Source organism: Mycolicibacterium chengduense (genome assembly GCF_033741155.1).
In the GTDB taxonomy this organism is placed as follows: domain Bacteria; phylum Actinomycetota; class Actinomycetes; order Mycobacteriales; family Mycobacteriaceae; genus Mycobacterium.
Genome location: NZ_JAWQNH010000006.1, coordinates 114,163 through 170,197 on the forward strand (window position 1 = coordinate 114,163; position 56,035 = coordinate 170,197).

The 56,035-nt window shown below is 68.4% G+C and carries 59 protein-coding genes (2 of these 59 running past the window's edge); 37 read left to right on the plus strand and 22 right to left on the minus strand.

All coding sequences use genetic code 11. The features are described from left to right. The 4 genes in view from SBI67_RS22455 to SBI67_RS22470 are tightly spaced (at most 40 nt apart) and all read left to right on the plus strand, a layout consistent with a single transcriptional unit that may run on beyond the window. Positions 1–618, plus strand: the end of a protein-coding gene (locus tag SBI67_RS22455; protein WP_318982690.1) for an alpha/beta hydrolase. Its footprint begins 714 nt before the window's first position; the window shows 618 of its 1,332 coding nt (coding positions 715–1,332); the start codon falls outside the window, past its left edge; the stop codon is at positions 616–618. Positions 619–658: 40 nt separating this feature from the next. After that, the gene (locus SBI67_RS22460) at positions 659–2,143 is read left to right on the plus strand and encodes an MFS transporter (RefSeq protein WP_318982691.1); all 1,485 of its coding nucleotides are present in this window, start codon (positions 659–661) and stop codon (positions 2,141–2,143) included. After that, positions 2,140–2,868, plus strand: coding sequence for a VOC family protein (locus SBI67_RS22465; RefSeq protein ID WP_318982692.1), 729 nt, complete (start codon positions 2,140–2,142; stop codon positions 2,866–2,868). Before SBI67_RS22460 ends, SBI67_RS22465 begins: the two co-directional genes overlap by 4 nt. Positions 2,869–2,879: 11 nt before the next feature. After that, entirely contained in the window at positions 2,880–4,622 is a 1,743-nt protein-coding gene (locus tag SBI67_RS22470) for a proline--tRNA ligase (RefSeq protein WP_318982693.1), read from the plus strand. Between the two features lie 3 nt (positions 4,623–4,625). Here SBI67_RS22470 and SBI67_RS22475 read toward each other — a convergent pair whose 3' ends face one another. Both SBI67_RS22475 and SBI67_RS22480 read right to left on the minus strand, forming a co-directional pair. After that, positions 4,626–5,144 (minus strand): ferritin-like domain-containing protein, encoded by a 519-nt coding sequence (locus SBI67_RS22475; RefSeq protein WP_318982694.1) that lies wholly within the window; start codon positions 5,142–5,144, stop codon positions 4,626–4,628. Next, the gene (locus tag SBI67_RS22480) at positions 5,144–5,674 is read right to left on the minus strand and encodes a hypothetical protein (RefSeq protein ID WP_318982695.1); all 531 of its coding nucleotides are present in this window, start codon (positions 5,672–5,674) and stop codon (positions 5,144–5,146) included. Before SBI67_RS22480 ends, SBI67_RS22475 begins: the two co-directional genes overlap by 1 nt. A gap of 152 nt (positions 5,675–5,826) precedes the next feature. Here SBI67_RS22480 and rimP point away from each other — a divergent pair, with 152 nt between their 5' ends. From rimP to SBI67_RS22515, 7 genes are all read left to right on the plus strand, one after another. Then, a complete protein-coding gene (rimP, locus tag SBI67_RS22485; protein WP_318982696.1) occupies positions 5,827–6,363 on the plus strand; it encodes a ribosome maturation factor RimP in 537 nt (178 codons plus the stop codon). Then, positions 6,360–7,361: a transcription termination factor NusA gene (gene nusA, locus SBI67_RS22490; RefSeq protein ID WP_266045965.1), complete on the plus strand. Its 1,002-nt coding sequence runs from the start codon at positions 6,360–6,362 to the stop codon at positions 7,359–7,361. Before rimP ends, nusA begins: the two co-directional genes overlap by 4 nt. A 130-nt stretch (positions 7,362–7,491) precedes the next feature. Further along, positions 7,492–7,767, plus strand: coding sequence for a YlxR family protein (locus SBI67_RS22495; RefSeq protein WP_318982697.1), 276 nt, complete (start codon positions 7,492–7,494; stop codon positions 7,765–7,767). A 101-nt stretch (positions 7,768–7,868) separates the two neighbouring features. Next, positions 7,869–10,676, plus strand: a complete 2,808-nt coding sequence (gene infB, locus SBI67_RS22500) for a translation initiation factor IF-2 (protein ID WP_318982698.1) — start codon at positions 7,869–7,871, stop codon at positions 10,674–10,676. Further along, positions 10,676–11,167 (plus strand): 30S ribosome-binding factor RbfA, encoded by a 492-nt coding sequence (gene rbfA / locus SBI67_RS22505; protein WP_266045962.1) that lies wholly within the window; start codon positions 10,676–10,678, stop codon positions 11,165–11,167. Before infB ends, rbfA begins: the two co-directional genes overlap by 1 nt. After that, on the plus strand, positions 11,142–12,140 hold the full coding sequence (locus SBI67_RS22510; protein ID WP_318982699.1) for a DHH family phosphoesterase: 999 nt from the start codon (positions 11,142–11,144) through the stop codon (positions 12,138–12,140). Before rbfA ends, SBI67_RS22510 begins: the two co-directional genes overlap by 26 nt. Then, complete coding sequence (locus SBI67_RS22515) at positions 12,133–13,470, plus strand: MATE family efflux transporter (RefSeq protein ID WP_318982700.1); 1,338 nt, start codon at positions 12,133–12,135, stop codon at positions 13,468–13,470. The genes SBI67_RS22510 and SBI67_RS22515 overlap by 8 nt, the downstream gene beginning before the upstream one ends. A gap of 12 nt (positions 13,471–13,482) precedes the next feature. Here the strand turns inward: SBI67_RS22515 and deoC are convergent, their stop codons facing one another. From deoC to SBI67_RS22555, 8 genes are all read right to left on the minus strand, one after another. Further along, positions 13,483–14,172 (minus strand): deoxyribose-phosphate aldolase, encoded by a 690-nt coding sequence (gene deoC, locus SBI67_RS22520; protein WP_318982701.1) that lies wholly within the window; start codon positions 14,170–14,172, stop codon positions 13,483–13,485. 48 nt (positions 14,173–14,220) lie between these two features. Continuing rightward, positions 14,221–15,228: an ABC transporter permease gene (locus SBI67_RS22525; protein WP_318982702.1), complete on the minus strand. Its 1,008-nt coding sequence runs from the start codon at positions 15,226–15,228 to the stop codon at positions 14,221–14,223. Continuing rightward, the gene (locus SBI67_RS22530; RefSeq protein WP_318982703.1) at positions 15,221–16,705 is read right to left on the minus strand and encodes a sugar ABC transporter ATP-binding protein; all 1,485 of its coding nucleotides are present in this window, start codon (positions 16,703–16,705) and stop codon (positions 15,221–15,223) included. Before SBI67_RS22530 ends, SBI67_RS22525 begins: the two co-directional genes overlap by 8 nt. Next, a complete protein-coding gene (locus tag SBI67_RS22535; RefSeq protein ID WP_318982704.1) occupies positions 16,699–17,679 on the minus strand; it encodes a sugar-binding transcriptional regulator in 981 nt (326 codons plus the stop codon). The genes SBI67_RS22530 and SBI67_RS22535 overlap by 7 nt, the downstream gene beginning before the upstream one ends. A gap of 7 nt (positions 17,680–17,686) precedes the next feature. Then, a complete protein-coding gene (locus SBI67_RS22540) occupies positions 17,687–19,189 on the minus strand; it encodes an FGGY family carbohydrate kinase (protein WP_318982705.1) in 1,503 nt (500 codons plus the stop codon). A gap of 2 nt (positions 19,190–19,191) precedes the next feature. Further along, entirely contained in the window at positions 19,192–20,280 is a 1,089-nt protein-coding gene (locus tag SBI67_RS22545) for a galactitol-1-phosphate 5-dehydrogenase (RefSeq protein WP_318982706.1), read from the minus strand. 47 nt (positions 20,281–20,327) lie between these two features. Next, positions 20,328–21,326: a substrate-binding domain-containing protein gene (locus tag SBI67_RS22550; RefSeq protein WP_318982707.1), complete on the minus strand. Its 999-nt coding sequence runs from the start codon at positions 21,324–21,326 to the stop codon at positions 20,328–20,330. A gap of 111 nt (positions 21,327–21,437) precedes the next feature. Continuing rightward, positions 21,438–22,199, minus strand: a complete 762-nt coding sequence (locus SBI67_RS22555) for an enoyl-CoA hydratase (RefSeq protein WP_318982708.1) — start codon at positions 22,197–22,199, stop codon at positions 21,438–21,440. A gap of 23 nt (positions 22,200–22,222) precedes the next feature. Between SBI67_RS22555 and SBI67_RS22560 the strand changes: the two genes are divergently transcribed. Together SBI67_RS22560 and SBI67_RS22565 are read left to right on the plus strand one after the other, a co-directional pair. After that, positions 22,223–22,489: a DUF2277 family protein gene (locus SBI67_RS22560; RefSeq protein WP_318982709.1), complete on the plus strand. Its 267-nt coding sequence runs from the start codon at positions 22,223–22,225 to the stop codon at positions 22,487–22,489. Then, positions 22,486–23,040: a DUF1802 family protein gene (locus SBI67_RS22565; RefSeq protein WP_318982710.1), complete on the plus strand. Its 555-nt coding sequence runs from the start codon at positions 22,486–22,488 to the stop codon at positions 23,038–23,040. The genes SBI67_RS22560 and SBI67_RS22565 overlap by 4 nt, the downstream gene beginning before the upstream one ends. Positions 23,041–23,065: 25 nt before the next feature. Here the strand turns inward: SBI67_RS22565 and SBI67_RS22570 are convergent, their stop codons facing one another. Next, positions 23,066–23,638, minus strand: coding sequence for a DUF3558 domain-containing protein (locus SBI67_RS22570; protein ID WP_318982711.1), 573 nt, complete (start codon positions 23,636–23,638; stop codon positions 23,066–23,068). Between the two features lie 150 nt (positions 23,639–23,788). Here SBI67_RS22570 and SBI67_RS22575 point away from each other — a divergent pair, with 150 nt between their 5' ends. From SBI67_RS22575 to SBI67_RS22590, 4 genes are all read left to right on the plus strand, one after another. Then, complete coding sequence (locus SBI67_RS22575; protein WP_318982712.1) at positions 23,789–24,751, plus strand: ACP phosphodiesterase PptH; 963 nt, start codon at positions 23,789–23,791, stop codon at positions 24,749–24,751. Next, a complete protein-coding gene (gene pptT, locus SBI67_RS22580) occupies positions 24,748–25,413 on the plus strand; it encodes a 4'-phosphopantetheinyl transferase PptT (RefSeq protein ID WP_318983025.1) in 666 nt (221 codons plus the stop codon). Before SBI67_RS22575 ends, pptT begins: the two co-directional genes overlap by 4 nt. Continuing rightward, on the plus strand, positions 25,410–26,294 hold the full coding sequence (gene truB / locus SBI67_RS22585; RefSeq protein WP_318982713.1) for a tRNA pseudouridine(55) synthase TruB: 885 nt from the start codon (positions 25,410–25,412) through the stop codon (positions 26,292–26,294). Before pptT ends, truB begins: the two co-directional genes overlap by 4 nt. A 156-nt stretch (positions 26,295–26,450) precedes the next feature. Further along, entirely contained in the window at positions 26,451–27,056 is a 606-nt protein-coding gene (locus tag SBI67_RS22590; RefSeq protein ID WP_318982714.1) for a type II toxin-antitoxin system Rv0910 family toxin, read from the plus strand. Positions 27,057–27,063: 7 nt separating this feature from the next. Here SBI67_RS22590 and mntR read toward each other — a convergent pair whose 3' ends face one another. Continuing rightward, positions 27,064–27,765 carry a manganese-binding transcriptional regulator MntR gene (gene mntR, locus SBI67_RS22595; protein ID WP_318982715.1) on the minus strand — a complete coding sequence of 234 codons (702 nt, stop codon included), beginning with the start codon at positions 27,763–27,765 and terminating at the stop codon, positions 27,064–27,066. A gap of 91 nt (positions 27,766–27,856) precedes the next feature. On the opposite strand from mntR, the gene SBI67_RS22600 reads away from it, so the two are divergent. The 6 genes from SBI67_RS22600 to bla all read left to right on the plus strand — a co-directional run bounded on the left by SBI67_RS22600 (position 27,857) and on the right by bla (position 34,463). Continuing rightward, complete coding sequence (locus SBI67_RS22600; RefSeq protein ID WP_318982716.1) at positions 27,857–28,849, plus strand: bifunctional riboflavin kinase/FAD synthetase; 993 nt, start codon at positions 27,857–27,859, stop codon at positions 28,847–28,849. 96 nt (positions 28,850–28,945) lie between these two features. Further along, complete coding sequence (rpsO, locus tag SBI67_RS22605; protein ID WP_090356648.1) at positions 28,946–29,215, plus strand: 30S ribosomal protein S15; 270 nt, start codon at positions 28,946–28,948, stop codon at positions 29,213–29,215. Beyond that, on the plus strand, positions 29,212–29,706 hold the full coding sequence (gene lppU / locus SBI67_RS22610) for an LppU family putative lipoprotein (RefSeq protein ID WP_489685573.1): 495 nt from the start codon (positions 29,212–29,214) through the stop codon (positions 29,704–29,706). Before rpsO ends, lppU begins: the two co-directional genes overlap by 4 nt. Before the next feature lie 265 nt (positions 29,707–29,971). Next, positions 29,972–32,218, plus strand: coding sequence for a polyribonucleotide nucleotidyltransferase (locus SBI67_RS22615; protein ID WP_318982718.1), 2,247 nt, complete (start codon positions 29,972–29,974; stop codon positions 32,216–32,218). Next, entirely contained in the window at positions 32,196–33,539 is a 1,344-nt protein-coding gene (locus tag SBI67_RS22620; protein WP_318982719.1) for a M16 family metallopeptidase, read from the plus strand. Before SBI67_RS22615 ends, SBI67_RS22620 begins: the two co-directional genes overlap by 23 nt. A 30-nt stretch (positions 33,540–33,569) precedes the next feature. Beyond that, positions 33,570–34,463 carry a class A beta-lactamase gene (gene bla, locus SBI67_RS22625; protein WP_318982720.1) on the plus strand — a complete coding sequence of 298 codons (894 nt, stop codon included), beginning with the start codon at positions 33,570–33,572 and terminating at the stop codon, positions 34,461–34,463. A 54-nt stretch (positions 34,464–34,517) separates the two neighbouring features. Here the strand turns inward: bla and ald are convergent, their stop codons facing one another. After that, positions 34,518–35,633, minus strand: coding sequence for an alanine dehydrogenase (ald, locus tag SBI67_RS22630; RefSeq protein WP_318982721.1), 1,116 nt, complete (start codon positions 35,631–35,633; stop codon positions 34,518–34,520). A 99-nt stretch (positions 35,634–35,732) separates the two neighbouring features. Between ald and aldR the strand changes: the two genes are divergently transcribed. Further along, positions 35,733–36,248: an HTH-type transcriptional regulator AldR gene (aldR, locus tag SBI67_RS22635; RefSeq protein ID WP_318982722.1), complete on the plus strand. Its 516-nt coding sequence runs from the start codon at positions 35,733–35,735 to the stop codon at positions 36,246–36,248. Here the strand turns inward: aldR and SBI67_RS22640 are convergent. Further along, positions 36,245–37,147 carry an NAD-dependent epimerase/dehydratase family protein gene (locus tag SBI67_RS22640; protein WP_318982723.1) on the minus strand — a complete coding sequence of 301 codons (903 nt, stop codon included), beginning with the start codon at positions 37,145–37,147 and terminating at the stop codon, positions 36,245–36,247. The genes aldR and SBI67_RS22640 overlap by 4 nt on opposite strands. Positions 37,148–37,156: 9 nt before the next feature. Beyond that, positions 37,157–37,915, minus strand: coding sequence for an META domain-containing protein (locus SBI67_RS22645; RefSeq protein ID WP_318982724.1), 759 nt, complete (start codon positions 37,913–37,915; stop codon positions 37,157–37,159). A gap of 36 nt (positions 37,916–37,951) precedes the next feature. On the opposite strand from SBI67_RS22645, the gene dapB reads away from it, so the two are divergent. Genes dapB through SBI67_RS22660 form a run of 3 tightly spaced genes read left to right on the plus strand, consistent with a single transcriptional unit; the run spans position 37,952 to position 39,620 of the window. Then, positions 37,952–38,686, plus strand: a complete 735-nt coding sequence (dapB, locus tag SBI67_RS22650; RefSeq protein ID WP_318982725.1) for a 4-hydroxy-tetrahydrodipicolinate reductase — start codon at positions 37,952–37,954, stop codon at positions 38,684–38,686. After that, positions 38,686–39,174: a hypothetical protein gene (locus tag SBI67_RS22655; RefSeq protein WP_266045941.1), complete on the plus strand. Its 489-nt coding sequence runs from the start codon at positions 38,686–38,688 to the stop codon at positions 39,172–39,174. The genes dapB and SBI67_RS22655 overlap by 1 nt, the downstream gene beginning before the upstream one ends. Next, positions 39,171–39,620 (plus strand): flavodoxin family protein, encoded by a 450-nt coding sequence (locus SBI67_RS22660; RefSeq protein ID WP_318982726.1) that lies wholly within the window; start codon positions 39,171–39,173, stop codon positions 39,618–39,620. The genes SBI67_RS22655 and SBI67_RS22660 overlap by 4 nt, the downstream gene beginning before the upstream one ends. Before the next feature lies 1 nt (position 39,621). Here SBI67_RS22660 and SBI67_RS22665 read toward each other — a convergent pair whose 3' ends face one another. Both SBI67_RS22665 and SBI67_RS22670 read right to left on the minus strand, forming a co-directional pair. Further along, a complete protein-coding gene (locus tag SBI67_RS22665; RefSeq protein WP_318982727.1) occupies positions 39,622–40,803 on the minus strand; it encodes a cytochrome P450 in 1,182 nt (393 codons plus the stop codon). A 1-nt stretch (position 40,804) separates the two neighbouring features. Beyond that, positions 40,805–42,232, minus strand: a complete 1,428-nt coding sequence (locus tag SBI67_RS22670; RefSeq protein WP_318982728.1) for an ABC1 kinase family protein — start codon at positions 42,230–42,232, stop codon at positions 40,805–40,807. A 103-nt stretch (positions 42,233–42,335) separates the two neighbouring features. Here SBI67_RS22670 and SBI67_RS22675 point away from each other — a divergent pair, with 103 nt between their 5' ends. Next, the gene (locus tag SBI67_RS22675; protein ID WP_318983026.1) at positions 42,336–42,896 is read left to right on the plus strand and encodes a TetR/AcrR family transcriptional regulator; all 561 of its coding nucleotides are present in this window, start codon (positions 42,336–42,338) and stop codon (positions 42,894–42,896) included. Positions 42,897–42,918: 22 nt separating this feature from the next. Further along, positions 42,919–43,377 (plus strand): hypothetical protein, encoded by a 459-nt coding sequence (locus SBI67_RS22680; RefSeq protein ID WP_318982729.1) that lies wholly within the window; start codon positions 42,919–42,921, stop codon positions 43,375–43,377. Here SBI67_RS22680 and SBI67_RS22685 read toward each other — a convergent pair. Both SBI67_RS22685 and SBI67_RS22690 read right to left on the minus strand, forming a co-directional pair. Further along, positions 43,371–44,288 (minus strand): HpcH/HpaI aldolase/citrate lyase family protein, encoded by a 918-nt coding sequence (locus tag SBI67_RS22685; RefSeq protein WP_266045935.1) that lies wholly within the window; start codon positions 44,286–44,288, stop codon positions 43,371–43,373. The two genes, SBI67_RS22680 and SBI67_RS22685, sit on opposite strands and share 7 nt — an antisense overlap. A gap of 33 nt (positions 44,289–44,321) precedes the next feature. Beyond that, complete coding sequence (locus tag SBI67_RS22690; RefSeq protein ID WP_318982730.1) at positions 44,322–45,071, minus strand: dienelactone hydrolase family protein; 750 nt, start codon at positions 45,069–45,071, stop codon at positions 44,322–44,324. 42 nt (positions 45,072–45,113) lie between these two features. Between SBI67_RS22690 and SBI67_RS22695 the strand changes: the two genes are divergently transcribed. The 3 genes from SBI67_RS22695 to SBI67_RS22705 are packed head-to-tail and all read left to right on the plus strand — an operon-like array spanning position 45,114 to position 47,604. Further along, positions 45,114–45,914, plus strand: coding sequence for a thymidylate synthase (locus SBI67_RS22695; protein ID WP_318982731.1), 801 nt, complete (start codon positions 45,114–45,116; stop codon positions 45,912–45,914). Continuing rightward, complete coding sequence (locus SBI67_RS22700; RefSeq protein ID WP_318982732.1) at positions 45,911–46,372, plus strand: dihydrofolate reductase; 462 nt, start codon at positions 45,911–45,913, stop codon at positions 46,370–46,372. Before SBI67_RS22695 ends, SBI67_RS22700 begins: the two co-directional genes overlap by 4 nt. Before the next feature lie 35 nt (positions 46,373–46,407). Continuing rightward, a complete protein-coding gene (locus SBI67_RS22705) occupies positions 46,408–47,604 on the plus strand; it encodes a winged helix-turn-helix domain-containing protein (RefSeq protein ID WP_318982733.1) in 1,197 nt (398 codons plus the stop codon). Positions 47,605–47,660: 56 nt separating this feature from the next. On the opposite strand, the gene SBI67_RS22710 is transcribed toward SBI67_RS22705, so the two are convergent. Beyond that, entirely contained in the window at positions 47,661–49,061 is a 1,401-nt protein-coding gene (locus tag SBI67_RS22710) for an APC family permease (protein ID WP_318982734.1), read from the minus strand. Positions 49,062–49,087: 26 nt separating this feature from the next. Continuing rightward, positions 49,088–50,005, minus strand: a complete 918-nt coding sequence (locus SBI67_RS22715) for a proline iminopeptidase-family hydrolase (RefSeq protein ID WP_318982735.1) — start codon at positions 50,003–50,005, stop codon at positions 49,088–49,090. A 101-nt stretch (positions 50,006–50,106) separates the two neighbouring features. On the opposite strand from SBI67_RS22715, the gene SBI67_RS22720 reads away from it, so the two are divergent. From SBI67_RS22720 to SBI67_RS22730, 3 genes are all read left to right on the plus strand, one after another. After that, positions 50,107–50,874: a FadR/GntR family transcriptional regulator gene (locus SBI67_RS22720; RefSeq protein ID WP_318982736.1), complete on the plus strand. Its 768-nt coding sequence runs from the start codon at positions 50,107–50,109 to the stop codon at positions 50,872–50,874. 32 nt (positions 50,875–50,906) lie between these two features. Further along, complete coding sequence (locus tag SBI67_RS22725) at positions 50,907–51,257, plus strand: hypothetical protein (RefSeq protein WP_318982737.1); 351 nt, start codon at positions 50,907–50,909, stop codon at positions 51,255–51,257. A gap of 381 nt (positions 51,258–51,638) precedes the next feature. Further along, positions 51,639–53,225: an HNH endonuclease signature motif containing protein gene (locus SBI67_RS22730; RefSeq protein ID WP_318982738.1), complete on the plus strand. Its 1,587-nt coding sequence runs from the start codon at positions 51,639–51,641 to the stop codon at positions 53,223–53,225. 14 nt (positions 53,226–53,239) lie between these two features. Here SBI67_RS22730 and SBI67_RS22735 read toward each other — a convergent pair whose 3' ends face one another. Further along, positions 53,240–53,818, minus strand: a complete 579-nt coding sequence (locus tag SBI67_RS22735; RefSeq protein WP_318982739.1) for a deaminase — start codon at positions 53,816–53,818, stop codon at positions 53,240–53,242. 136 nt (positions 53,819–53,954) lie between these two features. Here SBI67_RS22735 and dapA point away from each other — a divergent pair, with 136 nt between their 5' ends. Both dapA and SBI67_RS22745 read left to right on the plus strand, forming a co-directional pair. Next, positions 53,955–54,800: a 4-hydroxy-tetrahydrodipicolinate synthase gene (dapA, locus tag SBI67_RS22740; protein WP_318983027.1), complete on the plus strand. Its 846-nt coding sequence runs from the start codon at positions 53,955–53,957 to the stop codon at positions 54,798–54,800. Then, positions 54,800–56,035, plus strand: the 5' portion of a protein-coding gene (locus SBI67_RS22745; protein WP_318982740.1) for a ribonuclease J. The gene runs 441 nt beyond the window's last position; the window shows 1,236 of its 1,677 coding nt (coding positions 1–1,236); its start codon is at positions 54,800–54,802; the stop codon falls past the right edge of the window. Before dapA ends, SBI67_RS22745 begins: the two co-directional genes overlap by 1 nt.

Here is a 56,035-nt window from a genome sequence, read left to right on the forward strand (position 1 = left end):
TTCGTCGATCCGACCGGCAGCTTCGACAACGACACCGAATGCGTCAACGGCGCGCGCGGTAACGCCTCCTTGCACCTCACCAAAGACGTCGTCCCGTACATGATCTCGAATTTCGGGGTGCGGCAGGACCGTGCCGGCTGGGGCATCATGGGCTGGTCCATGGGCGGTACCTGCGCGGTGGAACTCGCGGTGCGCCGACCCGAGATGTTCAGCTCCTTCGTCGACATCGCCGGTGACCTCGGCCCCAATTCGGGCAGCCGGCAGCAGACCATCGACCGGTTGTTCGGCGGCGACGCCGACGCCTGGGCCGACTTCGATCCCGCCACCGTGATGCGCAGGCACGGTCCCTACCGCGACCTCTCGGCACTGTTCGTGGTGCCCGACGGCGGGCCCGGCCGGGATCCGCTGGCCAATCCCGAGGGGCAAGACGTCGCCGCACGCACCCTGTGCGGCCTGGGGAGTGGCTACGGGATCGCGTGCTCCGTGCAGTCCTGGCCGGGCAGGCACGACTGGCCGTTCGCGGCCCAGGCCTTCGCGGCCACGCTGCCGTGGCTGGCCGGCCGGATCGGCACGCCGGCGGTGCCGGCCCAACCGGTCGCCGCGCTGCACGACGCGTGATCGGGCAGGGTGCGCCGCGCGCTCGGTAGGGTCGGGTGTCATGTCGGCGTCAGACCGTGCTGTCCCGCGCTTGTCGGATCGTGTGCTCGGGGTCGCGATCGTCGCGATCACCGGTATGCAGCTGATGTCGACGCTGGACGGCACCATCGTCATCGTCGCGTTGCCCCGCATGCAGGCCGAACTGGCCATGTCCGACGCCGCCAAGAGCTGGGTGATCACCGCCTACGTGCTGACCTTCGGCGGCCTGCTGCTGCTCGGTGGCCGGGTCGGCGACGCGATCGGGCACAAACGGGCCTTCATCTCAGGGGTCGGGGTCTTCACCATCGCCTCGCTGGTGTGCGGGCTGGCCACCGAGCCGTACACCCTGATCGCCGCGCGGGCCGTGCAGGGCGTGGGGGCCGCGGTGGCCGCACCCACCGGCCTGGCCCTGATTGCCACCACCTTCGCCGTCGGGCAGGCCCGCAACCAGGCATTGGCGGTGTCGGCGGCCATGCAGGGTCTGGGTTCGGTGCTCGGACTGGTGCTCGGCGGCGCGCTCACCGGGCTGTCGTGGCGGCTGGCCTTCCTGGTGAACGTGCCGATCGGCATCGTGATCGTCTGGATTGCGGTGACCAAGCTCGCCGAGACGCGCCAGGCTCGCCTCAAGCTGGACGTCACCGGGGCACTGTTGGCCACCCTGGCCTGCACCTGCGGGGTGCTGGTGTTCACCCAGGGCCCGCCGCTGGGCTGGACCGATCCCTGGGTGATCGGCGCCGCCGTGGCGGCCGTGGTGTTCTTCATCGCCTTCCTGCTCGACGAACGGGGTGCGGACAACCCGCTGGTCCCGCTGTCGATGTTCGACAACCGCAACCGGGTGGCCTCCTTCGCCGCCTATTTCCTGGCCGGCGGGGTGATGCTGACCCTGAGCGTGATGATCGGTTTGTTGGTGCAGGACGTGCTCGGCTACTCGCCGTTGCGGGCCGGGATCTGCTTCATGCCGTTCGCGCTGGCGTTCGTGGTCGGCAACGTGGTGGCCACCCGGTTGGCGCCGCGGGTGGCGCCGCGGTGGGTGATCATCGGCGGCGGCGCGCTGGTCCTGGCGGCGATGCTGTTCGGTTCCACGCTGGACCGCTCCATCCCGTACTTCCCCGACCTGTTCCTGCCGGTGGTGGTCGGCGGCGCCGGCATCGGCGTCATCTCGGTGATCCTGCCGTTGTGCACACTGGCCAAGGTCGGGCCCCGGGAGATCGGCCCGGTGTCGTCGGTGACGTTGATGGTCTACAACCTGGGCGGGCCGCTGGTGCTGGTGGTGATCCAGGCGGTGCAGACCTCACGCACCCTGTACCTCGGCGGCACCACCGGACCGGTCGGGAACATGACGCCGGCCCAGCTGGACGCGCTTGGCCACGGTTACACCTACTCGCTGCTGTGGATCGCCGCGATCGCGGTGCTGGTCGGGGTGGCCGCTCTGTTCATCGGGTTCTCCGCGCGGGATATCGCCCGGGCCCAGCACACCAAGGATGCCGTGGACGCGGGGGAGCTATGACCGACGAAACAGCCACGACCGAGCACGCACTGCCCACCCGCCGGCAGATCTCCGATGCCGTCGCGGCCACGGGCTGGCGGCTGGTACTCGGCGCGCTGTACACCGAGGTCCGGGTGCCATCCCTGTCTGCATCTGCCGCGGTGGCGGCTGCGGCGGCGAGAGCGGCAGGGGCCGTCGAACAGCAGCACCTCGGCATCGATGTGCGCGCCGACCGCGCGGTGCTGCGACTGAGGTCGCCGCTCGGTGTGACCGACGGCGATATCCAGATCGCCGTCGCGATCTCGGCCGCGCTCGCCGCGGACGGCCACGCCACCACGGTGGGCGCGGTGTCGACACAGGCGCTGGAGATTGCCATCGACGCCCTCGACATCCCCGCGGTGCGGCCGTTCTGGAAGGCCGTCACCGGCTACGTCGACGAGACCGGCGCCTCGGATCTGAGCGCGGGGCTGGTCGATCCCACCGGACGCGGACCGGCGATCTGGTTCCAGCAGATGGACGCGCCGCGTGCCCACGGCGGGCTGGAGCGCAGCGACCCGGGGAATCAGCCCAGGAACCGCATCCATCTCGACGTCGACGTGCCCCACGACGAGGCTCCGGCCCGGCTGGAGGCGGCGCTGGCGGCCGGCGGCAGGCTGCTGTCGGACCGGCGTGCACCCGCGTTCTGGGTGCTGGCCGACGCGGAGGGCAACGAGGTGTGTGTCTGCACGTGGCAGGGCCGCGATTAAGCTGGCCCGCTGTGATCACCCGGATGTCCGAACTGTTCCTGCGCACCCTGCGCGATGATCCCGCCGATGCCGAGGTGCCCAGCCACAAGCTGCTCATCCGCGCCGGGTACGTCCGCCCGATCGGCCCGGGGCTGTACAGCTGGCTGCCGCTGGGTCTGCGGGTGCTGCGCAAGATCGAGGGCATCGTCCGCTCGGAGATGAACGCCATCGGCGGCCAGGAGATCCTGTTCCCGGCGCTGCTGCCACGCGCCCCCTACGAGACCACCAATCGGTGGACGGAGTACGGGGACAACCTGTTTCGGCTGCAGGACCGCCGTAAGAACGACTACCTGCTCGGCCCCACCCACGAGGAGTTGTTCACGCTTACGGTCAAGGGCGAGTACTCGTCCTACAAAGATTTCCCGGTACTGCTGTACCAAATCCAGACCAAGTACCGTGACGAGGCGCGGCCCCGCGCGGGCATCCTGCGCGGGCGCGAGTTCGTCATGAAGGACTCGTACTCCTTCGATATCGACGAGGACGGCCTCAAAACTGCCTATCACGCGCACCGCGAGGCGTATCAGCGCATCTTCGGCCGGCTCGGCGTGAAGTACGTGATCGTGTCCGCGGTATCGGGCGCCATGGGCGGCAGCGCGTCCGAGGAGTTCCTGGCCGAGAGCCCGATCGGTGAGGACACCTTCGTCCGCTGCCTGGAATCCGGGTACGCCGCCAACGTGGAGGCGGTCATCACCGCCGTTCCGGAGGCGCGCCCGATCGAGGGGCTGCCGGCGGCCGTCGTGCACGACACCCCGGACACCCCGACCATCGCCAGCCTGGTGGACTGGGCCAACGCGACCCTGCCGGGCACCACCACCGCCGCCGACACGCTGAAGAACGTGCTGCTCAAGGTGCGGGAGCCGGGTGGGGACTGGGAACTGCTGGCCATCGGCATCCCGGGGGATCGTGAGGTCGACGACAAGCGCCTGGGTGCTGCGCTGGAACCCGCCGAATACGCGTTGCTCGACGATGCCGATTTCGCGGCGAACCCGTTCCTGGTCAAGGGATATATCGGCCCGAAGGGATTGCAGGCCAACGGGGTTCGCTACCTGGTAGATCCGCGGGTGGTGGACGGTACGGCCTGGATCACCGGTGCCGACGAAAAGGGCAGGCATGTGGTGGGTCTGGTCGCCGGGCGTGATTTCACCCCGGACGGCACCATCGAGGCCGCCGAGGTGCGCGACGGTGACCCGTCGCCGGACGGTGCCGGGGTGCTCACCTCGGCCCGTGGCATCGAGATCGGCCACATCTTCCAGCTGGGCCGCAAGTACACCGACGCGTTCACCGCGGACGTGCTGGGTGAGGACGGCAAGCCGGTGCGGTTGACCATGGGGTCTTACGGCATCGGGGTGTCCCGGCTGGTCGCGGTGATCGCCGAGCAGCAGCACGACGAGTTGGGGCTGCGCTGGCCGGCGTCGGTGTCGCCGTTCGACGCGCACGTGGTGATCGCCAACAAGGACGCAGCCGCTCGGGCCGGTGCCGGCGAGCTGGCCGGTGAGCTGGACCGGCTGGGTCTTGAGGTGCTGCTCGACGACCGCACGGCCTCCCCGGGGGTCAAATTCAAGGACGCCGAACTGCTCGGTGTGCCGTGGATCGTGGTGGTGGGGCGCGGCTGGTCCGACGGCGTGGTCGAGCTGCGCAACCGGTTCAGCGGCGAGACCCGCGAGATCGCGGTGGACGGCGCCGCAGCCGAGATCGCGACCGCGCTCCGCGGATAGGCGCTACTCGGTGCCGCCCGGGAACGCGAGCGTGACCGGGGCGGCGCCGAGCACCCGGCTCCACCGCGCGGCAAGTACCGCGCTCTGGGTCAGGGCGGTCACCGCGAACGAGCGGTCCTCAGTCGTGGTGGCTTGTTCGAGCACCGCGCGCCAGGCCACCGCGGTGTCCTCTTCCATCCGCACCGCCAATTGGGCGGCCTGGGTGGGATCCGACACCTCCAACGGCAGCTGATAGCCGACGGCAGGCAGCGGAACGGCCACCTTGCGGGCGGTCAGCCGGGCGATCGCCTGCTCGCGCCGTTCGCGGTGCTGCGCCATGGCGTCTGCCACCAGGTCGTTCTCATCGGGTGTGGAGTGCGCCGACACCACGCCGTATCCGTAGATGGCGCCGTGCTCGGCGGCCACGGCATCGAAGAGCGCGGCATCGGCGGGATTTCCTGGCCGGTTCGGGTCCGGTGCGGCCGGCTGGGCGGTTTTGGCCGTGGTTTGGGTAGTCGACGGTGTCGGCTGGGGCGAGGTCATCAGGCCGTTCCGGGATCGGCGAGGGCCACCTGGTAGGACGCCGTGCACGCCGCGGCGATGGAGCCGAGCAGCCCGGCCCGGTAGCCGGACAGGCTCGTCGCCAGGTGCGCGGCACTGTCGGCCGAGGCGTGCAGGGCCGCGCTCACGTCGGCGACCGTCGGGGCCGGGGCGGGCGTGCCCGTGGCGTTGGTGGTGCTGGCGGTGGTGGTGTCCGGTGCGGAGGTGGTCGGTGTCTGACCGCCGTTGATGCGGGTGATCTCGTCCGACAGTGCCCTGGCGTGGGCTGCGCGCACCGAGGCCACGGCCGTCAGCGCAGGGACCATCGGCGGGCGCGCGGTGGTGGCGGCCTGCCCGGCCAGCCGGCTGTCGGCGTGCGCGCGCTCGAATTGCGCTACCAGATCGGCGAGTTCGGGTGGCGGGGGTGCGGGTGCACAGGCGGCCGCCGAGCCGAGCGCGGTCAGGGCCACACCGGCGGGAAGCGCCGTGACCAACAGCCGCCGGCGAGAGATCGTGGGCAGGGCGCTCGGCACGCCCACATCCTGCCATGGCGGGTGGGGTGGTTCGTCGCTGCCGGCTGTTCGTTTGGCCAAAGCGGCGGCACGGCTGGCGTATCGTTTGGTAACCGATTCCTCGGGCCAGGCCCGCGGAATGTGTCCGCACAACTCAAGATGAGGAGCTCGCCGTGGCACCGGATGTCCCGCTGCTGCCGACACAGCAGCAAGTGCTCGAGCTACTCGACGGTGAGTTCGCGCGCGCCGGTTACGAAATCGAGGACGTGGTGATCAACGCGTCGGTCCGGCCGCCGCGCATCACCGTGGTGGCCGACGGCGACGACGGTCTGGACCTGGACGCCATCGCGGCCCTGTCGCACACCGCCTCGCAGGCCCTCGACACGCTCGACAGCACCGGAACGGCACCCTACGTGCTGGAAGTCACATCGCGCGGGGTCGATCGGCCACTGACCGAGGAGAAGCACTTCCGGCGCGCGCGCACCCGCAAGGTCGAGGTCGTGCTCGCCGACGCAACGGTGGTGATCGGGCGGATCGGTCATACCGGCGACGGTGCCGTGCACCTGGTGGTCAACGATCGCGGCAAGCTGTCGGTCCGCCCGATCCCACTTTCTGATATCGCCAAAGCTGTTGTACAAGTTGAGTTTTCGCCACCCAATCAACGTGAATTGGATCTGGTGGAGCAGTCTGGAAAGGGGAGCGACGCGTGAACATCGATATGGCGGCGCTACACGCCATCGAAGCCGACAAGGGCATCTCCGTCGACGTCGTCGTCGAGACCATCAAGTCGGCCTTGCTGACGGCCTACCGGCATACCGAGGGCCATGAGGCCGACGCCCGCATCGACGTCGACCGCAAGACCGGCGTGGTCAAGGTGATCGCCAGGGAGAGCGATGCCGACGGCAACCTCATCAACGAATGGGACGACACCCCAGAGGGTTTCGGTCGTATCGCGGCTACCACGGCGCGTCAGGTGATCCTGCAGCGGCTGCGCGATGCCGAGAACGAGCGGATGTACGGCGAGTTCGCCGCGCACGAGGGCGATATCGTCGCCGGCGTCGTGCAGCGCGACGCGCGGGAGAACACCCGCGGCAACGTGGTGGTGCGGGTCGGGACCGAGGCCAAGGGTTCCGACGGCATGATCCGGCCGGCCGAACAGGTTCCGGGCGAGCGCTACGAGCACGGCGACCGGCTGCGTTGCTACGTCATCGGCGTCAGCCGCGGGGTGCGCGAGCCCAAGATCGAGCTGTCCCGCACGCACCCCAATCTGGTGCGCAAACTGTTCGCGCTGGAGGTACCGGAGATCGCCGACAACTCGGTCGAGATCGTCGCGGTCGCGCGCGAGGCCGGTCACCGGTCCAAGATCGCCGTCACCTCCAAGGTGCCCGGGCTGAACGCCAAGGGCGCCTGTATCGGGCCGATGGGCCAGCGGGTGCGCAATGTGATGAGTGAACTGTCCGGGGAGAAGATCGACATCATCGACTTCGACGCCGATCCGGCGCGGTTCGTGGCCAACGCGCTGTCACCGGCCAAGGTGGTGTCGGTGACGGTCATCGATGAGGCCACCCGGGCGGCTCGGGTGGTGGTGCCGGACTTCCAGTTGTCACTGGCCATCGGCAAGGAGGGGCAGAACGCCCGGCTCGCGGCGCGGCTGACCGGGTGGCGGATCGACATCCGCAGCGATGCCGCCGAGCCCGAAACGGCGTGAGGACGACCGTCCCCGACACGCGATTCTGTCTGCGCGAACGGTGACGGTAGACTGAGCCGTGATCCAGCGCGAGACTCCGATTTCCCAGCCTCGTGCGCACCGCAGCCCTGATGGACCGGTGCGGACGTGTGTGGGTTGCCGGAAGCGAGAGTTGGCCGTCGATCTGCTTCGGCTGGCCGCTGTACTGGACGGAACCGGCCAGTACGCCGTGACCGTCGACTCAGCGGGTAGCCTGCCTGGGCGGGGTGCGTGGTTGCACCCCGACCGGCAATGCCTCGAAGCGGCGACCCGGCGGCGGGCCTTCGCCCGAGCGTTCCGGATCACCGGTTCACCGGAGATATCCGCGGTGGTCGAGTACGTCGAAGCGATTCGGACACCCGACCGCCACGGTCAAGAGAACAGGTAGCGAAGAACATGAGCACACCGTGAAGTCCCGATGACCATGCGTCATAGCTAAACCCGAGGCGCGGCCAACCCACCGCTGTCGCCTCTAGATGAGGAGAATTAGTGGCAGCCCCAGGTAAGGCCCGCGTACACGAGTTGGCAAAGGAACTCGGTGTCACCAGCAAGGAAGTGCTCGCCCGACTTAGTGAACAGGGCGAATTCGTCAAGTCGGCTTCGTCGACGGTAGAGGCCCCGGTGGCCCGCCGGTTGCGGGAGTCGTTCGGCGGCGGCAAGCCCGCCAAGTCCGCCCCCGCGGCGAAACCGGCCGCATCGTCGGGCGCCGCGCCGGTGCCGGGCCCACGCCCCGGCCCGAAGCCGGCTCCGGCCGCCCCGGTCACCCCGCCGCCGGCTGCCCCCGCGGCAGCCGCCCCGGTAGAAGCGCAGCCCGCGCAGCGTCCGGGTCCGCGCCCCGGCCCCGCGCCGACCCCGGCCGCACCCACCCCGGCGGCCCCCGCGGCATCGGCCGCCCCGGCCACCCCGGCTGGGCCCGCTGAAGCGCGCACAGATGCCCGCCCGGATGCCCGCCCCGGCCCGCGTCCCGGCCCCAAGCCGGCACCGCGTGCCCCGCGCGTCGGCAACAACCCCTTCTCGTCCCAGCAGCCGGTCGAGCGTCCGGCCCCGCGTCCGGCAGCCGGTCCCGGTGGCCCGCGTCCCGGCCCGGGTGCCGGTGGTCCCCGTCCGGGCCCGCGCCCCGGTGGTGCCTCGCCCGGCAACATGCCGCCGCGTCCGCCCGGCGCCCGTCCGGGTGCGGTCGGCCGTCCCGGTGGTCCGCGTCCCGGACCCGGCGGCGGTCCGCGCCCCGGTCAGGGTGCACGTCCCGGCGGTGGTGGCGGTAACTACCGCGGCGGTGGCGCCGGCGGTGGTGCCGGTGCCGGCGGCGGTGGTTTCCGCGGTCGCCCCGGTGGCGGCGGCGCGCCCGGTGGCGGCGGTGGCCGCCCCGGTCAGCGCGGCGGTGCCGCGGGTGCCTTCGGTCGCCCGGGCGGTGCCCCGCGGCGCGGTCGCAAGAGCAAGCGCGCGAAAAGGGCCGAGTACGAGAACATGCAGGCCCCGGTCGTCGGCGGTGTGCGGTTGCCGCACGGCAACGGTGAGACCATCCGGCTGGCCCGCGGTGCGTCGCTGAGCGACTTCGCCGACAAGATCAACGCCAACCCGGCCTCGCTGGTACAGGCGCTGTTCAACCTCGGTGAGATGGTCACCGCGACCCAGTCGGTGGACGACTCGACGCTCGAGCTGCTGGGCAGCGAGATGAACTACGTCGTGCAGGTCGTCTCCCCGGAGGACGAGGACCGCGAGCTGCTGGAGTCGTTCGACCTCACCTACGGCGAGGACGAGGGCGGCGAGGAGGACCTCGAACAGCGTCCGCCGGTCGTCACCGTCATGGGTCACGTCGACCACGGCAAGACCCGACTGCTGGACACCATCCGCAAGGCCAACGTCCGTGAGGGCGAGGCCGGTGGCATCACCCAGCACATCGGTGCCTACCAGGTGGCTGTCGAACACGAAGGCGCCGAGCGGCTCATCACCTTCATCGACACCCCGGGTCACGAGGCGTTCACCGCCATGCGTGCCCGTGGTGCGAAGGCCACCGACATCGCGATCCTGGTGGTCGCCGCCGACGACGGCGTCATGCCGCAGACGGTCGAGGCCATCAACCACGCGCAGGCGGCCGACGTGCCGATCGTGGTGGCGGTCAACAAGATCGACAAGGAAGGCGCCGACCCGCAGAAGATCCGCGCTCAGCTCACCGAGTACAACCTGGTGGCAGAGGACTTCGGTGGCGACACGATGTTCGTCGACATCTCGGCCAAGAACGGCACCAACATCCAGGCGCTGGAGGAGGCGGTCCTGCTGACCGCCGACGCGGCACTGGACCTGCGGGCCAACCCCGACATGGAGGCCCAGGGTGTGGCCATCGAGGCGCACCTGGACCGCGGTCGCGGCCCGGTGGCCACGGTGCTCATCCAGCGCGGCACCCTGCGGGTCGGCGACTCGGTCGTCGCGGGCGACGCCTACGGCCGGGTGCGCCGCATGGTCGACGAGCACGGCGAGGACGTCGTGGAGGCACTGCCGTCGCGGCCGGTCCAGGTGATCGGTTTCACCTCGGTGCCGGGCGCCGGTGACAACCTGCTCGTCGTCGACGAGGACCGTATCGCCCGCCAGATCGCCGACCGCCGCAGCGCGCGCAAGCGCAATGCGCTGGCCGCGCGCAGCCGCAAGCGGATCAGCCTGGAGGACCTGGATTCGGCGCTGAAGGAAACCAGCCAGCTGAACCTGATCCTCAAGGGCGACAACGCCGGTACGGTCGAGGCCCTCGAAGAGGCGCTGCTGGGCATCCAGATCGACGACGAGGTGGAGCTGCGCGTCATCGACCGCGGTGTCGGTGGCGTCACCGAGACCAACGTCAACCTGGCCTCGGCCTCGGACGCGATCATCATCGGCTTCAACGTCCGCGCCGAGGGCAAGGCCACCGAACTGGCCAACCGCGAAGGTGTGGAGATCCGCTACTACTCGGTGATCTACCAGGCCATCGACGAGATCGAGAGCGCGCTCAAGGGCATGCTCAAGCCGGTCTACGAGGAGAAGGAGCTCGGCCGCGCCGAGATCCGCGCCATCTTCCGGTCGTCGAAGGTCGGCAACATCGCCGGTTGCCTCGTGCAGTCGGGCATCATGCGGCGCAACGCCAAGGCCCGCCTGCTGCGCGACAATGTCGTGGTCGCCGAGAACCTCACCGTCTCTTCGCTCAAGCGGGAGAAGGATGATGTCACCGAGGTGCGCGACGGGTACGAGTGCGGTCTGACGCTGACGTACTCCGACATCAAGGAAGGCGACGTCATCGAGACGTACGAGCTGGTCGAGAAGGCACGCGTCTAGTGGCTGATCCAGCTCGCGCCAAACGGCTCGCCAAGCGGATCTCAACGATCGTCGCCTCGGCCATCGAGTACGAGATCAAGGATCCGCGGCTGGCGGGTGTGACGATCACCGACGCGAAGGTGACCGCCGACCTGCACGACGCCACGCTGTACTACACGGTGCTGGGGTCGACGCTGGAGGACGAGCCGGATTACGCCGGGGCCGCCGCGGCGCTGGAGAGCGCCAAGGGCGTGCTGCGGTCCAAGGTGGGCGCCGGCACCGGGGTGCGATTCACCCCGACGCTGGCGTTCGCCAGGGACACCGTGCCCGACGCCGCGAACCGGATGGAAGAGCTGCTGTCCCGGGTCAAGGCGGCCGACGCCGACTTGGCTCGGGTGAGGGAGGGCGCCGTGCCTGCCGGGGATGCCGACCCGTACCGTGTGACTGGGGCGGAGGACGACCGTAGAAGCTCGGCTGAGGACACCGGTGACGACGACCGATTCGACGATTGAGGTAGCTGTACCAGGCGCCAGAGTCGACGCCCGCGGCGCCGCGGAGCTGTGCTCCGCCGCCGGCACTATCGTCGTGATCTGTCACGTGTACCCGGACGCCGACACCATCGGTGCCGGGCTGGCGCTCGCCCAGGTGGCGGTGGCCGCCGGCAAGGACGTCCAGGTGAGCTTCGCCGCGCCGGCGCAGCTGCCCGAATCCCTGCACAGCCTGCCGGGAGTGGACCTGCTGGTGGCTCCCGACGAGGTTCGCCGGGATGCCGACCTCGTCGTCACGGTCGACATTCCCGCGCTGGGTCGACTGGGCAGCCTCGCCGAGCTCGCCGACGGCCGATGCGCAGTGCTGGTGATCGACCATCACTCGTCCAACGCGATGTTCGGCACGGCCAACTATGTCGACCCGTCGGCGGACTCGACCACCATGATGGTGGCCGACCTGCTCGATGCCTGGGGCAAACCCATCGACCGTCCGATCGCGCACTGCCTGTACGCGGGGTTGACCACCGACACGGGCTCGTTCCGGTGGGCCAGTGCCCGCGCCCACCAGCTGGCCGACCGGCTGCTGGGTATCGGCATCGACAACGCCGCGATCAGCCGCACCTTGATGGACACCCATCCCTTCGCATGGTTGCCGATGCTGTCGCGCGTGCTGGGTTCGGCCCGGTTGGTCGCCGACGCGGCAGACGGCTTGGGTCTGGTGTATGCCGTTGTGCCGCACGCGGAATGGTGCCAGGCGCGGTCGGAGGAAGTGGAGAGCATCGTCGATATCGTGCGGACCACCGCCGAGGCCGAGGTGGCCGCGGTGCTCAAGGAGATCGCACCGGGGCAGTGGTCGGTCTCCATGCGCTCCAAGACCCTGGACGTTTCCCAGGTGGCCGGGACATTCGGCGGCGGTGGTCACCGTAAGGCCGCGGGGTACACGACCACCGGCAGTGCCGACGAGGTGGCCACCGCGCTGCACCGCGCGCTTGACTGATCCCGCCGGCGGCGGGTCCGCCGATGAGCCGGCCACCGCCCGACGGATCGCCGGCCTGGCGCTACCCGCACTGGGCGTGCTCGCCGCCGAACCGCTGTACCTGCTGTTCGATATCGCGATCGTCGGGCGCCTCGGTGCACTGAGCCTGGCCGGGTTGGCGATCGGTGGTCTGGTGCTGTCGCTGGTGTCCTCGCAGGGCACATTCCTGTCCTATGGCACCACCGCACGTTCGGCGCGGTTCTTCGGGGCGGGCGACCGCGGCAGCGCCGTGCGGGAGGGGGTGCAGGCCACCTGGCTGGCTGTCGCGCTGGGGGTGCTGATCGTGGCCGTGGTGCAGACCGCCGCGGTGCCGATCGTGTCGGTGCTGGCAGACGGCGGCGCCATCGCCGCCGAGACGCTGCCGTGGTTGCGCATCGCGATCTGCGGCGCGCCCGCGATCCTCATCTCACTGGCCGGTAACGGCTGGATGCGCGGTGTGCAGGACACCGCCCGGCCGCTGCGCTACGTGGTGTTCGGGTTCGCCGTCTCGGCGGTGTTGTGTCCGCTGCTGGTGTACGGCTGGTTGGGGTTGCCGCGACTGGAGCTGGAAGGGTCGGCGGTGGCGAACCTGGTCGGCCAGTGGACGGCGGCACTGCTGTTCTGCCGGGCGCTGCTGGCCGAACGTGTGCCGCTGCGCGCCGATATCGCGGTACTGGCCTCGCAGCTGGTGATGGGGCGGGATCTGCTGGTGCGCTCGCTGGCCTTCCAGGTGTGCTTCGTGTCGGCGGCCGCGGTGGCGGCGCGGTTCGGTGCGGCCGCCGTGGCCGCGCACCAGGTGGTGTTGCAGTTGTGGAGTTTTCTTGCGCTGGTGCTCGATTCGCTGGCCATCGCGGCGCAGTCCCTGGTGGGCGCGGCGCTCGGTGCGGGTCACCTGGGCCGTGCCAGGTCGGTGGCCTGGCGGGTGACGGTGTTCTCGACGGTCGCCGCGGTCGTGCTTGCCGCGCTGTTCGCGGCCGGTGCTCCGGTGGTGCCGGCGTTGTTCACCGACGACCGGTCGGTGCTCGACGCGATCGACGTACCGTGGTGGTTCCTGGTGGCGCAGATCCCGATCGCCGGTGTGGTGTTCGCGATCGACGGGGTGCTGCTGGGCGCCGGCGACGCGAAGTTCATGCGCAACGCGACGTTGGGTAGCGCGCTGGTCGGTTTCCTGCCGCTGATCTGGTTGTCGCTGGCGTTCGGCTGGGGACTGGCCGGGATCTGGTCGGGGCTGTCCACCTTTATGGTGTTGCGCCTGGTTTTCGTCGGCTGGCGGGTGCTCTCGGGCCGCTGGCTGGTGGCGGGGACGGGTTGAGGGTCGGCTCGCTCAGTACCCCGAAGTGTCACCGGTGTCGGCCAGCAGTGCCCGCGACCCCGACACACCCAACCGGGTGGCGCCGGCGGCGATCATGGCCCGGGCCACGGCCAGCGTGCGCACCCCGCCGGAGGCCTTGACCTGCAGGCCCGCGTCGCGCACGGTCCGTGACATCAGTTCCACCGCGTGCACACTCGCCCCGCCGGCGGGATGAAAGCCGGTGGAGGTCTTGACGAAATCGGCGCCGGCGCCCACCGCCGCCCGGCACACCCCGACGATCTCGTCGTCGGTCAGCGCGGCCGATTCGATGATCACCTTGAGCACGGTCGGCGCCGGTGCCGCCGCCCGCACGGCCGCGATATCGGCCTGCACCGCGTCGAACGCGCCGGCCTTGGCCGCGCCCACGTCGATGACCATGTCGATCTCGTCCGCGCCGTCGGCCACCGCGCCGGCGGCCTCGGCCGCCTTGATCGCCGAGGTGTGCTTACCGCTGGGAAAACCGCACACCGCAGCCACTTTCAGTCCGTCGGGCACGCTGATCGGCAGCATCGACGGGGATACGCATACCGAGTAGGTGCCCAGTTCGGCGGCCTCGGCGATCAGGGCCGCGACATCGGCGGACGTGGCCTCCGGTTTCAGCAGGGTGTGGTCGATGATGGCCGCGACGTCGATGGTGGCGGAACGGTCGGAGGTGTCGGTCATCGGTGTCCTTCGTGTCGTCATGGGCTGAAGAGGCGTGGGGGAGATCGGTCAGGTCGCGCGCTTGGACTGCCGGTCGAGCAGGTAGTTCATGATCAGGGCCGCGATCAGGATCAGGCCGGTGACCAACATCTGGAAGAACGAGCTGAGCCCCAGCAGATTGAACAGGTTGCGCAATACCGACAAGAGTAGAACCGCGATGAAAGTGCCGAGCACACCGCCCTTCCCGCCGAACAGGCTGGTGCCGCCGAGCACCACTGCGGCGATCGCGTCCAGCTCGAGGCCGGTGTTGGCGGTGGGCTGGCCGATGGTCAGCCGGGCGGTCAGCAGCACGCCGGTCAGCGCGGCCAGGCCGGAGCAGATGACGTAGGCGGCGGTGGTGATCCGCTGCACCGGCAGGCCGGACAGCCGCGCGGCCTGCGGATTGCTGCCCACGGCATAGATGTGCTCACCGAACGTTGTGCGGCGCAACATGAATCCGACGCCGAGCGTGGTGGCCACGAAGATGACGCCGACGACTGGGATGCCGGCGATCGAGCCGGCACCGAGAAACCGCAGACCCATCGGGATCTCGGCGGTGGTCGGGGTGCCGTTGGTGGTCAGGTAGGTCAGGCCGCGGATGCTCTGCATGCCCGCCAGCGTCACCATGAACGCGGGCAGCGCGAGATAGGCACTCAAGCCGCCCATCACCCCGCCCAGCACCAGGCCCGCCGCGATCGCCAGGGCCATGGCCACCGGCCACGGCACCCCCATCCCGATGAGCAGTGCCACCAGCATTCCCGACAGGGCCGCGACGCTACCGACCGACAGATCGATACCGGAGGTGAGGATCACCACCGTCATCCCGATGGCGACGATGCCGGTGAGGCTGGACTGCTGCAGCAGGTTGGCCATGTTCTGGCTGGTGAGGAATTGCGGTGCGGACACCGACGCCACCACGAACAGGGCGATGAAGATGAACAGCAGATTGAACCGCATGATGAGGTTGCGGCGCGGCGCCCGGCCCGCGGGGGCCGTGACGGGACCGGGTGAGGTGGGGCGGTTCATCAGTTCAGTCATGGGTGGGCTTCGTTCTTCCGGTGACGATGCAGCGGGCGATGTCCGCTGCCGGGGCGATTGCGGGGTGATACTCGGCGATGTTGCGGCCCTCGTGCATGACCCAGATGCGGTGGCAGTTCTCGGTGAGTTCGCTGAGCTCGCTGGAGGCCATCACGACGCCCACCCCGGAGTCGGCCAGCGCGTGCACCTGCTCGAACAGGTCGGCTTTGGCGCCGATGTCCAGGCCGCGGGTGGGTTCGTCGAGCAGCAGCAGCTCCACGCCGCGGGCCATCCATTTGGCCAGCACCACCTTCTGCTGGTTGCCGCCGGAGAGCTGGCCGACGGGCTGACTCAGGCCGGCGAATTTGACGCCCAGACGCTGCAGCGGCGGCTCGCACACCTGGCGGGCCCGGCCCAACGGATTGACCCGCCGCGCTTCCAGCGTCGCGATGGCCGCATTGCGCAGGATCGACTGCTCCAGGAACAAGCCCTGGCGCTTGCGGTCCTCTGGCACCAGTCCGATCCCGAGGCCCACGGCCGCCCGCGGGGTCAGCGACGTGATCGACCGGCCGGCCACGGTGATGTCCAGGTCGGCCTTGCGGTCGCCGAAAAGCGTTGCCAGCAAGGTGGATCGACCCGATCCGCCGAGCCCGGCGAGTCCGACGATCTCGCCGCGGCCGACGGTGATGTCCCGCACGTCGATCAGCGCGGGCACCGCGGCGCGGTGCACGTGCAGCAGTGGTTTGGGCACGGTGCCCAGGTGCCGCCGCGGCGGCCGCGTCGCCACCGGACGGCCGATCATCGCCTCGACGAGCTGCTCCTTGGACACCGACGCGATGTCGAACACGCCGACGGTCGCGCCGTCGCGCATCACGGTCGCGCGGTCGCCGATCTCCTTCACCTCGTCGAGGCGGTGCGAGATGTAGATGACCGACTTGCCGGCGGCGGTGAGCTCCCGGATCACCCGGAACACCGCGGCCAGGTCGTGTTCGGTCAGGGTGGCGCTGGGTTCGTCCATCACCACGATGCGGGCCTCGGTGGTCAGGGCCTTGGCGATCGCGGTGAGCTGCTGGTCGGACACCGACAGCGCACCGACAACGGTCGACGGGCTGAAGGTGCCGCCGACGCGGGCGATGGCCGCCGCGGCCAGCCGATCGCGTTGTTTGCGGGCGACGAACGGACCGCGCCGCGGTTCGTGACCGAGGAACAGGTTCTGGGCCACGGTCAGATCGGGTACCAGGTCCAGTTCCTGGTAGATGGTGTTGATCCCGGCCCGCACCCCGTCCAGCGGGGACGTGAACGTCACCGCGGTGCCGCCGAGGGTGATGGTGCCGGCATCCGGGGTGTAGGAGCCGGAGAGGATCTTCATCAACGTGCTCTTGCCCGCGCCGTTTTCGCCGAGCAGGCAGTGCACCTCGCCTTCGGCGACCTCCAGGTCGGCGCCGTTACAGGCCTTGGTGCCGGGGAAGGTCTTGACGATCCCTGTCATCTTCAGCATGGCAAGCCTCCACCCACCGCGGCGGCGCTCTGCTCGAGAACCGTTGTGGCGGTGGGTTCGTCGGTGATCAACACGGAACACAAGCCGCTGTGCAGGGCGGCGCGCACCACGGGGACCTTGTCCGGTCCGGCCGCAACCGCGATCGCACAGTTGGCGTTGCGCACGTCGTCGAGGCCCAGTCCGACCGTCCTGCTGTCGATTCCGGGATGTGCGATCTCCCCGGTCGCGGTGATGTAGTGCGCCAGCACATCACCGATGGCCCCGCGCGCCTCCAACTCGCGCAGCTCCGCTGGCGTCACCGCGCCGGACTCCACGAGCACCGAGTTCGGTGCCAGCGCACCGAGGGAGAACAGTAGGGCGTCGGCGCTGCGCGCACCGCTGAGCACGTCGACGACGAAACCTTCGGTGTACAGGGCGTCGCGGGTCTCGATCCGCTCCACGATCGCCGGCACGGGCAGCAGGGTGGCCCGGCCGTTGCCGCTGTGCGCGATGCCGGTGGCGATGTTGGCCGCGGTGGTCGGGCGCACCGAGCGGCTGACGCCGCCGTTGGCCTGGATCACCTCGATGCCGCTGGTCCAGCCGGCCGGCAGCACGGCGGCGATGTGCTGCAACGTGTTTCCCCACGACACCGCCAGTGTGGTGATCCAGGAGGCGTTGGCCTTGAGGTACCCGACCGCGGCGGCGGCGATGTGACCGTCGGTGCCGGGTGTGTCCGGCCCGGGCACCACGATGCATTCCCGCAGCCCGAATTCGCTGCGCAGGGCGACCTCCAGGTGGGCGCGGCGGGCCTGCGGATGCACGATCCGGATCTGCACGATGCCGACCTCACGGGCCTCGTCGAGCAGGCGCCCCACCTTCCACCGGGTCAGGTGCAGTTCGCGTCCGATGTCCTCCTGGGTGCGGCCGTGCTCGTAGTAGCACTGCGCGACGTGCAGCAGCAGTTCGGTATGACTGCGGTCTGCCGGATGCGCCATCAGCGGGTCACCTCGATCGGCCGAACTGCTGCACCAGCGTGGTCAGGCGCTGGTAGTCGGCATAGGTCTGCTGATACACGGGGACGCGCTGCGGTTCGGGTTCCAGTGTGCGCACCTGCGGTGCGAACAGCCGCGACCCCTGCGCCAGTGACCCGGTCACCCCGGCGCCGGTGGCCGCGATCGCCGCACACGCCCGCAGCGTCAGGTTCGCGCCGACCACGAACTCGGCGGGCCGGCCCAGCACGTCCACGGTGACCTGCTGCCACAACGGGTTTCGTTCGATGCCGCCGGAGAACACCAGGCGTTCGCAGGACACGCCGGCGCGTTCGAACGAATCGATCACCGCACGGGTGCCGCACGCGACGGCCTCGACCATGGCTCGGTAGAGCTCGGCCTTCGTGGTCCCGAGCGAGAGTCCGAGGAGGGCCCCGCGCAGCGTGGCATCGCGGTGTGGTGTGCGGTTGCCCATGAAATAGTCCAGCGCCCGCAGGCCGTGCCGGGCCGGGTCGACGGCGCCGGCCTCGTCGATCAGCCCGGGCAGGTCCGCCCGGGCCACGCCCATGATCGACTCGCCGGTCCACTTGAGCACCGAACCGCTGGACACCTGGCCGCCCTCGACCAGCCATTTACCGTGGTGCAGCGCGTGCGGGTACGGGCCCCACACCTCATGGGTGTCGGTCGGCACGTCGACCTCGGCGATGATCGCCGACGACGTACCCGAGACCAACGAGACCAGGCCGTCCAACCGGTCGCCGCAGGACAGCAGCGAGACGTGCGCATCGATCCCGCCGACGGCGACGACGGGACTGCCGGAGATTCCGAGATGGGTTGCGGCATCGGGCGACAGCGTTCCGGCCACCCCGCCCACCTCGACGATGCGGTCGGGCAGCTTGGCGGCCAGGTCGTCGACACCGAGCGCGGCGTACAGCTCGGTGGGGAAGCGTGCTGCGATGCTGTCGTAGTTGTACTTGCACACCGCGTTCATCTGCGAGCCGACCCACTGCCCGGTCAGCCGGAAGGTCAGGTAATCCACCGCCTCGACGATCCGGTCCGCCCTGCGGTAGTTCTCCTGGTCGTGCGTGTGTAGCCACATGGCCTTGGGCACCAGCCATTCGGCGGCGTCGGACCCACCGGACCAGTTCAGGATCGGATGCTCGGCGGCCAGCTTGGCGGTGCGTTCGGATTCGGCGCTGCTGCGGCAGTCCATCCACAGGATGGCCGGGCGCAGCGGTGCGCCGGAGGCGTCGACCACGGCCACGGTGGACGCCGTGGTGGCCGCCGCGATCGCCACGACCGGGCCGGCCCGCCGGCAACCCTCGGTGCTCAGCAACTCCCGGGTGGCCGCGCCGATGGCATCCCACCACTCCCGCGGATCCTGTTCGGCCCAGCCCGGTCTGGGGAAGCGGGTCGGGTAGCCGCGGTGTGCCTCGCCGAGCACCTCGCCGTGTTCGGTGAAGGCGCCGACCCGGGCACCCTCGGTGCCCAGGTCGATGGACAGCAGAATTCCCATGGTCAGTCCTCGTTGGGCAGGAACAGTACCTTCGACGAGAAGATCGATCGTTCGCCGAGTTGGTGCATGGTCTGCGGCAGCGCCGACAGGGGCAGCTCATGGGTGATCATGAACTCCCACTTGAGCGCTCCGGTGGACATCAGTTGCGCCGAGGTGCGCCACTCGTCGCCGGGGAACGGCGCCGAGAAGGAGTTCCACGACCCGTGCAGGCTGGCCTCCAACCGCATGAACTGGTTGAAGGTGTCCTTGCCCAGCGGCACCGGCGCATGCGGGATGCCGATGAACACCGCGTGCCCGTGCGGGCCGGTGAGGCCGGCCGCCATGTCGGCCGTCGCCGGTACCCCCGCGGATTCCAGCACGATGTCGAATCCGCGCCCGCCCAGTGCCCTGGCCTCGTCGGCGCTCTGCACGGCGGCGGTGGCACCGGCCTCGCGCGCCATGGCGGCCTTCTCCTCGCTCAGGTCGACGGTGACGACCTCGGTCGCGCCGTGCAGCCGGGCCCACTGGACCGCGAACAGCCCGATCGGTCCGGCGCCGATGACCAGCACGCGGTGCCCGGCGCGCAACCCGGTCTTCCACAGCCCGTGCAAGGCGATGGCCGCCGGGTCGATCATGGCCGCGGCGCGGGGATCGATCCCGGCGGGCAGTTTGAGCAGGTTGCCCACCGGCGACACCACGTACTGCGCGTAGGCGCCGTCGCTGCGACTGCCGAAGTAGTCGTAGTTCTCGCACAGCCCGAACGCACCCTTGAGGCAGAAATCGCAGGTGCGGCAGGGGATCAGCGGCGGTACGGAGACCAGCTCGCCGACCTCGAAACCGGTGACACCGGCGCCGAGTTCGGCGATCCAGCCGGAGAATTCGTGACCGCAGATGATCGGCATGACGTACCCGCCGTTGCGCAACATGCGAGGGATGTCCGATCCGCAGACCCCGCAGGCGGCCACCTTGAGCAGCACCTGTCCCGGTCCGGGCCGGGGTACCGCGACGTCTTCGACCCTGATGTCGCCGGGGGCGTGCATCACGGCGGCAGTCATGGTCTGCGGGAGGACATCGTCGCCCGCCAGGCGACGGGTCGGTGCTTCAGTGGTCATGAATGGGAATCTCCTGAGCTCTCGGGTTGGCGAAATCGGGGTCCGGGTCAGGCCGGCGGCGCGGGTGCCTTGGCGAACGTGGTGTCACCCACCAGTGCCGCGGCATTCGCTTTGTCGACCAATCCGGTTCCCGCATCGATGAATTCGGGGACCGATTCGCCCTTGGCGACCTTGACGGCGGTCTGCACGGCGAGCTGTCCCTCGGTGTTGGGATCGTTGAGCGCGGTGGCCACGTACTGGTTGCCACCAGCGATGGCGCGCACGGCCTCCATCAGCCCGTCGACACCGAACACCAATACGTCACGGCGGTTGTTCTCGTCGAGCACCTGCAGCGCGCCGAGTGCCATGTCGTCGTTCTGGGCGTAGACGGCCTTCACGTCCGGGTGGGCCTGCAGCAGATCCTGCATCGCGGTGACCGCCTTGGACCGGATGTAGTCGCAGTAAGGTCCGTCGATCACGCTGATGTTGGGCCGACCCGCCACCGCGGCGGCGAAACCGTCGTGGCGATCGCGGGCCACGGCGCCACCGGCATCGCCCTGGATCTCGACGATCTTGCCGCCCGCGGGACCCAGCGCCGCGACCGCGGCCTCGCCCACCGTCTGACCCATCGCCTTGTTGTCCCGTCCGACGAATGCCGCCGCGCCGTTCTCGACGGGCCGGTCGACGGTGACCACCTTGATGCCCGCGGCCGCCGCGGCGGCCATGGACGGGGCGACGCCCTTGGGGTCGACGGGGTTGATCACCAGCACATTGATGCCGCGGGTGATGAGGTCTTGGACGTCGTTGTTCTGTTTGGTGACATCCCCGTTGGCGTCGGCGAAGAAAAGCTGGTTGCCGTCCTGCTCGGCGGCCTGCTTGGCAGCATCGGTGAGCGCGACGTAGAAGGGGCTCTGCTGGGTGGCCTGGCTGAACCCGATCTTGATGGGCCCGTCACCCGTCGCGGTGCCACCGCCGGTGCCCTTGTCACCGGGCATCGTGCAGGCGGCCGAACCGATCACCGTGGTCGCCGCGATGGCCACCGCCGCCGCCACCCTTGCCAGTCTCATCGCTCCTCCTAACGTGCGCCTCGTCATCGGGGCGCGTGACGGCCATCACGTTAGGAAGGGCAAAGAGACCGCGTCAACACATGCGCATATTTTTGCTCATACGAGCATCGGTCAGGGGCGAACCTGCGCGCGGCCCCGCTCGAGCACCGACGCCCGGTTGGCGGCGATATCGTCACCAGAGGTGTCGGCCATCCAGGCGCGTGCCGATTCGGCCTCGATCCACAGTGCCCCCTGCGTCTGCGCGGCGTCGATCCGGTGATACGAATCCAGCAGGGCGCGAACGGTTTTCTGGTTGTTCCCGACGATCGCGGCGGCCACCTTGCGGGCCGCGGGCAGCAACTCCTCGTGCGCAACCACCTCGGTGACCAGGCCGGCCCGCAGGGCGTCGGTGGCCGACAGGTAGTCACCGGTCAGGCTCATCCGGCGGGCCAGTCCGGCGCCGACCTTCTGCGGCAGTCGCACCGACAGGCCCCAGGTGGGCAGCAGGCCGACCCGGGCGTGGGTGTCGGCGAAGCGGGCGTTCTCCGACGCGATCAGGATGTCGCAGTACAGCGCGAGTTCCAGCCCGCCGGTGACCGCGGCGCCGTTGATCGCCCCGATGACGGGTTTGGTCATCGGCGGCCACTTCGGCGAGATATCGGGCAGCTCGGTGCGCTCGCCGAGCTCTTTGAGGTCCAGTCCCGCGCAGAACACCGGGTCGGCCCCGGTCAGGATCACCACGTCGACCTCGGCGTCGGTCTCCGCGGCCCGCAGTGCGGCGTAGAACGCGGTGCGCAGCTGCGCCGAGAGCGCGTTGCGCGCCTGTGGCCGGTTGAGGGTCAGGGTGCGTACCCGGTCGGTGGTGTCGACGAGGAGAACGTCCGCAGCTGTCATGCCGATGAACCTATCGTGGAGCCATGTGCCGAAACATCACCGAGTTGCGGGGTCTGGAGCCGGCCGCCACCGCCGAGGAGATCGAAGCCGCGTCGCGCCAGTACATCCGCAAGGTCAGCGGCATCACCCGGCCCACCGCCGCCAACGAGGCGGCCTTCGAGGCCGCCGTTGCGGAGGTCACCGAGGTGACGACGCGATTGCTGCGGCAGTTGCCGCCGCGCCGCCAGCCACCCAAGACGGTTCCTCCGCTGCGCCGCCCGGAGGTGCGGGCGCGCTTGGGCGCCAAGTGAATTCACTCGCACTCAAGGAGTGGGGTGCTGCGGTGCGGGCGCTGCTTGCCGGCCGCCAGACGGTGCTGCTGCGCAAGGGCGGTATCCACGAGAAGCGGTTCGAGGTGCAGGCCGGCGAGTTCCTGTTGTTCCCGACGGTCGCGCACAGTCACGCCGATCGGGTGCGCCCGGAACATCGAGACTTGCTGGATGCCGCGACCGGGGAGCGTGACAGCACCGAGGATGCGGTGCTGCTGCGCGCCGGTGCGCGCGTGGTGGCGGCCGTGCCGGTGCACCGCCCACAGGCCCTCGACGAGATCGCCGACTTGCACATCTGGACCTCCGAGTCCGTGCGCGCCGACCGGGTGGACTTCCGGCCGCGGCACCGGCTGACGGTATTGGTGGTGCAGGCCTGTCCGCTGGTGCAGCCGGTCCGGTTGCCCAGGATGCCGGAGTACGCGGGCTGTGCCAGTTGGCTGCAGCTGCCGGTGCGCCCGGTTTACGGCGCTGCGGTGCACGACGAGGACACGCTGACCGCTGTCGCGGAGCGGGTGCGCCGGTCAGTCGGCTGAACGAACCGTACCGGCGGGCGCAGCGTCAGAACTTGTAGTAGGGCACGAGCTCGTTGGCCCGCGCCAGGTTGGTCTGCAGGCAGTCCGGACCGTCCGGGGAGTGGATGGGTGAGTAGAACAGCGACTGCTGGAGCACCCCATAGCTGGTCTTGAACGCGATCATGCAGGTGATCCACCACCGGTCGTTCCAGTCGGTGGGCTTCATGATCCAGTACTGGGCCGCGCGGTGACCGCCGATGTTGAGTTCGACGGCGTCGGCGGGCAGCGTTTGCTCGTAGGTCCGCCACACGAACGCCTCGACGGCCATCTGATAGTTGCCGGCGTCGTAGTGACAGCGCAGGCCGTCCTCCGGGGTGGGCGGGGTGAACGCCAGGCCGATGCGCTGCACGACGTCGAGAGGGATGTCCCGGCACGGATCGAACGGCGACGGGTCGGTGGTCTCGATGACCGGCCATTTGATGCTGGTCGACACATTCGTCATGGGCAGATCGGCCGCTCGGACCAGGGTTGGAGCGCCGACCGGGTTGGCCTGCCACACCACGATCACCGCCGCGACGAGTGCGCACAGCGCCGACAGCAGACGCAGCTTGGCTGCCATCACATCCCCTCCACGGGCTCAGAACTTCCGAGCACTGCCGGGGAGTGTACAAGGACGCGCCCGGCCTCCGGACGATAAATCAGAACAGGTTCTAGTTGCTCGGACCGTGGTCGCGCCGCGACCCCGGTACCGCAAGTAGGCTGGACCGTTGTGTCCGCGACGTCACGAGAACAGCGCAGGCCCGTGCTGTGGGCCATCAGCGACCTGCACACCGGTCACACCGGGAACAAGCCGGTCACCGAATCGCTCTACCCGTCCTCACCGGAGGACTGGCTGATCGTTGCCGGCGACGTGGGGGAACGCACCGACGAGATCCGGTGGGCGCTGGATCTGCTGCGCAAACGGTTCGCGAAGGTGATCTGGGTGCCGGGCAACCACGAACTGTGGACCACCAACAAGGACCCGATGCAGATCTTCGGGCAGTCGCGCTACGACTACCTGGTCACTATGTGCGACGAGATGGGCATCGTGACTCCCGAGCACCCGTTCCCGGTGTGGAACGAGGAGGGCGGTCCGGCCACCATCGTGCCGATGTTCCTGCTCTACGACTACACGTTCCTGCCCGAGGGCACCGCCACCAAGGCCGAGGGCCTGGCCGTGGCCAGGGAACGCAACGTGGTCGGCACCGACGAGTTCCTGCTGTCGGCCGAGCCGTTCGCCACCCGCGACGCCTGGTGCCGCGACCGGGTGGCCAAGACCCGCAAGCGACTGGAAGACCTGGACTGGATGAACCCGACCGTGCTGGTCAACCATTTCCCGTTGGTGCGCGAACCCTGCGATGCGATGTTCTACCCGGAGTTCGCGCTGTGGTGCGGTACCACCGCCACCAGGGACTGGCACACCCGCTACAACGCCATCTGCTCGGTCTACGGGCACCTGCACATCCCGCGCACCACGTGGTACGACGGCGTGCGGTTCGAGGAGGTCTCGGTCGGCTATCCGCGGGAATGGCGCCGCCGCAAGCCCTATCGCTGGTTACGCCAGATCCTGCCGGATCCGGTGTATGCGCCCGGCTACCTCAACGAATTCGGTGGGCATTTCGAGATCACGGCCGAGATGCGCGACAACGCCCAGAAGATGCAGGAGCGCATCAAAGCCCGGCGGGGGTACTGACCGTGGCCCTGTTGCGTGCCCTGGTGCCCGAGGTCGTGGTATCGGCCGAAACGTATGAAGACCCACCCGGTCTGGCGCCGTTGCCGGAGGAGGAGCCGCTGGTGGCGCGTTCGGTGGCCAAGCGGCGCAACGAGTTTGTCACCGTTCGGTACTGCGCCAGGCAGGCGCTCGAAGAGCTGGGGGTGGCGCCGGCGCCGATTCTGAAGGGCGACAAGGGCGAACCCTGCTGGCCGGACGGGGTTGTCGGCAGTCTGACCCACTGCGAGGGTTTCCGCGGTGCGGTGGTGGGGCGCAGCGCCGAGGTCCGCTCGTTGGGTATCGACGCCGAACCTCACGATGTGCTGCCCAAGGGGGTGCTCGACGCGATCAGCCTGCCGGCCGAGCGTGTGCAGCTGTCCGGTCTGCCGGGTGGCCTGCACTGGGACCGAATCCTGTTCTGCGCCAAAGAGGCGACCTACAAAGCGTGGTTTCCACTGACGCACCGGTGGCTGGGCTTCGAGGATGCTCACATCACGTTCACCCTCGACTCATCGGGTGCGGCAGGGACTTTCGAGTCCCGCATCCTGATCGATCCGGCCGCCGAGTCCGGTCCGCCCCTGACCGCGCTGGCCGGGCGCTGGTCGGTGGCCGACGGAATCGCACTGACGGCGATCACCCTGTGAGCCCGGCGCCCGGTCTGGTGATCGTGGACAAACCCGCCGGCCTGACCAGCCATGATGTCGTCGGGCGGTGCCGGCGGTTCTTCGGTACCCGCAAGGTGGGACACGCCGGAACACTGGATCCGATGGCCACCGGGGTGCTGGTGGTGGGTATCGAACGGGCGACCAAGATCCTCGGCCTGCTCACCGCCACCGACAAGTCCTATGCGGCCACCATCCGCCTCGGCCGGACCACCACCACAGAAGACGCCGAAGGCGAAGTGCTACAGGATGTTTCCGCGGCGCACGTCACCGATGACGCGATCGAAGCGGCCGTGTCCGAACTGCGCGGCGATATCGAACAGGTGCCTTCGGCGGTCAGTGCCATCAAGGTCGGGGGGCAGCGCGCTTACAAGTTGGCGCGCGAGGGGCAGGCCGTCGAACTGGCGGCGCGGCCGGTGCGCATCGACCGGTTCGACGTGCTCTCGGTGCGCAAGGTGGACACCTTCGTCGATGTCGACGTCGAGGTGGATTGCTCGTCGGGCACCTATATCCGGGCGCTGGCTCGTGATGTCGGCGCCACGCTCGGCGTGGGCGGGCACCTGACGGCGCTGCGCCGCACCGAGGTTGGCCGGTACGGCCTGGCCGAGGCCCGCACCTTGGAGCAGTTGGAAGACGACGCGCGGTTGTCCTACAGCCTGGACGAGGCCTGCCTGCTGGGCTTTCCGCGTCGCGACCTCACCGCGGCCGAAACCGAGGACGCCCGGCACGGTCGGGCGCTGGCACCGGCGGGGATCGCCGAGGTGTACGCCGCCACCGCTCCGGACGGCCGAGTCATCGCGCTTCTGCAGGACGGCGCGTCGCGCACCAGGTCGGTGGTGGTACTGCGGCCTGCCACGTTGTGATGCTTGTGGCCGGTGGGGCTGCTGCAACTGACGTGCCCGATGGTAACCCTGCGGTTTGGCTTGTGGCGCTTCCCGCTTCGTGATCGATTCGAGACCAGGGCCACAAGAATTCCTGGGAACCGCAGGTATTCGCACTGCGTTGTTACTGATATGAGCGTGCAGCTGCCTGCGTATCCCTCCGAGTGGTTCGGTTATGCCGCGGATGGACGGCGCGCGGCGCCCAAGCGCGATGGCGCGCGCATCTTCTCCCACCGTGAGCGGGAGGTGCAGATCGGGCATATCGACGCCGCATCCCACCTGGCCGCCGCGCCGGCCGCCGTGTGGCAGGTGCTCACCGACCCTCGTTCGTGGGACCAGTGGTTCGCCGTGCACGATAGCTGGGTTGCGCAACCGCCGGAGGGTCTGAAGGTCGGTACCCGGTTGGGCGCCAAGATCCGCATGCTGGGCATCACCGACACCCTGGACTGGGTGGTCGAGAGTATCGACGACGGCACCCGCATGGAACTGGCCGGCACCGGCCTGCAGGGGCTGTCGGTCCGGTTGATGTTCCGGCTCTCACCGGCGGGGTCGGGTTCGTGGATCACCGCCAGCGCGCAGTTCAGCGGTGCGCTGCTGAGCCCGGCCATCCTGGACGCCGTGGAAGCCGATGGGGTGAGCCAGTTGATCGGCAGTCTGGCCGGGTTGGATGCGTTGGCCACCCAGGCCCAGGCCCAGGCACAGCAGGCCCGCCCGCAATTGCGCCTGGTGCACTCGGTCCGCTGATAAGTCCCTACGGGACAACCCAGATCGCCTGCGCCGCAGGGCTTCCCAGATCTACCGTGGCGTCGGCTTGAGGCGAGCCATCGGCGGACTCGATCCCCACCGAGATCATGCCGGCGAAGTCGCGCCGAGCCAGCACCCGCAGCCGTGAGTCCAGGCTGATGCCCACGCTGTCGAAATAGCGCAGCATTTCCGGGTCGGCGTCCGAGATGCGGGCCACCGTCCCGGTGTCGCCGTCGTGGCACGCCGACAACTGGCGCGCCGGTGGAGTCGGCACCTTCCCGTCGGCCGCCGGGATCGGATCCCCGTGCGGATCCCGGGTCGGAAAGCCGAGCTTCGCGTCGATCCGGTCCAGCATCCGATCGGACACCGCGTGCTCCAGGATCTCGGCCTCGTCGTGCACCTCGTCCCAGCCGTAGCCGAGTTCACGCACCAAGAAGGTCTCCATCAGCCGGTGCCTGCGCACCATGGCCAGCGCCGCGCGTCGCCCGGCTTCGGTGAGCGTCACCGCGCCGTACTTTTCGTGGTCGACCAGGCCCTGGTCGGCCAGCTTGCGGATCGACTCGGACGCCGTGCTCGCCGACACGCCGATCCGTTCGGCGAGCAGCTTGGTGCTCACCTTCTCCCTGGACCACTCCTGGGCGGTCCAGATGACTTTGAGGTAGTCCTGCGCCACCGTCGTCAGGTCTTGGGGGGTGCCATTGGGACTCACTGGGGCCTCACACCGACAAAGTTTAGGCAATCGTCACCTGATCCGGGGATCCAGCGCAGACGGCACGGCCGGCGCGCCGTAGGCTTGCGCTGTGCAGCGGTGGCGGGGCGTGGAGGACATCCCCACGGACTGGGGGCGATGTGTCATCACGATCGGTGTGTTCGACGGGGTACATCGCGGCCACGCCGAACTGATCAACCATGCGGTCAAATCCGGCCGCTCCCGCGGCGTGCCGACGGTGCTGATGACCTTCGATCCGCACCCGATGGAAGTGGTCTTCCCCGGCAGCCACCCGGCGCAGTTGACCACCCTGACCCGCCGCGCCGAACTCGTCGAGGAAACCGGTGTCGACGTGTTCCTGGTGATGCCGTTCACCGCCGACTTCATGAAACTGACGCCCGAGCGCTACATCCACGAGCTGCTGGTGGAAAGCCTGCACGTCGTCGAGGTCGTGGTGGGGGAGAACTTCACCTTCGGCAAGAAGGCGGCCGGCAACGTCGACCTGCTGCGCAAGGCGGGTGAGCGGTTCGGTTTCGCCGTCGAGGGAATGTCGTTGGTGTCCGAGATCTCGGCGGCCGCGGCCACCAATCGCGACGAGACCGTCACGTTCTCCTCGACCTATATCCGTGCCTGTGTCGACGCCGGCGACGTGGTGGCCGCGGCCGAGGCGCTGGGCCGCCCGCACCGGGTGGAAGGCGTGGTGGTGCGCGGTGACGGCCGCGGCCGGGTGCTCGGCTTCCCGACCGCCAACGTGGCGCCCCCCATGCATTCGGCCATCCCGGCCGACGGGGTGTACGCGGCCTGGTTCACCGTCCTGGGCCACGGCCCGGTGGTCGGCACCGTGACGCCCGGGCAGCGCTACCAGGCGGCGGTGTCGGTGGGCACCAACCCGACCTTCTCCGGCCGCACCCGCACCGTCGAGGCCTTCGTACTGGACACCGAGGCCGACCTGTACGGCCAGCACGTCGCCGTCGACTTCGTGGCCCGCCTGCGTGGCCAGGAGAAATTCGACTCGGTGGACGACCTGATCGTGGCGATGCAGGGCGATACCGCCCGGGCCCGCACGATTCTCGCTGCGCAGTAGGGTGCTGCTAGACTTCCCGGCGACCCAGCGCGTGCTGCAGTTCGCGGCGGCCGCGCCCAGATGATCCTCGCGGACCTTTTTGATGGAGTTGTATTCGTGGCGCTCACTGCCGAACAGAAGAAGGAAATCCTCGGCCAGTACGGTCTGCATGACACCGACACCGGTTCGCCGGAGGCTCAGGTCGCCCTGCTGACCAAGCGGATTTCCGACCTCACCGAACACCTCAAGATGCACAAGCATGACCACCATTCGCGGCGGGGGCTGCTGCTGCTGGTCGGTCGTCGGCGCCGGCTGCTCAAGTACGTCGCTCAGGTCGACGTCGAGCGGTACCGGTCGCTGATCGAGCGCCTCGGTCTGCGTCGCTGACACCCGCAGCCGCGGCTGGTCTGGCCGCGTTCTGTTTGTTGGGGGGACTGGCCACCGGCTGTTCGTCGGCCGCCGCCGCGGATCTGCGGGCGGGTGACTGCCTGAAGGTCGGTGGACCGGTCGACCGCCCCGAGGCCATCAAGGCTCAGTGCGGAAGCCCGGAATCGAACTACAAGGTCGTCGCGAGCGTCGCCACCGGTGACGACTGCCCGACCGACGTCGACTCGTACTACTCCATGCACAGCACCTTCGGTGACGTGGGTAGCACCATCTGCATGGACATCGACTGGGTGACCGGCGGTTGCATGAGCGTCGACCCGGACCGCGGTCGTGACCCCATCCGCGTCGACTGCGGCGACAGTGGTCAGCCGCACCGGCAGCGGGCGACGCAGATCCTGCACGGCGTGACCGATGTCGACCAGTGCGCCAGCGGGATCGGTTACGCCTACGACCAACGAGAATTCACCGTGTGCGTCGAGGACGTCGCCTGACAGTGATGGCGACGTCGCGGTGTAGCATGGGGATGTTTTAGGCCACCGGCCTGGACACTTTGGTGCGGTTCGCGCGTGTGAAGCGCGCACCGTTCCTGCGCGTCACGCATCGTCCGAGGGATCGGGCGGTCTTCGGTAGTGGCTGCCGGGAATTCTGACTCCCGGCCGCTTCGATCGACGGCCGTAGCCGCATCCAGGACGGGAATCTGTTGCGCTCGACGCGCGAAACAGTTGAATACCCGACAGAGAGGCTGTACGGACACCTATGTCTGCAGTTGAAACCGACGAAGGCGTCTTCGAATCGACCGCCGTCATCGACAACGGGAGCTTCGGCACCCGCACCATCCGCTTCGAGACCGGCCGGTTGGCCCGGCAGGCCGCCGGCTCCGTCGTCGCCTACCTCGACGACGAGACCATGTTGCTCAGCGCCACCACCGCGAGCAAGACCCCCAAGGATCATTTCGACTTCTTCCCGCTCACCATCGACGTCGAGGAGCGGATGTACGCCGCGGGTCGCATCCCCGGCTCGTTCTTCCGTCGGGAAGGTCGGCCCTCCACCGACGCGATCCTGACCTGCCGGCTGATCGACCGGCCGCTGCGCCCCACCTTCGTGTCGGGCCTGCGCAACGAGATCCAGGTCGTGGTCACCGTGCTGAGCCTGGATCCCAAAGATCTGTACGACGTGCTGGCCATCAACGCCGCGTCGGCGTCCACGCAGATCGCCGGTCTGCCGTTCTCCGGCCCCGTCGGCGGCGTGCGCGTCGCCCTGATCGAGGGCCAGTGGGTGGCGTTCCCCACCGTCGAGCAGCTGGAGAAGGCTGTGTTCGACATGGTCGTCGCGGGCCGTAAGGCCGGGGACGACGTCGCGATCATGATGGTCGAGGCTGAGGCCACCGACAACGTCATCGAACTGATCAACGGTGGCGCCGGTGCGCCGACGGAAGCCGTGGTGGCCGAGGGCCTGGAGGCCGCCAAGCCGTTCATCGCCGCGCTGTGCACGGCGCAGGAAGAGCTGCACGCCGCCGCCGGTAAGGAAACCGCCGACTACCCGCTGTTCCCGGACTACGCCGACGATGCTTTCGACGCCGTGGCCGCGGTGGCCACCGACGCGCTGTCCGAGGCGTTGGCGATCGCGGGTAAGGCCGAGCGCGACGCCCGCACCGACGAGATCAAGGGCGAGGTGCTCGAGCGTCTCGCCGGTCAATTCGAGGGCCGTGAGAAGGAGATCGGCGCCGCTTACCGGTCGTTGACCAAGAAGCTTGTGCGCCAGCGCATCCTGACCGATCACTTCCGCATCGACGGCCGTGGGATCACCGATATCCGCGCGCTGAGCGCCGAGGTCGCGGTCATCCCGCGGGCGCACGGCAGCGCCCTGTTCGAGCGCGGTGAGACCCAGATCATGGGTGTCACCACCCTCGACATGGTCAAGATGGCCCAGCAGATCGACTCGCTGGGGCCGGAGACCACCAAGCGCTACATGCACCACTACAACTTCCCGCCGTTCTCCACCGGTGAGACCGGCCGGGTCGGTTCCCCGAAGCGCCGCGAGATCGGCCACGGCGCGCTGGCTGAGCGCGCGCTGATGCCGGTGCTGCCGTCGGTCGAAGAGTTCCCCTACGCCATCCGCCAGGTGTCGGAAGCGTTGGGCTCCAACGGTTCCACCTCGATGGGCTCGGTGTGCGCCTCGACGCTGTCGCTGCTGAACGCCGGTGTGCCGCTGAAGGCGCCGGTGGCCGGTATCGCCATGGGCCTGGTGTCCGACGAGGTTGATGGTGAAACCCGCTACGTCGCGCTGACCGACATCCTGGGTGCCGAGGACGCGTTCGGCGACATGGACTTCAAGGTCGCCGGCACCAAGGACTTCGTCACCGCGCTGCAGCTGGACACCAAGCTGGACGGTATCCCGTCCCAGGTGCTGGCCGGTGCGCTGAGCCAGGCCAAGGATGCCCGCACCACCATCCTCGAGGTGATGGCCGAGGCCATCGACGAGCCCGACGAGATGAGCCCGTACGCGCCGCGGATCACCACCATCAAGGTGCCGGTCGACAAGATCGGCGAGGTGATCGGGCCCAAGGGCAAGATGATCAACTCGATCACCGAGGAGACCGGCGCCTCGATCTCCATCGAGGACGACGGCACGGTGTTCGTCGGCGCCAGCAACGGCGAGGCGGCCCAGGCCGCGATCGACAAGATCAACGCCATCGCCAACCCGCAGCTGCCCAAGGTCGGCGAGCGGTTCCTCGGCACGGTCGTGAAGACCACCGACTTCGGTGCCTTCGTGTCCTTGCTGCCGGGCCGCGACGGGCTGGTGCACATCAGCAAGCTGGGCCGCGGCAAGCGCATCGCCAAGGTCGAGGATGTGGTCAAGGTCGGCGACAAGCTGCGCGTCGAGATCGCCGATATCGACAACCGCGGCAAGATCTCGCTGGTGCTGGTCGCTGAGGAAGGCGAGGCCAACGGCGAAGCCCCCACTGCGCCCGCAGCAGAAGATGCCGCGACCGCTGACGCGTAGTTCGGGATTGCGCCGCGGTTCCGGCGGCGCGCAAACCTCCGAGGCAGTGCGGATCACCACACTGCCCGGAGGGTTGCGGGTGGTCACCGAGTACATCCCGTCCGTGCACTCCGCCTCGGTCGGGGTGTGGGTCGGGGTCGGATCTCGCGACGAGGGTCCGTCGGTGGCCGGCGCCGCGCATTTCCTGGAGCACCTGCTCTTCAAGTCGACGCCGACCCGCTCGGCGGTCGACATCGCACAGTCGGTGGACGCGGTGGGCGGCGAGCTCAACGCGTTCACCGCGCGTGAGCACACCTGCTACTACGCGCATGTGCTGGACACCGACGTGGAACTCGCGGTCGACCTGGTGGCCGATGTCGTGTTGCGCGGCCGTTGCGCCGCCGAGGACGTCGAGGTGGAACGTGACGTGGTGCTCGAAGAGATCGCCATGCGTGACGACGATCCGGAAGACACGCTCGGTGACGTGTTCCTGTCCGCGATGTTCGGTGATCACCCCGTCGGCCGTCCGGTGATCGGCAGCACCGAGTCCATCGAGGCGATGACCCGCGCGCAGCTGCATTCCTTCCACGTCCGCAGGTACACGCCCGAGCGCATGGTGCTCGCCGTGGCCGGCAATATCGATCACAAGCACGTGGTCGCGCTCGCCAAGGAATACTTCGGCCCGCACCTGGTTGCCGGGCGCAGCCCGCAGCCGCACCGCAAGGGCGCCGGTCGGGTTCCCGGGGAGCCGGGCCTGCTGCTGGTCAACCGCGACTCGGAGCAGAGCCACGTGCTGGCGGGCGTGCGCACTCCCGGGCGGTACTGGGAACACCGCTGGGCGCTGTCGGTGCTCAACAACGCGCTCGGCGGGGGACTGAGTTCGCGTCTGTTCCAACAGATCCGGGAGACCAGGGGACTGGCGTACTCGGTGTACTCGACCATCGACATGTTCGCCGACGCCGGTGCGCTGTCGGTGTACGCCGCGTGCCTGCCCGAACGCTTCGACGAGGTGGTGCGACTGGCCACCGAGGTGCTCGCCGACGTGGCTCGCGACGGAATCACCGAAGCCGAATGCCGGATTGCCAAGGGTTCGCTACGTGGCGGATTGGTGCTGGGCCTGGAGGATTCGGGCTCGAGGATGCACCGGATGGGGCGTAGTGAACTCAACTACGGCGCACACCGCACCATCGCCCAGACCCTGGCGCAGATCGACGCCGTGACCCTCGACGAGGTCAATGCGGTGGCTCGCAAGCTGCTCACCAAACCGCTGGGTGCCGCCGTACTGGGCCCGTACAAATCGAAACGCGCACTGCCGCAACGTCTCCGGCATATCTCCGGTTGACCGTCGAGGCCTGATCGGTAGGGTCGGGGCATGCGACTGTCCCGACGTAGCGCTCTGATCGGTGGCCTGACCTTCGCCGCGGCCGTGTGCACCACGGCGCGGGTGCACGCCGACCCCGGATCCCCACTCGATCAGCGGATCGGTGCCCTGGAACGGAAGTACGACGCCCTGGTCGGCTTGTCGGCGGTCAGCCTGGACGGACCGGGGCTGGTGTCGCACCGCGCCGACGAGTCCTTCGCCATGTGTTCGACCTTCAAGGCCTACGCGGCCGGCCGGATATTGCAGGGTGTGAGCAGCGGTGAATTCACACTCGATGCCACCGAATTCGTCGATCCGGCTGCCGTGGTCGCGAACTCACCGCGCACCGGGCCGCGAGCCGGCACCGAGATGACGCTCGCCGATCTGTGCCAGGCGGCGCTTCAGGTGAGCGACAACACGGCGGCCAATCTGCTGCTCAGGCGGCTCGGCGGTCCGCAAGCTATTACCGCGTTCGCCCGCAGCATCGGGGATGAGCGGACCCGGCTGGACCGTTGGGAGACCGAGCTGAATTCGGCGATTCCCGGCGACCCCCGGGACACCAGCACACCGGCGGCATTGGGCGCCGGCTACCGTGCGCTGCTGACCGGCGAAACGCTCACGCCGGCCCACCGGTCGCTGCTGGAGCAGTGGATGCGGGCCAACGAAACGTCGAGCATGCGGGCCGGGCTGCCGCCGGGTTGGAGCACGGCGGACAAGACCGGCGCGGGTGACTACGGCAGCACCAACGACGTCGGCATCGCCTATGGACCCGATGGCCGGCGCGTACTGCTGGCGATCATGACGCGCTCGGCCACCGACGATCCGAAGGCCGATGCGCTGCGCCCGCTGATCGGCGAGCTCGCCGGCCTGGTGCTGCCCCACCTGCTGGGCCCGAACCACCCGTGAGAACAGCGTCGCCCGGCCGGAAGATCCAGCCGGGCGACGGTAGGGGTGAAAAGGTCAGGCCAGCACGGTCGCCGGATCGGTGAACGGCAGGTCGAGATCGTTGGCGACGTGCTCGTTGAGCAGCGCGCCCTCGTGGGTCGACAGGCCCTTGGCCAGTGCGGCGTCGGCGGCACACGCGGCCTGCCAGCCCTTGTCGGCCAGCTTGAGCACGTACGGCATGGTCGCATTGGTCAGCGCGTAGGTCGACGTGCGCGGCACCGCGCCGGGCATGTTGGCCACGCAGTAGAACACGGTGTCGTGCACGGCGAAGGTCGGATCGTCGTGGGTGGTCGGCCGAGAATCCTCGAAGCAGCCGCCCTGGTCGATGGCGATGTCGACCAGCACCGCACCGGACTTCATCTGTGCCACAGTCGCATTGGTGACCAGCTTGGGCGCCTTGGCGCCGGGCACCAGCACCGCGCCGATCACCAGGTCGGCCTGCTTGACCGCCTCTTCGAGATCCAGGCTCGACGAGTAACGGGTCTCGATCGCACCGCCGTACTCGGCGTCGATCTTGCGCAGGGTGTTGACGTTCAGGTCGAACACGGTGACATGGGCGCCCATGCCCCACGCCACGGCGGCGGCGTTGTCGCCGGCCATACCGCCGCCGATGACGACCACCTTGGCCGGGGCGACGCCGGGCACGCCGCCCATCAGCACGCCGCGCCCGCCCTGGGTACGCATCAGATGGTAGGCCCCGACCTGGGCGGAGAGCCGGCCCGCGACCTCGCTCATCGGGGCCAGCAGCGGCAGTGCGCCATCGGCGGTCTGCACCGTCTCGTACGCAATGGAAGTGGTGCCCGAAGCCAGCAGCGCGTCCGTGCACGGCTTGGACGCGGCCAGGTGCAGGTAGGTGAACAGGGTCTGGCCCTTGCGCAGCCGGGCGTATTCGGCCTCGATGGGCTCCTTGACCTTCAGCAGCAGGTCGGCCTCGGCCCACACCTGGTCGGCGGTCGCAACGATCTCGGCACCGACGGCCTTGTAATCGCTGTCCGACAGCGCCGAACCTTCACCGGCGCCGGCCTGAATGAGGACGTCGTGCCCGCGGCGGGTCAGTTCGGCCACACCCGCGGGGGTGATGGCGACGCGGAACTCGTTGTTCTTGATCTCGGTCGGAATGCCGACGCGCATTTCATACTCCTGTGTGGACCGGTGGTTTTCTGCGTATCAGTGTGAAGAACCTTCGGTCCATGGGCAATGACTCTGATGTTAATTCGTTAAGATCGCACTATGCGCGAACAATCAGCACCGGGGCGAGTACGTGTGGCGCCTGCGCCGAAGGATGTTCGGCCCGCCGAGCTCGACGATATCGACCGGCGGATGTTGCTGGCCCTGCACGCCGATGCCCGCATCTCCAACAGCGCGCTGGCCGAGACCGTCGGCATCGCCCCCTCGACCTGCCACGGTCGGCTGCGCCGGTTGCAGGAGATCGGCGTGATCCGCGGTTTCTACACCGATATCGATCCGGCGGCAGTGGGGCTGACCATGCAGGCCATGATCTCGGTGAGCCTGCAATCGCATGCGCGCGGGCGTATCCGCGACTTCATCGCCCAGATCCGCAAGCGGCCCCAGGTGATGGACGTGTACTTCCTGGCCGGCGGTGAAGATTTCATCCTGCACGTCGCCGCCCGTGACACCGAGGACCTGCGGTCGTTCGTGGTGGAGAACCTCAACGCCGACGCCGACGTGGCCGGCACCCAGACGTCACTGATCTTCGAGCATCTGCGTGGTGCCTCACCGCTCTAGCGGGACAACAACTCCGGATGGAACGCCGCGACCATCCGGCGGATGCCGTCGCGCCAGTCCACAGCCGTGGTGCCGACCAGGTCATGCATCAGCGTGATGTCGGTGGGCCCGCCGCGCAGCGCCTGATCGCTGACGTCGAAAACCGGCTCCGTGCCGATGAGTTCGCCGATGAAGGTGCACCACTGTTGCAGACTCACCGTCTGGTCACCACACCAGTTCACCGTCGTCGCCGGCACCGACGCAGCGGCGAGCATCCGCGGCAGCATCGCGAAAATGTCGTCCTGGTGGATGGGGTTGTAGTACGCGGGCCCGCCGGGCGGAACCGGGATCGGGATGCCTGCCCGCATCATCTCCATGTGATAGAACGGCCAGCCCCCGTTGTCGCCGTACGGCACATTGAGTCGTGCGATCACCGTCGGCACCCCCAGTGCCCGTGACATCGTCCGGGCCACCACCTCACCGGCGATCTTGGAGATCGAATAGGTCGGCAGCATGGACTTGTGGTTGTCGCCCAGCGCGGCCGACTCGGCGCGGGGATCGTCATCGGGCGGGTCGTATACCGCGGCCGACGAACAGTGCAGGAACGCTTTCGCGTCGGGACAGTGCGCCATCAGCAGACCCACCGATTCGGCGTTGGCCGCCAGATCTTTGTCCCATCGTCCGCTCTTGGCCACCGCCAGATTGAGGACATAGTCGACATCGGCGGGCACACCGCTGAAGTCGCCCGCGGTCAGGTTTGTCGGCACGCAGCGGATTCCGGCCCGCTCCAAGTTCTCCCGAGCCGCGGCGTCGGTGAACCGGGCGATGCCCCACACCTCGTTCTCGGCCGCCAGCGATATCGCCAGCGGTGCGGCGACCTGTCCGGTCGCTCCGGTGATGAGGATCTTCGCGCCGCGCATGGCGCGATGCTACTCGGCGCGCAGCACCAATCCGGTGCCTTCGGCGCCTGTCAGGGTCAGGCGGTCGGCATCGATCGACGCCGTCACCGAACCGGTGAGCGCCCGCAGGATCGAGCGTTCGATGTCACCGACCTCGCCGGTGCACGCCGGGCCGCTGAGGTTCAACGGCCCGAACGTCGCGGTGTCACCGGTGACGTCGACGCGGCCGTAGAAGGTGTTGCATCCGGTCCACCCGGTGACGGTGTGGTCGGGACGCAGGGTCAGTCCGGGCTTCGCCTGTTCCAGCGCCATCGACGTCGTGGCGGCCTGCGCGGTGAGCAGGGTGTCCACCCGCCAACTGGTGCCGATCAGCGGCCGATCCGGGTCGACCACCTTCTTGTCGCGCAGTGTGACGGTTGCCGTCGGGCCGGACAGCGTGAGGGTGTCCCCGGACAGCGCCCACGACGGCTGCGCCCGGAACAACCGGTCCACCCAGGCGTCGGCGTCCCCGATCGGCGGCGGGCAGGCCATCATCGTGGTGGCCAGCTGCGTGACCACCCGGCCACCGCTGAGGTCGACGGGGCCGGACCCGTGATTGCAACCGGCGAACGTGCGGAGCTGTCCGTCGGCGAAGGTCACGGTGAGCGGTCCGTCGCCGGGTATCTGCTCACCGGTCACCGCGACGGACACGAAAGTACGACCGACGGGTGTCGGCTCATCGTCGGCCACCGCCGTTGCCGAGCAGCCGACGGCGGCCGAAACGGTCAGGACCAGCGGGACCAGGCGCATGATTCCACGGTACGGGCATCGCAGTAGGCTGCCCCCATGCGAGTGGGAGTACTGGGCGCCAAGGGCAAGGTCGGCGCCACCATGGTGGCCGCGGTCCAGGCCGCCGACGATCTGGAGCTATCGGCCGAGGTCGACGCCGGCGACGACCTCACCACGTTGACCGCCAGCAACACCGAGGTGGTCATCGACTTCACCCACCCCGATGTGGTGATGGACAATCTGAAGTTTTTGATCGACAACGGAATCCACGCCGTCGTCGGTACCACCGGCTTCACCGACGAGCGTATCGCCCAGGTGCGCGCCTGGCTGGACGCCACACCCGGCGTCTCGGTGCTCATCGCCCCTAACTTCGCCATCGGCGCCGTGCTCACCATGCACTTCGCCAAACAGGCCGCACGGCACTTCGAGTCCGTCGAGGTCATCGAACTGCACCACCCGCACAAGGCCGACGCGCCGTCCGGCACCGCCGCGCGCACCGCCAAGCTCATCGCCGAGGCTCGGAAAGGCTTGCCGCCCAACCCTGATGCCACCAGTACCGGACTTGCCGGGGCCCGTGGTGCCGATGTCGACGGCATCCCGGTGCACTCGATCCGGCTGGCCGGATTGGTCGCCCACCAAGAGGTGCTGTTCGGCACCACCGGTGAGACGCTGACCATCCGGCACGACAGCCTTGACCGCACGTCGTTCGTGCCGGGCGTGCTGCTCGGGGTCCGCAAGGTGGCGCAGCATCCCGGCTTGACCATCGGCATCGAACCGCTCCTCGACCTCTGATGGCCGGCCCGGACGGCCAGGCCGGTGCGCGCAGCCTGCGCATCCAGCTGCTGATCGGCTTCATGTGTGTCGCGATGGTCGTCTACTTCGTGATGCTCGGCCGGATCGCGTTCGCCTTCTTGGCGTCGGGGGAGTGGGCGGCCGTCGGGCTGGGCATTGCGCTGTTGTTGCTACCGATCGTCGGCGTGTGGGCCATGGTGAGCACACTGCGGGCGGGCTTCGCGCATCAGCGGCTGGCCCGGCTGGCCCGCGACAGCGGGATGGAACTCGACGTCAGTGCGCTGCCGCGGATGCCGTCCGGGCGCATCGACCGCGATGCCGCCGACGAATTGTTCGCCACCGTGCGCGACGAACTCGATGCCGATCGGGACAACTGGGTGCGCTGGTACCGGTTGGCGCGTGCCTACGACTACGCCGGTGACCGCAGCCGGGCCCGTGAGACCATGCGGACAGCGGTCGAGATGGAGCGAGCGGCGCACCGCGGATGAGACTGCTCGTCGTGCACCACACGCCCTCGCCGCACTGCCAGGAGATGTTCGAGGCGGTGCTGTCCGGGGCGACCGACCCGGATATCGAGGGGGTCGAGGTGGTGCGCCGCCCCGCCCTGACGGTGTCGGCGGTGGACATGCTCGCCGCCGACGGCTACCTGCTCGGCAGTCCGGTGAACCTGGGTTATGTCAGTGGGGCGCTCAAGCACGCCTTCGACGAGTCGTACTACCAGATACTGGATTCCACCCGCGGCCGGCCGTTCGGCTTGTGGTTGCACGGCAACGAGGGCACCGAAGGCGCCGAACGCGCCGTCACCGGCATCACCGCGGGGCTGGGCTGGGTGAAAGCGGCGGAGTACGTCGTGGTCTCGGGTAAGCCCGGCAAGGCGGAGCTGGAGGCGTGCTGGAATCTCGGGGCGACGGTCGCCGCGGCGCTGATGGTCTGAATCAGCCGCCGAACATCATGGGTACGGTCAGTGGGCCGCGGATGGCCGGTGTGTCGCGCCAGCTCACCGCGCCGGTCAACTCGGGCCGGCGGGACAGGATCCTGGGCAGGGCGATGGACAACTCGAGCTGGGCCAGCGCCGCGCCCAGGCAGTAGTGGGCGCCGTACCCGAACGACAGCGGCGCGGACCCGTTGCGGCCCAGGCGGAACCGGCCGGGCTCGTCGAACACCGCGGGGTCACGATTGGCCGCGGCGACCGCCACCAGGACGCTCTGTCCTGCCTCGATGGTGACTCCCTCGAGGTGGTGCGTGGTGGTGGCGGTGCGCACGGTGGACTGCACCGGCGCGTCCAGCCGGATCAATTCGGTGACCAGTGCCGGGTCGTCCAGATCGATGCGGTCGGCGATCCGGGTGCCGTCGGCATCCGGGGTGAGCAGGGTGAGCATGGCCGCGCCGAGCAGATTCGCGGTGGTCTCGTGACCGGCGACGGCGATCAGGATGGCGGTCGTCACCACCTCGTCGAGCGACAGTGCCGGATCCCCGGCGATGAAGCTGAACAGGTCATCGCCGGGATGTGCCCGCCGGTCGGCCGCGATGGGCAGGAACTCCGCCATCAGCGTGGCCGAAGCGGCGGTCCCCGCGGCCATCTCGTCCGGATCGGCCAACGTGCCGAGCATCCGGATGATGACGGGGGACACCTCGCGCAGCAGGTGCGCGGTATCGGTGCCGAGGTCCAGCCAGGCGCTGACGACGGCGATCGGCAGGGGCAGCGCGATCTCGGCCATGAAGTCGAATTCGGTTGCCGCCGGCGGATCCCCGATCAGGCTGTCGGCGATCGAGTGCACCCCCGTGCCGAGGTCGGCGACGAAACCGCGGGTGAAGACGTCGCGGACCGATCCGCGCAACCGCCGGTGGACGTCACCGTCGGCGAAAAGCATCGAGGACCGCGCGAACTCGCGGCCGATGGCGTCCGAGGAGGTCTGCGCCAGTGCGTTGGCGAACGGGTCGCTGGTCCAGCCGGTTCCGCCGAGAACCTGGCGGGCCGCGTCATACCCCAGCACCAGCCAGGCCTGGGCGGTGTCATCCCACACCACAGTGCCGTGCCGGCGCCGGCTCTCGTAGAACGGGTACGGGTCGGCGGCGTCCCAGGGCAGCCGGGCGGAACGAATGTCAGCGCTGGTCACCTCAGCGTTGATCATGGTGATCCAATCCGAACGGCAGGCCGCGCTCCCGGACCCAGGCGATGTGCCGGCGGCCCAGATCACTGGTGGGTTCGGCCAAGCCGTCCATGTCGTCGACGGAGTCGCGGGCGTTGAACGTGGCGTGCAGCGTCGTGAAGATCGCGTTCATCGACAGGTTGAGCCGGGAGAAGAAGACGAAATCCGGCGGCACCGACATCCGCCGCAGCGGATGGTCGGAGGCGCGGACGTCGACCAGGTACTCGATGGCCCGCGCGGAGGCCTGCTCGGTGTAGGTGGCCGGCTGCGGGCCGATCAGTTCGTGGATGACCCCGGCATACCAGGCGTACGCGTCATCGGCGGTCAAAGTGGAATTCTGGGCGAAGAAACCACTTTCGACCATCAAGGCGCGTAATTCGTCCTTGCGGCCGGTGATCGCCGCCTGCAGCATCGTGACGATCATCCGGCGGGTGCGTTCGGTGAGAACCTTGACGCAGCCGAAGTCGAGGAAGCCGACCGTGCCGTCGGTGCCGAACCGGTAGTTGCCGGGGTGCGGATCGGCGTGGAACAGGTTGGCGTGCCGATAGGAACCGGTGCTGAACCGGCTGATCACCTCGGCCCAGGTGTTCTTCAGGTCCTGCGCCGCATCTTGTGCTGCGGCCCAATCCAATCCGTCCAGGTAGGTCATGGTCAGCACGCGGTCGCCCGAGGCCTCGGCGATGACCTCGGGCACGCGGATGAACGGGTGGCCGCGGTACAGCTCGGCGAATGCCGTGATGTGGGCGGCTTCCTGGCGGTAGTCGAGTTCTTCGGAGATACGTGTCGAGATCTCGGCGGCGGCCGCACCGATATCGGGCAGCGCTGCACCCAGCGTGCCGGCGGCGCCCGCGGCGAACCGGAACACCGTGGAGAGCAGTTCGGTGTTGGACAGATCGTCGCGAATCGCTCGCGCCACACCGGGATACTGGATCTTCACCGCGACCCGACGGCCGTCGTGCAGGACCGCGCGATGCACCTGCCCGATGGAGGCCGCCGCCACGGATCGACTGTCGAACTCGGCGAACACCTCACCGGCGGGGCATCCGAGTTCGGTTTCCAAAACCCGTTGGGCCAGTGCGGGATCCATCGGCGGGGCGTCGGCCTGCAATCGCGTCAGGGCCTTCTGGTACGGCGAGAGCTCGCCGGCGCCGATGGCTGCGGCGTCCACCATCGACATCAACTGCCCGGCCTTCATCAGGACGCCCTTGGAGTGGCCGAGCAACTCGACGTACCGCTGTGCGGTGCGTTCGTGGAAACGTTCGACGGCGCCGGTGTCGCCCGCCTTCTCCCGCAACGTCGCCACCACGCGTCCGCCCGCGGCGCGTGCGGTGAATCCGGCCACCGGCATCGTGCGGCGCACCCGTCCGCGCGGGACCGTGTCATCGCTGCCCGACATCGGCCCTCCTCGGGTTATAGTGATGTCCTACCGAATATATGTACTCACTTATGGACGGTCAAGGGTGCAGGTATCGACGAAGGAACGACTGGTCAACGAGGCCATGCGGCTGTTCGGCGCGCAGGGCTACCGGGCCACCAGCATCAATCAGATCGAGAAGGCCGCGGGTCTGGTGCCCGGGTGCGGGGCGCTGTACAACCACTTCAAATCCAAGGAAGCGCTGCTGGCCGCGGGGATCGACCGGCAGTTGGACCGCCGCCGCGCCATGCGCGATATCAGCGCCTTGTTCGCCGGGCAGGGGGAGCTGCGCACCGAGTTGACGCTGCTGTGCCGTTACCTGCTCAGCGTGCTGGACCGGGAGGCGGAGTTCCTCCGGGTCGCGGCGCGCACCCCGGCCACCGAATCGGCACGCGTCCAGGACGCCTACGCCACCCTGGTCGACGGTCTGTCGACCGAACTCACCGACTGGATCACCGCGTGCGCACCGACTCTCGGTGTGGCCGACGCCCGCCGCATCGCCACGTTCGGGGTCAACGCTCTGCTGGGCAAGCGCATGAGCCGAATCGTGTTCGACGCGCCCGCCGTGGACACCCCCGATGAGGACTATGTCGGCGAGTGGACCACGATGCTGGCCGACCGGATCGAGTCCCTGCGTCGTAACTGACCTCGGAGGTAGGCTCCCCGCTATGCCAGGGATCGCCGAACTCGCACTGGGAGCCGCACCGATCGCCGGCGGCGCGCTGCTGGGGATTGCTGCAGGCACCTTCAGAGGGCCCGATGTCCGCGCTTCGATCAAGGCGGATATGGAACTGCTGGAAAAACTTCCGCCCGAGCAGCACGAGCGGCGTGCCGCCTTGCAGAAGTCCATCGACACCCGCATCGACGATATCGTCGCCGCCGTCGACAAGAACCGCGAGATCCGCGCGCTGGCAGCGTCCTACACCGGCAACTGGCGCGATATCGTCGTGTTCGTCTGCGCCGTCCTGTTCACCATCGTGTGGTGGAACGTCAGCCATAGCCGCACCAACTGGCTGATGATGTTCATCGTGCTGATCCTGCTGTCGATCCTGGCCGCGGTCTACGCGGCGCGCGGGATCATCCGGGCGGCGGCCAGCTACATGCACAGCCGCCGGCAAACTCAGTAGTGGAAGGTGTCCGACGGCGCAGGCACGTGATCCGGATCGTCACCGAAGTCGGATTCGTGGATACCGTAGGCCTTCGCCAAGTCCAGGATCTTGTTGGCGCGCGCAATACGTGGTAGATCCGAGCCGTTGCGGATCTCCCCGCCGTCGCGCTGGAACTCCGCGAAAAACTCGCGGGCCCAACTGATTTCCTCCTGTGAGGGAGACAAACCCTCGTTGACGGTCGGACACTGCTCGGGGGTGAGGCAGATCTTGCCGGTCATCCCGAATTCCGCCGACACCGCGGTCGCCTCGCTGAGCTTGCGGGCACTGGACCCGACCGTCGGTCCGTCGATGGCGCTGGGCAGCTGCGCGGCCTTGGCGGCGATGGTGAACCGGGACCGGGCGTAGGCCAACGTGGCCGGGTTGTCACCGAATCCGGTGTCGCGGCGGAAGTCCCCGATGCCGAAGGCCAGCCGGAAGGTGCCCTTGGCCGACGCGATCTCGGTGATGCGTTCCAGCCCGCGGGCCGTCTCCACCAGGGCGACGATCGGCACGTCCGGCAGCCGGCGGGCCGTCTCGGTGACGTGGTCGACGCCCTCGACCATGGCGAGCATCACCCCGCCCACCCCGGTGTTGCTCAGCATCTCCAGATCGTCGGCCCACCACGGGGTGCCGAACCCGTTGATCCGGACCCAGTCGGTGTTGCCCTCGGCCAGCCAGCGCACCACGTTCTCGCGCGCCGCCACCTTGTCCTTCGGCGCGACCGCGTCCTCGATATCGAGGATCACGACATCGGCGCGCGACCGGGCGGCCGGTGCAAAGCGGTCGTACTGGGCGCCGTTGACCAGCAGCCAGCTACGTGCGAGTACCGGGTCGATGCGAAATCCGGGCTCGCTGGGATCGGGTTCGAAGGTGCTGGGCTGGTCGTACACGCCGTCAATCGTCGCTTACCGGCTCGGCCGGGCTCAGGCCGGGGCCAATGCAGCCCCGAACACCCGCTCGGTGGCCTCCCAATGCCGCTGGGCGGCGGCCTCGTCGTACACCGTGCGATGGTCGGGCACCGCGAAACCGTGCGCGGCGGGATAGAACTCGATGGTGTGCTCGACGGCAGCGCCGGACAGCGCGTCCTCCAGCCGCTTACCGTCCTCCTCGGTGAAGGAGGCGTCGTTCTCGGCGGCGGCCACGTACACCACCGCGCGGATCTTGTCCGCGAGCAGATGCGGGCTGTCCGGATCGTCGGCGACCGCCAGCCGGCCGCCGTGGAAGGACAGCGCCGCGGCCACCCGGTCGGGCAGCCGGGTGGCGACGATCAGCGAGGCGCGCCCTCCCATGCAGTACCCGGTGGTGCCGAATGCCGTGCCGGTGACATCGGGGCGCGCCTCCAGGTAGTCGAAGAACGCCTCGGCGTCGGCGGCCAGGACCTCGGGGGTGAGCGTGCCCATCAGCTCGAAGAGTTGCTTGCGCTTGTCCTGGTCGCCGAACACGGTGTTGAGGTCGATCGGCCCCCAACCCGGGTTGCGGTAGTAGACGTCGGGCACCAGCACGACATACCCGAACCCGGCCAGCGTGGTCGCCATCTGCTCCATGGTGGGCCGCAGGCCGCCGGCGTCGGGGAAGAGGACTACGCCTGGCCACGGGCCCTGACCTTCCGGGGTCGCTACGGCGACGGTCGCGGTGCCGTCTGCGGTGGTTATGGTGTCGTGGGTGATCGGCATGGGGTCCGTTCTACTCCTGCGTCCCAGACGTAAGCTATGAGCGTGCCTATCGCGACCCCCTATGAGGATCTGTTGCGTCTGGTGCTGGAACACGGCACCCCGAAAGCCGACCGCACCGGCACCGGCACGCGCAGCCTGTTCGGGCACCAGATGCGTTATGACCTCACCGCCGGCTTTCCCCTGATCACTACCAAGAAGGTGCACACCAAGTCGATCGTCTACGAGCTGCTGTGGTTCCTGCGCGGTGACTCCAACGTGCGCTGGCTGCAGGACCACGGTGTCACGATCTGGGACGAATGGGCTTCCGAGACAGGGGATCTGGGCCCGGTGTACGGCGTGCAGTGGCGGTCCTGGCCCACCCCCTCCGGGGAGCACATCGACCAGATCAGCGCGTCTCTGGAGCTGCTCAAGCGAGACCCGGATTCGCGCCGCAACATCGTGTCGGCCTGGAACGTCGGCGAGATCCCGCAGATGGCGCTGCCACCGTGTCATGCGTTCTTCCAGTTCTACGTGGCCGACGGCCAGCTGAGCTGCCAGCTGTACCAGCGCAGCGCCGACCTGTTCCTCGGGGTTCCGTTCAACATCGCGAGCTACGCCCTGCTGACCCACATGATGGCCGCCCAAGCCGGCCTGGGCGTGGGGGAGTTCGTCTGGACCGGCGGGGACTGCCACATCTACGACAACCATGTCGAGCAGGTCACCCTGCAGCTTTCGCGTGACCCCCGACCGTATCCAGAACTCGTTCTGGCCCAGCGTGATTCGATCTTCGACTACACCTACGACGATATCGAGATCAAGAACTACGATCCGCACCCGGGAATCAAGGCGCCCGTCGCCGTATGACGATCAGTTTGATCTGGGCGCAGTCGACCTCCGGGGTGATCGGGCTGGACAACGGCATCCCCTGGCGGCTGCCCGAGGACCAGGCCCGGTTCAAGGAGCTGACCCTGGGCCAGACCGTGATCATGGGCCGGCTCACCTGGGAGTCGCTGCCGGCCAGGGTGCGCCCGCTGCCCGGCCGGCGCAACGTGGTGGTCACCCGCGATCCGGCGTACCAGGCCGAGGGCGCCGAGGTGGTGGGTGAGCTGCCCGCCGACCTGGACGGCTGGGTGATCGGCGGTGCCCAGCTGTACGGGCTGGCGCTGCCGTTGGCCGACCGCTGCGAGGTCACCGAGATCGACGTGGACGTCGACGGTGATGCCTTCGCGCCCACCCTCGACGATTCCTGGTCGGTGACCCGTGGGGACTGGCTGACCGGCGGCTCGGGGCTGCGCTACCGGTTCTGCTCGTACCACCGCTGAGCGCCGTTGTCGGTGCCATGCGCAACGATGGCCGGGTGCCCTCTCTGACCGTCGCTCAGGCCCGCCGCATCGCCGTCGCCGCGCAGGGTTTCCACGACACCCGTCCGGCCGGCGCGGTGACACGCGCGCACCTCAAGCGGCTGATCTCCCGGATCCAGGTGTTGCAGTTGGACTCGGTGTCGGTCGCGGTGCGCGCGCACTACGCACCGGTGTTCAGCCGGCTCGGCGGCTATGACCGCGATGTGCTGGACCGGGCGGCCTGGAGTCACAGCGCTCGGGCGCCGCGCCTGCTGGTCGAGTACTGGGCGCACGAGGCGGCGCTGATGGCCGTCGAGGACTGGCCGTTGCTGCGCTGGCGGATGCGGGAGTACACCCACGGCCGGTGGGGCACCGAGATCGTCCGCAAGAACCCGCAGTTGGTCGAGGACGTCATCGCTACCGTCGACGTGCTGGGACCGTCCACCGCGGGTCAGATCGAGGCGTATCTGGAATCCGAACCACGCGGACGCAAGGGCCCTTGGTGGGATCGCAGCGACACGAAATGGGTGGCCGAGGCGCTGTTCGCGTCGGGCCGGCTCACCACGGCCACCCGGGTCGGCTTCGCGCGGCACTACGACCTGACCGAGAAGGTGCTGCCACCGGACGTGCTGGCCCGCGAGGTCGACGACGAGCAGGCGCTGCGTGAACTGATCCTGCGCGCTGCCGGGGCGCTCGGGGTGGCGACCGAGCCCGACCTGCGCGACTACTTCCGGCTGAATCCCAAGCAGAGCAAGCCCACGGTGGCGGCGCTGGTCGACGAGGGCTTGCTGGAACCCGTCGAAATCGACGGGACGCCCGCGTATCTGCGGGCCGGGGTGCGGATCCCGCGTCTGGACCGCGGCACCGCGCTGCTCTGCCCGTTCGACCCGCTGATCTTCTTCCGTCCCCGGGTGGAGCGGCTGTTCAATTTCCGCTACCGCATCGAGATCTATGTGCCCGCGCCCAAACGTCAATTCGGTTACTACGTATGGCCATTCCTGCTCGACGGTGAGCTGGTCGGCCGGGTCGACCTCAAACGCACCGATGAGGCCCTGCATGTCGTCGGTGCGTTCGCCGAAGACGGCCAGGACAGGTCCCGGGTGGCCGGCGCCCTGGCGTCGGAGTTGCAGTCGATGGCCACGTGGCTGGGCGTCGGCGCGGTGACGGTCGGCGACCGGGGGGATCTGGTGGGCGAGTTGCGGCGCCGGGTGTAGGCACTCGAGCGCGGAAAGCGATATCGCCGGCGATATCGCTTTCCGCGGTCGAACTCCTAGCCGGTGACCGGCTGCGCCGGATCCACCTGCCGGCGGCCTCGTATCACGTTGGCGCCGAAGACGATTGCGCCGATCGCCAACCACACCAGGCCGCCGATCTTGGCCAGTGGGTCGGCGTTGAACAGCACGTACCCGATGATCAGCAGACCCACCAGCGGAACCACCCCGTGCAACAGGTAGTTCTTCGACTTCTTGCGCACCAGGTAGTACCAGGCCACCGAGATGTGCAGCAGGCAGAACCCGAACAGGGCGCCGAAGTTCACCAGGGACGAGATCAACCCGATCTGACCGACGAAGAACAGCACCAGCACCAGGCTGAGCGCGCTCACCACCAGGATGGCCGCGAACGGGACCTTGCGGGAGCTGATGTTGGAGAGGAATCCCGGCAGCTGACGGTCTCGGCTCATCGAGAACAGCAGCCGGCTGGTGGCGGCCTGGGCTGCCATCGCGTTCGCGAAACCGACCGCGAGCACGTTGACCACGAAGAAGGCGTTCATCCAGCCGGTGTTGGAGGCCGCCTGCACCAGCAGGAAAAAGGCGTTACCGACCTCGTCGTCGCTGAACGACGCGCGGCCGCCGGCGAGCAGGCTGGCCAGCCAGGTCTGGGTGATGAACAATCCGGCGACCACGAACAGGGCGATGATCATGGCTCGCCCCGCCGGGTTCTTCTTGCCGGTCGACTCCTCGGCCAGCGTGGAGATGCCGTCGAAACCGAGGAAGCTCAAGACCGCGATCGACAGGGCGGCCGCGATCAGCGGCGCGCTGATGGCCTCGGAATTCCAGATCGGGGTGGTGCTCCACCCGACGTTCGGCAGCGACTGGCCGCTTATGGCGCGGACCGCGATGACGACGAACACCACCAGGAACACGAGCTCGAGCGCCAGGAAGATGCGGTTCACGATCTTCAGCGAGCCCACGCCCAACAGATTGATCGCGGTGTTCACGATGACGAAGACAATCGCCCACAGCCAGCGTGGTGTTCCGGGGAACAGGCCGATCATCGATTCGGCCGCGAACACATAGAGCAGGGTGGGAATCAGCAGGTAGTCCAGCAGAATGGCCCAGCCGGCGAAGAAGCCCAGCCCGGGGTGGATGCCGCGGCCCACATAGGCGAACACCGAGCCGGCCAGCGGGAACGATTTAGCCATCTGTGCGTACGCCAGCGCGGTGAACACCATGGCGATCAGCCCGATGAGGTAGACCAGCGGCACCATGCCGGCCGCACTGTTGTAGACGGTGCCGAAGATCGTCCACGGCGCGATGGGCACCATGAAGACGAGGCCGTATACGACCAGGTCCAGGGTCGAGATGGACCGGTTGAGTTCCTGTTTGTAGCCGAATGATTCGAGACTTCGCTGCCCCTCACCGGTGGTGAGGTGGGTGGAGGTGGTGGCCATGGGTGTCCTGTCAGGTGGTGGTGGGGTCAGACCCGGGCGGCGGCGGCCAGATCGTGGGAACCGAGAAAATCGGCGATGACCGCACGGAACTCGGCGGGCTTCTCCAGATGCGTGCAGTGACTGGTGTCGGGGAAGACGTGACTGCGGACGTCGGCGATGTTGTCGACATAGGGTTGCCATGTCGCGGGCGTGGCCTCGTCGAACTCGCCGGCGACGACGAGCACCGGTGCGATGATTGCCGGCAATCGCTCGATCACCGTCCAGTCGCGCAGGGTGCCGATGACGTGAAACTCGTTGGGCCCGTTCATGGTGTGGTACACGGTCGGTTCGGCCTCCATCTGTGCCTCGCTGTCGGCGAAGTCCTTGGGCATCGGCTCGACTCGGCACACGTGGCGGCGGTAGAACTCGGCGGTCGCGGCAAGGTATTCCGGGTCGGTGACGGTGCCGTCGGCCTCGTGCCGGACCAGGGCCGCCTGGGTGGCAGCGGGCAGTTGCGCTCGCAGCTCGGCCGCTCCCTCGACCCACAGTTGCATCGACGCGGGGGAGTTGCAGATGGACAGCGATGCCAGTCCGTCGGGGCGGCGCACCGCGATTTCGGCGCCGAGCATGCCGCCCCAGGACTGTCCCAGGACGTGATAGCGGTCGATGTCCAGCGCGGTGCGGACGGTGTGGAACTCCTCGACGAACAGGTCTGGGGTCCAGAACTCCGCCGGTGCGTCCGGCAGATGAGTGCTGTTGCCGCAGCCGATCTGGTCGTAGTGGATGACGGTGCGACCGGTCTCGTCGGCCAGCTCGGCGATATTGGCCACGTAGTTGTGCGCCATCCCGGGTCCGCCGTGCAGGACGAACAGGGGCAGCGCCTCGGGGCGCTCGGATTCCGGCTTGGTGATCTGGACCCAGGTCTGATGATCGCGGAACGGGATGGTCTGCGTCGTGCGTGGCATGAAGGCAGCATGAGCCGGAAAAGGTCTCACTGCAAGACCATTAATCGAGTTTTAACAATCGGCGTCGATACTGTGGTCGCGTGAGGGAGAGGGGTAGGGGTATGACACAGCCGATCGGGACCGGTGCGCCGGGCTTGCTCGACCGCGAACTCGAACCCAACACGAGGGTCGACGAGATCACCGACCGGCTGGTCACCGCCATCGCCATCGGCGAATATCTGCCCGGCGCGCGGCTGCCGGCCGAGCGTGAACTCGCCGCCGCCCTGCGGGTCGGCCGGATGACGGTCCGTGCGGCGCTGGCCCGGCTGGTCGAACGCGGCCTGGTGGAGACGCGGCGCGGTCGCGGCGGTGGGTCCTACGTGCTGCAGCAGTGGCCGGACTCGTCCACCGAGACGGTCGGCAGGACGCTGACCATGCGAGCGGCCGAACTGCGCGACCGGTGCGATGCCATCTGCCGGATGCACGGCGCGGTGTGCCGGGCCGCGGCCGAATCTCGCACACCTGCCGACATCACGCGGCTGCGGTCCGCCCTCGAGGATTACCGCCAAGCCGAAAGCGGGCTCGCCGCGCAGCAGGCAGACAGTGCGCTACACCTGGCCATCATGGACACCACGCACAACGCGGTGCTCAAACAGGTGCTGCTCGATTTGGAGGCGTCGGTCAGTATCGCTGCCCCAGCGCATCTGTGGGGCGAGCCGGCGACGATGCGGCAGATGGAGCTACGCGCCCTCGATGAACACGTGGCCCTCATCGACGCCATCGCCGACGGCCGCGCCGACGTGGCCGACGCGTTGGCTCGTGCGCACGTCGCGATCGACTTCGAGCACATCGCGGCCGCCATGCGACGGGCAGGTGTGCTGGCGGATTAAAGTCATACTGAGCGAAGGCAGGAATCGTCCGTATGGCAGCCCGTGAGCGAATCCTTGTTCGTGGTTTGGTGGATTGGGTCGCGCTAGACCGCGTCCATTGGGAAGTGCTGCAAGACAATGACAATAATAAGGAAGAGTCTGTCACGGTCGTTCAACGAAAAACGTTGGACTTGATTCGTTCTCTGGTCAACGACGGTTTGGTGGAGGTTGGCGACCTCTCAGGAGACAATGGTCGGTTTGTGGCGTGGCGCAGTTCAATCGATGAATCCATCGCCAGAATCAGCGATGCATACGTCGCGAATTTCGATGACCTCAATTCTTGGCCGTGGGTCTGCTGGCTCGACTTGACCGAGGATGGAGCGACCGTCGCGCGGGATGCATGAGCGATCACAGTCTCCGGGTTGACGGGAGCTCCGTGACACGCAGGCTGATAACGCTATGAATTTGTCTTGTAGGAAATCGCTCCGGTGAATTATGTCGTCGCGGAGATCGGTTTCGCACCCGCGCCGACGTGTGGGCATTGTTGAACAGACAGTCCAGGCGGCGGAATTGCCAGCAAATGTCCGGTAAATTGAATGGGCGCAGGCTCGCTGTGAATCGGACAGTTGTATCCGTCGCACCTCCATCTCACCCGTTATGTGGTTTGTCATCACCTTCCCGCGTTGCTGGCTGACCGCCGACGCCAGTCCTGAGCTCACATGCTCGACTCGACGGAATGTCGTTGTTGTACGTGAATTCCGGGTTTGCATCGATCGCATCGAAAGGTGGGCGGCGATGATCTGGCGCCTGGCCAGCAGTTCGGGGTGTGCCGGTGGCATCTCGATTTCGTGCGCGACGTGTCACACCCGAGTGGCATAATCGAACATGTGTTCGACGTCAATCCAGCTCAGCTGAGTGATGACGCGTTGATCTCTGCGTTGACGGCGGCGACGCAGGCTGAGGCGCGGGCGGCGGCGTGGCGGTTGGTCTTGGTGGGTGAGGTGACCGCGCGGCAGTGTGATGGCGAGGATGACGAGTTCGCTCATCAGGTGATCGATGGGTGGGCGTGGGCGAAGGCCCAGGTGGGTGCGGCGTGCAATCTGAGTCCGCATGCGGCGTCCAAGCAGATGGGGATTGCGGTGGCGTTGCGGGAGCGGTTGCCGCGTACGGCGGCGCTGTTCGCGGCTGGGGTGGTGTCGGCGGTGGTGGTCGATGCGATCACCTGGCGTACCCGGTTGGTGCAGGACGCGGATGCGTTGGCGTTGATCGATGCTGCGATCGCGGGGGAGGCCGCGGGGTACGGGTCGCGGTCGGAGACGGGTTTGGTGGCGGCGGTCGATGTGTGGGTGGAGAAGTTCGATCCCGCGGCGGTGCTGCGCTCGGCGGTGGCGGCGAAGGACACGTATGTGGAGTTCGACGACAAGGACGACGCGAATGGTGTGGCGTCGTTTTGGGGTCGGTTGCGTGTGACCGATAAGCAGGCGTTGCAGCGGCGTCTGGATGGTTTGGCGGCGTCGGTGTGTGCCCGTGATCCGCGGACGGTGCGTCAGCGTCGCGCTGATGCGTTGGCCACGTTGGGGGTGGTGGGTCCGCAGCTGGAGCGGTTGGCGTGTTTGTGCGGGGATCCGGAGTGTCGCGGCAGTGGGAAGGATCCGCGGGCGGCGGCGGTGACCATTCATGTGGTGGTCGACCACGTCCCGGCTGCAGAGCAGTTGGGGGAGGTCGACACGGCTGCGTCGAGCCCAGCCGAAGTGCGCCCGCCGGCCGCGCCGGCGCCGGCCGGCCCGGGGGTGCTGTTCGACGGCACGGTGGTCCCGGCGGGGATGGTGGCTGATTTGGTGAGTTCCGGGGCGCGGGTGAAACCGGTGGCCGAGATCGCCGATCTGGGTGCAGAGCCGCGCCATGATCCCTCGGAGAAGTTGACCGCGGCGGTGCGGGCGCGGCATCTGAGGTGCACGTTCCCCGGCTGTGGCCGGGCCGCCGACACATGCGATGTGGACCATGTGGTTGCGTGGCCGGCGGGGGCGACGCATCCGGGCAATTTGCAGCCGTTGTGCCGTGAACATCATCTGCTCAAGACGTTCTGCGGGTGGACCCCGCAGCTGGCGTCGGACGGGACGGTCACCTGGACTGCGCCGACCGGGCACACCTACACCAAGGGTGTCGGCGCGTCGATCCTGGGCGGCGCGGTGGTGCGTACGGAGGTCCCGCCGGCGCGGCCGGTCACCCGGCTCGCTGACGACGCCGATCGGGGGCGGATGATGCCGAGGCGGTCACGCACCCGAGCGCAAGAGTGCGCGCACCGGATCAAAGCCGAACGCGCCCGCAACACAGCAGAACTCGCCGACAGCGGCAGTGACCCGCCCTTCTGACCGGTCCGGTCCGCTCAGCTCAGCGGAATATCGTTGCCGCCCTTGGACTCCTGGTACTGCACCGACAGCACCGCGTACCGGTCGGCGATGAGCTGGCGCTTGGCCAGCAGCTCGGTGCGCAATGGCTCATCCTCGTCGTCGATCAGATCCGGGATCGAGTATGCCGTCCAGAACGCATTGGAGCGCCGGTAGCCGCCGGGCTCCAGGCCGAACACTTCTTTGAGGATCTTCAGGTCGTGCGGGATGGCGAACTCGTCGCGGGAATCCTCGTGACTGAAGAAGTAGTAGAAGTTGTCGAAACCCGCCCAGGTGATCGCCGACATGCACATGGTGCACGGCTCGTGGGTCGACAGGAACAGCAGGTCACTGGTCGGCGGATGCCCCGACAGCTCGTAGAACTGCTTGAGCGTGTGCACCTCACCGTGCCACAGGGGATTGACCGTCTCGGCGTTCGTACCGGCCACCACGACGGACAGATCTGCTTTGTGCAGGATCGCCGCACCGAACACCTTGTTCCCGGCGGCGACACCCCGTTCGGTGAGCGGCAGGACATCGGCGTCGATGACGGACAGCAGCCGCCCCACAAGTGTCATGGCCGACCCTAACGTCCGATGCGGCACCCCGCAGCTCGCCCGCGCTACTGAACCGCGAGATCGAACGGGTAATCTTGCCCGCGTGACCACCACCGGAATCGACGTCAGCGCACGCCTGGGCACCGTGCTGACTGCCATGGTGACGCCGTTCGGCCCGGACGGCTCGCTCGATCTGGGTGGTGCGAAGAAGGTAGCCAAGCATCTCGTCGACGCCGGGTGTGACGGCCTGGTGATCTCCGGCACCACCGGTGAGTCGCCGACCACCACCGATGACGAGAAGATCGCGCTGCTGGAGGCCGTGCTGGACGAGGTCGGGGATCGGGCACGGATCATCGCCGGCGCCGGCACCTACGACACCGCGCACAGCGTGCACCTGGCCAAGGCCAGCGCCGCGGCCGGTGCGCACGGCCTGCTGGTCGTCACCCCCTACTACTCGCGCCCCACCCAGCGTGGGCTGGTGGCCCATTTCACCGCCGTCGCCGATGCCACCGACCTGCCGGTCGTGCTCTACGACATCCCGCCGCGCTCGGTGATCCCCATCGAATGGGACACCATCCGCACCCTGGCGGCGCACCCGAACATCGTCGCGGTCAAGGACGCCAAGGGCGACCTGCACGGTGGCGGCCAGATCATCGCCGACACCGGCATCGCCTACTACTCCGGCGACGACGCGCTGAACCTGCCGTGGCTGGCGATGGGCGCCGTTGGATTCATCAGTGTCTGGGGCCATCTGGCCGCCGCGCAGCTGCGAGAGATGTTGTCGGCCTTCAACTCCGGCGATATCGCCACCGCGCGAAAGATCAATGCCGGACTCGGCCCGCTGGGTGCCGCGCAGTCCAGGTTGGGCGGGGTGACCATGTCCAAGGAAGGGCTGCGCCTGCTGGGAATCGACGCCGGTGACCCGCGTCTGCCGCAGGTGCCCGCCGACTCCGCCGAGATCGAGCAGCTGGCCGCCGACCTGCGCGCCGCCGGCGTCTTGTGATGACGGCTCACCTCGCTGCGCCGGGCCCGCTGGCCCCTGGCGCGCTGCGGGTTACCGCGCTCGGCGGGATCAGCGAAATCGGTCGCAACATGACCGTTTTCGAGCACCTGGGCCGGCTGCTGATCATCGATTGCGGCGTGCTGTTCCCCGGTCACGACGAGCCGGGTGTCGACCTGATCCTGCCCGACCTGCGGCATATCGAACACCGCCTCGACGATATCGAGGCCCTGGTGCTCACCCATGCGCACGAGGACCACATCGGCGCCATCCCGCACCTGCTCAAGCTGCGCGCCGACATCCCCGTGGTGGGTTCGCGGTTCACGTTGGCGCTGGTAGCCGAGAAGTGTCGCGAGCACCGCATCAAGCCGAAGTTCGTGCACGTCGCCGAGGGTCAGCGCAGTACCCACGGGGTGTTCGAATGCCAGTACTTCGCGGTGAATCACTCGATCCCGGATGCCCTGGCAATCGCCGTGCACACCGGTGCGGGCACCGTGTTGCACACCGGCGATATCAAGCTGGACCAACTCCCACCGGACGGGCGGCCCACCGATCTGCCCGGCATGTCGCGGCTCGGCGACGCCGGTGTCGACCTGTTCCTCTGTGACTCGACCAATTCCGAGCACCCCGGCGTGAGTCCGTCCGAGAGTGAGGTCGGTCCGACCCTGCACCGGCTGATCCGGGGCGCCGAAGGCCGGGTGATCGTGGCGTGCTTCGCCTCCAACGTCGACCGGGTGCAGCAGATTATCGACGCCGCGGTGGCGTTGGGGCGCAAGGTGTCCTTCGTCGGCCGGTCCATGGTCCGCAACATGGGCATCGCCAGGGAACTCGGCTTTTTGCGGGTCAACGACGACGACGTGCTCGATATCGCCGCGGCGGAGATGATGCCCGCCGACCGGGTGGTGCTGATCACCACCGGCACGCAGGGCGAGCCGATGGCGGCGCTGTCGCGGATGTCGCGCGGCGAGCATCGCAGCATCACGTTGACCGACGGGGACCTCATCATCCTGTCCTCCTCGCTGATCCCAGGCAACGAGGAGGCGGTGTTCGGCGTCATCGACGAACTCTCCAAGATCGGCGCCCGCGTCGTCACCAACGCTCAAGCGCGCGTGCATGTTTCGGGTCATGCCTACGCCGGTGAACTGCTGTTCCTGTACAACGGGGTGCGGCCGCGCAATGTCATGCCGGTACACGGCACCTGGCGGCACCTGCGCGCCAACGCCGCCCTGGCCGTGCGT

Bases quoted from the DNA above. Each gene is read 5' to 3' on its own strand.
- SBI67_RS22460 (WP_318982691.1), top strand. From the start codon at position 659: ATGTCGGCGTCAGACCGTGCTGTCCCGCGCTTGTCGGATCGTGTGCTC.
- SBI67_RS22465 (WP_318982692.1), top strand. From the start codon at position 2,140: ATGACCGACGAAACAGCCACGACCGAGCACGCACTGCCCACCCGCCGG.
- SBI67_RS22475 (WP_318982694.1), bottom strand. From the start codon at position 5,144: ATGACCTCGCCCCAGCCGACACCGTCGACTACCCAAACCACGGCCAAA.
- deoC (WP_318982701.1), bottom strand. From the start codon at position 14,172: ATGACCGACACCTCCGACCGTTCCGCCACCATCGACGTCGCGGCCATC.
- SBI67_RS22525 (WP_318982702.1), bottom strand. From the start codon at position 15,228: ATGACTGAACTGATGAACCGCCCCACCTCACCCGGTCCCGTCACGGCC.
- SBI67_RS22530 (WP_318982703.1), bottom strand. From the start codon at position 16,705: ATGCTGAAGATGACAGGGATCGTCAAGACCTTCCCCGGCACCAAGGCC.
- SBI67_RS22535 (WP_318982704.1), bottom strand. From the start codon at position 17,679: ATGGCGCATCCGGCAGACCGCAGTCATACCGAACTGCTGCTGCACGTC.
- SBI67_RS22540 (WP_318982705.1), bottom strand. From the start codon at position 19,189: ATGGGAATTCTGCTGTCCATCGACCTGGGCACCGAGGGTGCCCGGGTC.
- SBI67_RS22545 (WP_318982706.1), bottom strand. From the start codon at position 20,280: ATGACCACTGAAGCACCGACCCGTCGCCTGGCGGGCGACGATGTCCTC.
- SBI67_RS22550 (WP_318982707.1), bottom strand. From the start codon at position 21,326: ATGAGACTGGCAAGGGTGGCGGCGGCGGTGGCCATCGCGGCGACCACG.
- SBI67_RS22555 (WP_318982708.1), bottom strand. From the start codon at position 22,199: ATGACAGCTGCGGACGTTCTCCTCGTCGACACCACCGACCGGGTACGC.
- SBI67_RS22560 (WP_318982709.1), top strand. From the start codon at position 22,223: ATGTGCCGAAACATCACCGAGTTGCGGGGTCTGGAGCCGGCCGCCACC.
- SBI67_RS22570 (WP_318982711.1), bottom strand. From the start codon at position 23,638: ATGGCAGCCAAGCTGCGTCTGCTGTCGGCGCTGTGCGCACTCGTCGCG.
- SBI67_RS22615 (WP_318982718.1), top strand. From the start codon at position 29,972: ATGTCTGCAGTTGAAACCGACGAAGGCGTCTTCGAATCGACCGCCGTC.
- SBI67_RS22620 (WP_318982719.1), top strand. From the start codon at position 32,196: ATGCCGCGACCGCTGACGCGTAGTTCGGGATTGCGCCGCGGTTCCGGC.
- bla (WP_318982720.1), top strand. From the start codon at position 33,570: ATGCGACTGTCCCGACGTAGCGCTCTGATCGGTGGCCTGACCTTCGCC.
- ald (WP_318982721.1), bottom strand. From the start codon at position 35,633: ATGCGCGTCGGCATTCCGACCGAGATCAAGAACAACGAGTTCCGCGTC.
- aldR (WP_318982722.1), top strand. From the start codon at position 35,733: ATGCGCGAACAATCAGCACCGGGGCGAGTACGTGTGGCGCCTGCGCCG.
- SBI67_RS22640 (WP_318982723.1), bottom strand. From the start codon at position 37,147: ATGCGCGGCGCGAAGATCCTCATCACCGGAGCGACCGGACAGGTCGCC.
- SBI67_RS22645 (WP_318982724.1), bottom strand. From the start codon at position 37,915: ATGCGCCTGGTCCCGCTGGTCCTGACCGTTTCGGCCGCCGTCGGCTGC.
- dapB (WP_318982725.1), top strand. From the start codon at position 37,952: ATGCGAGTGGGAGTACTGGGCGCCAAGGGCAAGGTCGGCGCCACCATG.
- SBI67_RS22655 (WP_266045941.1), top strand. From the start codon at position 38,686: ATGGCCGGCCCGGACGGCCAGGCCGGTGCGCGCAGCCTGCGCATCCAG.
- SBI67_RS22660 (WP_318982726.1), top strand. From the start codon at position 39,171: ATGAGACTGCTCGTCGTGCACCACACGCCCTCGCCGCACTGCCAGGAG.
- SBI67_RS22670 (WP_318982728.1), bottom strand. From the start codon at position 42,232: ATGTCGGGCAGCGATGACACGGTCCCGCGCGGACGGGTGCGCCGCACG.
- SBI67_RS22675 (WP_318983026.1), top strand. From the start codon at position 42,336: ATGCGGCTGTTCGGCGCGCAGGGCTACCGGGCCACCAGCATCAATCAG.
- SBI67_RS22680 (WP_318982729.1), top strand. From the start codon at position 42,919: ATGCCAGGGATCGCCGAACTCGCACTGGGAGCCGCACCGATCGCCGGC.
- SBI67_RS22690 (WP_318982730.1), bottom strand. From the start codon at position 45,071: ATGCCGATCACCCACGACACCATAACCACCGCAGACGGCACCGCGACC.
- SBI67_RS22700 (WP_318982732.1), top strand. From the start codon at position 45,911: ATGACGATCAGTTTGATCTGGGCGCAGTCGACCTCCGGGGTGATCGGG.
- SBI67_RS22710 (WP_318982734.1), bottom strand. From the start codon at position 49,061: ATGGCCACCACCTCCACCCACCTCACCACCGGTGAGGGGCAGCGAAGT.
- SBI67_RS22715 (WP_318982735.1), bottom strand. From the start codon at position 50,005: ATGCCACGCACGACGCAGACCATCCCGTTCCGCGATCATCAGACCTGG.
- SBI67_RS22720 (WP_318982736.1), top strand. From the start codon at position 50,107: ATGACACAGCCGATCGGGACCGGTGCGCCGGGCTTGCTCGACCGCGAA.
- SBI67_RS22725 (WP_318982737.1), top strand. From the start codon at position 50,907: ATGGCAGCCCGTGAGCGAATCCTTGTTCGTGGTTTGGTGGATTGGGTC.
- SBI67_RS22735 (WP_318982739.1), bottom strand. From the start codon at position 53,818: ATGACACTTGTGGGGCGGCTGCTGTCCGTCATCGACGCCGATGTCCTG.
- dapA (WP_318983027.1), top strand. From the start codon at position 53,955: ATGGTGACGCCGTTCGGCCCGGACGGCTCGCTCGATCTGGGTGGTGCG.